The organism is Salinivibrio sp. AR647, from assembly GCF_001995415.1.
Classification (GTDB): domain Bacteria; phylum Pseudomonadota; class Gammaproteobacteria; order Enterobacterales; family Vibrionaceae; genus Salinivibrio; species Salinivibrio costicola.
This window is the reverse complement of the sequence record NZ_MUFE01000005.1, coordinates 230,686-288,356: the sequence shown is the minus strand read 5'-3', so window position 1 is coordinate 288,356 and position 57,671 is coordinate 230,686. Positions and strand designations below refer to the sequence as shown.

Here is a 57,671-nt window from a genome sequence, read left to right as displayed (position 1 = left end):
GGAATGATTAGTTGCTGTTTTGCCGACGCAACCGCGCCACGAATAGAACTGTCATCAACGGGGTGGACGACCGCCGTATGCATGGGATCAGGATGATCCGCTGCGGTAAGAATCGCGTGTAACTGCCCACGCTCAGACAAGCGCACTTCTGGCATAACTGTCCGTTGACGGCTTACTTTTTTAGTGGGGGCTAATACGCGTGCTTCGCCTTCGATGACCGTATCGCCGCGTTGATTTTCGCAGCGACAGGCAAACACAATATGATGGCGTTTATCGTCCATTTGGTCGACGCGTACGATTACTCGAAGTACGTCGCCAAGCATGACCGGTGCTTTAAAGGCCAACGTTTGGCCTAAATAAACCGTCCCAGGCCCGGGTAACTTGGTACCGAGCACCGTTGATATCAATGCGCCGCCCCACATGCCATGGGCAATAATCTCTTGGAAACGGCTGCTTTTGGCAAAGTCATCATCCACATGAGCAGGATTGACATCACCGGACATTATCGCAAAAAGCTTAATGTCCTCCATGGTTAAACGTTTTTCTAAAAACGCCTCATCACCGATTGAAATTTCATCGTACGTCTTATTCTCGATGACCTCCTCGTTATGTGTCCCTGTCATAGTAAGCTCCTTAATCGTCTATAACGTCGAAAAATACGCTGATTTAAAAACGAAGATGATGACCGGCGTCGACGTAGTGCGTTAGCCCTGTCAGTACACGCCCTGCATCAGCGGTAAGATAAACAACCGCATTCCCCACATCCTGTACCGTTGCCAGTCGACGTAACGGCGATCGCGTTTCACCGTCTACCGCCAACGCTTCAAATTCTTTTAATCCAGAGGCGGCACGCGTACGAATTGGGCCTGGAGAAATGGCATGAACACGGATACCTTGCGGCCCAAGTTCAGCGGCGAGATAGCGCGTGGTCGATTCGAGCGCGGCTTTAACCGGTCCCATCAAGTTGTAATTATCCACGGCTTTTTCTGCGCCATAGTACGACATGTTAAATAATGAGCCCCCAGCTGACATCAGAGGCTCTGCCCGCTTAGCCATGCGAATGAACGAGTGGCAGGAAATATCCATCGCGAGCGAAAAGCCTTCTCGAGAGCAATCCACCACCCGACCGTGTAAATCATCTAACGGCGCAAACGCGATCGAGTGAACAACAAAATCAATCCGCCCCCATTTTTCTTTGGCACGCGCAAATAGCGCATCCAATTGGTGGTCATCTTGCACATCACACAACATCATTTCAGGATCCCCCATTGACGGCTTCAGGGGGGTGACAAAGCGCTCTGCCTTAGGTGACCCATACGTCACCAGTACGTCTGCGCCTGCTTGGTGTAACGCTTGGGCGCAGCCAAAGGCAATGCTATTTTCATTCGCCAGGCCCGCCACAATGCCGACTTTACCTTCAAGTGAGAAAGGATGTTCCACGATGTTCTCCCTAGATTTATAACGAAAGCGTGAGCCGCTCCACGTGAGGCGTTCAACACATAGAGCAGTTACACTAAAAAATGTGCTGCCTACTTTAGAGGACTCACAAGCTTTTAACTTAGACCCAAATCAGGACTAAAGGCAAAATTATAAATGAAATGAGAAGCAATCTTTGTAAGAAAACAAGACACTTTTGCAAAACTTTAATGACAAGCCTGCACAATAGGCTCAATGGAGAGCTTTTACTCAATTTACGTAGGCGTGTGATAAATGAGCTCTGAGCCCATGACGAAAAAACGCCGCTTTTTATAGAAAAAGCGGCGTTACGCTAGCGTATATCGCGTGAATTTAAGCCAATTCGGCCATTACACATTTTGCAAGATCAGCCGGGCGATAGTACACGGACTTCATGACCTTGCCTTGACGAATCAATTTACCGTCAACCGTCACATCTGTTGCGCATTTGGCAATAATCCCGTCATCTTTCGGGCTTGCCACAACCTCAATGCCTTTTTTCTCATAGTAGGCTTGGGTATCCGCGAACGCCTGCGCATCGCGGCAAACTTTACTCATATTACTGCTATGCACTTCATCCCAACAGGTTATGAAATCGATCCCGAGTCGATTAGCAATTTGCAATAAAATATCAATCATATAACTGACTTCAAGTTGATCACGATACCCGCGCGACCCCATCTGTACGGCGCGTCCCATGAGGACATAAACACTGTCGACGATAGCATCAACTTGTTCAACCAGTGAGTCAGCCTCAGCCAGTTCGGTCATCTCCTCAACCGCCAATGCCGTATGAAGATCATCTGCTTTGTCATCTAATGAGGTTGGATCGTTACAAGGCAAATCAAACGTGATTCGAAAGGCTTCAATATCACGGTAAAGGTGGTCGTAAATCGCTTGATCGAGAACTGCAAATTTCATGTTTAAAGCCCTTTGAGAAACAAACACGCATGGCGTCATGCTGGTACACAAGGGGCAATACAATAGCACTGCTGGCGGGGAGTTAAAATCGATTGCGCAGATTCTTTAATATGACCTAGCGCTACAGCGCAAATATTACTCAAGCTTGGTGTCTACTCGCCGTTACCGTTTTATAATGAGAAAACACGTCAGGCGAATCTCGGCCAAAAGGATTGTTATTATGACCAAACGCTTATCGCTTGCTACGCTTTGTGCGGGCATGTTACTCGCCACAGCAGCACAGGCCCAAACATCGCCACTCAGTATCGGCGCTAGCGCCAGTGTTACCGATGTTAAATACGGATCTCAAACAGAGACAGGTCACACCTGGGAAGTGAATGGCACGTGGCGGCTGACCGATTATACCAGCCTGTATTCAGGGTATGGTGAAACCAGTGCCGACTTTGATAACGCCAATGGTACAGAAACAACGTTGACGTCCACCTATATTCCCGTTGGCGTACAAGTTAACTTCCCTATGACGATCGGCAGTGTCTACCTGCGTGGTGGGGGAAACTACTATCAAACCGAATTTGGGACGGATAAAGACATCGGTTGGGGCGCCAGCGGAACGGTTGGCTTTGAGTTACAACCGACTGTCGGTCCTAAAATGAACTTTGAGCTCACCTATGCCGATCGCGGCGATGCCGAAACGAGCTCCGTGAGTGTCGGTACCAGTATCGGCTTTTAACCGCTCATAGCAGGGTGCCAAACAACGGTCGTTACGATATAGATTACCACCGCGCGACATAACGCGCGGTGATATCATCGAAATACGGCAGACTACATGCCACCAGCAACATCAAATAAACTACCCGTCGAATAAGATGCATTATCTGACAGCAGCCAAGCAATCATTTCTGCTACTTCCAGCGTCGACCCCCCACGACCAAGCGGGATATTATCAGCCACACGCGCGACACGATCAGGTTCTCCTCCTGCCGCATGCATATTGGTATCAATTGGACCTGGGCGCACTGCGTTGACACGAATCCCTTCACGGCCCACTTCTTTCGCTAGCCCCATAGTCAGTGTGTCTAATGCGGCTTTGGTCGCGGCATAATCAACGTATTCATTGGGTGATCCGGTTTTAACCGCGGCGGAGGAAACATTAACGATAGCGCCGCCGTTACCACCACGAGATTGCGCCATGCGATGCACCGCCTCTCGGCAGCACAAAAAGGCACTGGTAACATTGGCTTGAAACATCGCGTTGATCCGCTCCGCATCCATACCGCTGACAGACGATTGCGGCAACATGATACCGGCATTATTCACCAATGCGGTGATATTCCCTAAGCGGTTATCCGCTTCACTGAACAACCGCTTGACACCTTCTTCACTCGACACATCGGCCTGAACGGCGATCGCGTTTACTCCAATCGCTTGAAGTTCATCAACAAGCGCAAAAGCAGATTCACTGTTGCTCAAATAGTTGATGCAAATGGCATAACCACGCTGTGCCAATAACTTCGCCGTCTCGCGGCCAATGCCGCCACTTGCCCCGGTTACAATCGCAACTGGATTCATTGCTACTCCTTTTCGCTCATTCTGCTGATACCGGTGGGTAGTATCCCATTCTCACTGCGCCCCAATGTTTACCTGCAACAAAGAGCGGGACAGAAAGGTCATGCATGACTTCACCGGTATCGCGCTTATAGGTTTGCAGCAGCATGGTATCAGTATGTTGCCCACAACGCCTACCTGTACGGTCATCAAATAAGCGTTTAGTCCGGTTACCGGTGATATCTTGCGCATAATCACCGGTTAATGGCTGACAAAAACGTTGATTATGCGTAGGAACATAACCGTTCGTGTCATTGGCTATCACGTAAACAATATTGTCATCGATGTCCAAAATAGGCTCTTGAATCGGCGGTAATAATCGATCACAAAACGTATCGAAACGGGTGGTGTATTTTTGTGGATGCGTATTGGCAATGGGTTGATAGTGGCGGTCAAACAAATCGGAAGGACTAATCTCGCCCTTCGCAAGGGCCTGTTCAAAAGCCGCTTCAATCCGATCTCGACATACACTCGCCGCTTTGAAAAAACGCTGATGAGGGCTAGCATCGGAGAGCTCAGCAAAAACCGCATTGGTTTTTTCTGCGGTATCCATTAATCCCTCGGCTTCTTTACTCAAGACCGTGACTTGCTCATCACTGATTTCAAGTCCAGATCGGACCTGTACCAGCGCGGATGCAATTTGCTCTAAACTGGCGCTATTCTGTGATGACCCATGGGCTATCTCTTTTACCGCTTCTTCAACCTGATCGGCTCCCGAAGAAAGCTCGGTTAAAATGTGCCCGACACGCTCAACATTTTCAGTGCCTGACTCGACATCGGATGACAAGGCTTGAATATGTGCCATCACATTACTCGACTCTGCCATAATGTGTTTTATGATTGTCGCGACTTCACTTGTGCTCTGTGAAGTCCGCTGCGCAAGCTGTCGTACTTCATCAGCCACCACCGCAAAACCACGCCCCTGCTCACCAGCTCGAGCGGCTTCTATTGCGGCATTTAATGCCAGCAAGTTTGTTTGTTCGGCGATATCATCAATAACTTGTGCGACGGCACTGACTTTATTGACGTTGGCGTCCAGAGCTTCAATTCGCGCAACCGTTTCGGCGGTTTTTTGGTTAATATCTCGCATCTCAGCAATGGATGCGGTCAGTTCATTTACACCCTGCTGACTAAGATCCCGCATACGAGTCACTTGCTCAACCGATTCAGTCTCGACTTGGCAAGCACGCGAAAGAGTTTGCTCAATATGTTGCGCTTTATCGGTAATCTCTACCACCGCAGAAAACTGCTCTGTCAAACGAGCCGTTAAAATGTCAGAGCGATGCGAGACTTCTGCGGCCGTCATCGCGTTCATTGTGGCACGCGTTGCTAATCGTCCAACGGTTTCAGTAGGAATGTCTAGTGTAGCGTTTTCAACTGCAGATTCTTGCTCGTGTCGCGGGAACAGATAGAGCTTTACGGCAAGACCTATGCCCACAGCTTGACAGGCCAATATCAACACAACCCATGTAAATTGCGCCGATACTACAACCCATCCTCCAAATATAGACAGCGCACAAACGACGCCAAATGCGACCCAAAATCCCATTTTGTTATCCACTACGATCCTTGTCATTTTCCACCTATAATCCTTATCTTTGGAACGGATTAGCACACTCAGTACGCTAAAAACCTAACGGTTACAGACACCTGCTAATACCGAGAGACTTTCAGCCTTGGTCCATTACAGATGCCATATTTTTTGGGTCATCGCGGTGAACACGATCAAATTTAGACTAAAGCCGTATGTCTAACATCTTGGGGATTAACTGTTGCGACGCAGTTGCGATACAAAAATAAATGCGACTCATAAACATCGAGAGTGTCTTTGTATGATAATTACCACAAACGTGATTAAATCCCACGCAAAATGCGCTAAGCTCTCCCTAGATTATTGTTATTAATGAGAGAACCATGATCCCCCATCGACGAATTCGCCAATCGATTCAGGCCTTTTTTATTTTAGTCACGATGAGCTTTTCGCTGGTATGGTTCTCATTAGCGGTGCTGCCAGAAAGCGAACAATTCGCCGTGATTTGGTACGTATCGGCTGCCGGCGCATTCGGGTTTAGCTGCTTTTCAGGCTACGTGAGGCTTGTCGCAGCCGCAGGCTTTTTCACCGGCGTCTTTTATGCCGATACCATGATGGGGATTCCCGCTTCACTCAGTGCCAGCATGGCGGCTGTCAACACTGCAACCGCCGGATTAGGTTGCACCATTTACCGATTAACGTACAAACGTTACGGTAACCCGTTCGAGAGTATGTGGCCCTTTATTCGAGGTTTAGCGCCCACACTTATCATCAGCCCTCTATTTGGTGCGACACTCGGTGCCAGTGTTCAGTCAATAGGAACCCATCAACCGTTCGATTACTTAGTACTTCGGTGGTTTATTAGCGAATTTGTCGGTTTTGTCGCCCTATTTCCTCTCTTGTTAGTCGTCAAAGAGAACCTCAGCGAACGACCTAATGATCGACTTGCGAAATCGAGCACGTTTTGGATCGCCTTGATAGCCCTGTGCTTGGCCGCGATCAGTACAATCAGCCTGTTGTTATATCTTTCACCTCACCCGTTTTTGGCGCTCACAGCGCTGTTTTTGTTGGCGGCAACACTGCAAAGTCGTCTGATTGGTTTAGGCTGTATCGCGTTAACATTACTAAGCTTTGACATTTTATCCGCCCTCGGTGCACTGACATTTCAAGTAGAAGCGGATCAAAAAGCCTCACTGTCTCGCATGGCGATGGCTGGTGCCGCCATGATGGTCGGGGTGATAATGACACAATTCGCATATAGCTATCGACGTCATCAAAAGCATCATCTGGAGCAACATGCGTTATTAACCCAAGCGATGCATAACTCCCTTATTGGTATGGCCATACTCGACCCTCGCGGCATCGTTCAAGACGCTAACGCGAGCCTTGCGCAGTTTTTTGCCTGTGAACCGCGTGTATTGCTTGGCTCCCATGTTTCTATTTTTACCCGCGAGCAAGATCAAGCGGCATTAAAAGACTATTTTAATGAACTGATCATGGGTCATACCGATAATAAACGGCTGGAGAAGCGCTTCCTGCGCGCGGATGGGGAGCAAGTATGGGGAAGGCTCTCTGTCACTGCGGTCCGTGACAAACATGCCGGCCATGTGACGCATCTCATCAGTCAAGTCGAAGACATTAATGCACTGAAAGCGGCACAGAGAGAGCAAAAACGCTGGCTAGAACGTTGGCGTTTTGCTTTAGATATCAACAAACTCGCCGTATTTGAACTGAATGTTCATACTGGCGTTATTTTGTTTTCAGGTTGGTCGGCGCCACTATTGGGGATCAGTGCAAAAAGCATCCAAACCTACCAAGCCTGGACCGCCCGAATCCATCCAGACGATTTACACGGCTGGGAGCAAGCCATGCGCCTGCTGGTTGAAGGGCGTACTGATCGTATGATCGAAGTATTTCGCTTTCAAAATGATCAGGGAGATTACCGATATCTACGGCAAGCGTCGGCGCGACAAACCGGTGAAGAGACAGAAACCGTGCTAAGTACGGTAATCGATGTCACCGAACAGCACCTAGCCAACCAACAAACCGATACCTTACGCCGCCGCCTTGAAGCCGCGACCAAAGCGGCTAACATTGGTATTTGGGAGTACAACGTCGCAGACGACACGCTCGAATGGGATGCGCAGATGTATGCGCTCTACGATATACCCGTCTCTGACGGTAAAGAAACATTGGCCACTTGGCAACATCGCCTCCATCCAGATGATGCCGATAGGGTCAAGCGTATACTCGGCAAAGCCCTCAAATATCAACAACGTATCGATACCCAATTCCGGATTCTCGATACTCACGGTCGAGCGCGTTACCTGCGTGCCCTTGCCAGTGTACAAATCGATGATAGCGGCAATACCATACGATTGATTGGCGCCAACTGGGACAATACTGAAATCAATGAACTCAACCAAACCCTTGCCCAAGAGCGCGAACAATTAAACGTAGTGATGAATTCCATCAACGATGCCGTAATCACCACCGACGACCAGGGTCATTTGGCCTATCTCAACCATACGGCGCAGCGACTGACTCTCAATGGTGAGGCTCGACCCCTTGGACAAACCATCGACGACATTTTCCAACTGTATCGTCAACAACAGCGCGTGTTGCTTTCGAGTTTACATAACAATCAAACCGCGACCTTTTTTGAAACACAGATAAAAGATGCCTACCAGCTTGTGTTAGCCAATGAGGAGCGCGTCTATGTCTCCGTGGCAGTATCGCCGTTAACCAGTCATCAAGGCTATGTGTATATTTTACGTGATGTGTCTGAAGAACATGCGTTAATGGCGCAACTCGACTACAACGCTAACCACGATCCACTGACACATTTACCGAACCGCCGGGCCTTTGAAACCATCATGGAAAGGCACCTTACACAACACCATGACGATACCCCGTCGGTACTTGCCTTTGTCGATCTCGACCTGTTCAAAATCATCAACGATTCTGTCGGCCACCATGCGGGCGACGATGTTCTCTGCCAAGTGTCTCAAGCATTGGCTGATAACATTCGCAGTGATGACACCGTTGCACGACTCGGCGGCGACGAATTTGCAGTCCTCCTCACACACTGCAATATGCGGGATGCCAAACAGACAATTGCCGATTTAATCAGTCGGCTCGAGAATCTATCTTTTTCTTATGAAGAGCGGATTTTCGCCATCAGTGCCAGCGTCGGCTTAGTCAATATCGGTGATGACGCCTTAACTCTGTCCGACTTAATGAGCCGCGCTGACGTTGCCATGTATGAAGCGAAGTCAGCGGGCCGTGGACAAATCGTCGACTATAACGATATATCAGGCTTCGCCCAAGGCCGCCACAACGATATGCAAATGGTCGGAAAAATTACCCGCGCATTGGCTGAGGATCGATTTACCCTGTATGGTCAACAAGTCGCTCCCGCGAAAGGACCAACCATTGAACACTGGTATGAACTATTAGTGCGGATGATTGACACGGATGGCAATATCATGAATCCGGGGCAATTTATCCCCGCCGCAGAGACCTTTGGTTACATTCGTGACATTGATGCGTGGGTGGCCAACTATGTGCTCAATACTCGCGCCCAAGAATTGGCCGACTCTGGCCTTAAATTTAATCTCAACCTCTCCGCGCACTCAATCAGCGATCCCAAGTTCCAAACACATTTGAAAGCCCTGTTAGCCTCATCCGTCTTTCCCGCTGAGCGCTTGTGCTTCGAGATCACAGAGTCAGCCTTAATTAGCCACTTAAATACCGCCGTTTCATTTATCGATGAGTTACGCGCCTATGGGGCTCACATCGCACTAGATGATTTTGGCGCCGGCCTATGTTCTTTCCATTACTTGAAACTCTTTAACGTTGATGTCGTGAAAGTGGATGGCCAGTTCGTTGCCAACCTCACCGATAACGAAAACGACATTGACCGAGTGATCCTCGAATCTATCGTCAGTATCTGTGACACCATGGGGTATAAAACTGTCGCGGAGTGGGTGTCTGATGAAGAAAAACTCGCGCGCGTACAAGAGATCGGCATTCATTATGTGCAAGGGTTTTTAATCGACTATCCCACGCCACTTGATACCTTGCTTGCCAACAAAGTATCGAACAAACAAAAAGGTGCTGAATAGGGTTGCGAGACGCCGAAAAGATAGGCAATTTAAGCTTTTTTGCTTGGACTGCCTGTTATGAATCAATACACGCTTGCAGGGTGTGGTGCAATCCTACTGTGGAGCAGCAATGTCGCATTGATCCGCCACGTGACCGAATTACTTGGCCCTGTAGGTGGCGCTGCCGCCATTTATACTATCGCGGCGCTCTGCTTAGTGGTTTTTGTCGGTACGCCCAAACTCAGCGATTTTCCACGTCGCTACTTGATTGTCGGCGGCGTGTTATTCGTGGTCTACGAATTATGCTTGTCGTTATCCCTAGCATGGGCTAATACGCGCACACAAGCGATCGAAATGGGCGTCATTAACTATTTGTGGCCGTGCTTAACCGTCTTCTTTTCCGTGCTTATTACTCGCCAAAAAGTCAGCCTTTGGCTTTATCCTGCCTTAATGATCGCGTTTTTAGGCGTTATCTGGACAGTAGGCGGCAAACAGGGGGTTTCTTGGCATCATTTAGTCGCCAATATTCACTCAAACCCATTGAGCTATATCCTGGCTTTCAGTGGCGCCATCATTTGGGCCATATATTGTAATCTGACCCGCATGAGTGCGCAGGGAAAAAACGGCATCACGTGGTTCTTTATAGCAACGGCCATCACACTCTGGGTCGGTTTTGCACTCTCTGATGCGCCTGCGCTTTCCGGTTCTTGGTCGGAGGCAGTTTATGTGCTCGTGGCCGGTGCGGCAATGGGAGGAGGTTACGGGCTGTGGAACCTTGGTATTCTTAAGGGCAATTTGGTGTTCTTAGCAACCTTATCTTATTTTATCCCGATCCTATCAACGTTTTTATCAGCGATTCTCTTGTCGACCGAGCTGACGCTCTCCTTCTGGCAAGGCGTGGCGATGGTGACACTCGGCTCATTGGCAAGCTGGTGGCTGACGCGAGCGCCGACCACCAGCAACAAGACCTCGAGTACCGCTAAATCACACTAGTGACGATGTATCCAGCCGCTCTTGCGGCTGGATACAGTTTACTGTGCCAAAGCTAACGCCGGTGTTGCCGCGCCATAATAGAGGCAAATACGCTGACCATTGATTTGTTCAACCTCAAACTCAATCTCGTAAATACGCTCCATCACTGGCTTGGTCACCACCTCATCAACGGGACCGCTCGATACCACTTCACCATCTTTCATCGCGACCATATTGTCCGCATAACAAGCGCTAAAGTTAATATCGTGCATCACGACCACCACGGCCTTGTTATATCGATGTGCCAGGTCTCTGACCGTCTTCATGATCGCCACCGAGTGACGAATATCGAGATTATTAAGCGGTTCATCAAGAAAGATATAATCGGTGTTTTGTGCCACCACCATCGCGATGAATGCCATCTGCCGTTGGCCCCCACTTAATTGATCAATAAAGCGGTCTTGTAACTCCGTTAATCCTAATTGAGCTAACGCTTCATCAATCACCGTATCATCATCTGCAGTCAGTCGCCCTTTAGAGTGGGGAAAACGACCAAATGCCACGAGCTCACGAACACGAAAGCGCATATTGACATTATTCGCCTGCCGCAACACCGCCAGCCTTTTTGCTAATGCCTCATTGCTCCATTCACTGAGCGGTTTATCGCCAATCAAGACTTCACCTGCATCACTGTCAGTGAGTCGACTCGCCATAGAGAGCAGCGTACTTTTCCCCGCACCATTTGGACCAATTATCGCGGTCACTTTACCCGGTGGGAACAACGCACTGGCCTGATTTACCACCTGGGTTTGCCCGTAGGCTTTCGACAATCCAATTAATTCAATCATAATGGTTAAAACTTGTTTTTCGTTAGCAGGTACAAGAAATAGCTTCCACCAACAAAGTTAATAATCACACTGACAGTGGTTTCAAACCCGAACCACTGCTCAACAACATACTGACCGGTTAACAACAAAAAAACTGCCAATACACTGGTCGCAAGAATCAAAAAACGATGCTGATAGCTCACAAACATTTGCCGAGCAAGGCTGACCACAATCAAACCAAAGAACAATACAGGCCCGACCAAAGCCGTCGATACCGCAATCATGATGGCGATGATCACCATCACCTTCAGTGTCAGTCCGCGCATATCGACGCCTAAACTGGTGGCATTATCTTCACCAAGTAAGCAAACATCCAGCTGATTGGCATAGCGGTAAAGCGCCAACAAACACAGCCCTAACACCGGCACACTGATATACACCAGATCGCGATTCGCATTGTTGAAACTGGCAAACATGGCATCTTGAAGTACCGCAAATTCACTGGGGTCAACTAATAAGGTGAAAAACTGGCTAACACTGCCAAACACACTCCCGAGTACGATACCAATTAACAGCAAGGTATAGACGTTAGCGCGATGCCGACGAAAATACAGCGTAAATAGCACGCTCGCCGTCACCGTCATCAATGCCACACTCACCGCAAAGTTTAAATAGGCATTCACCAAAAACAGACTGGTTGAACCAAAGATCACCAGTAACAGGGTTTGCAATAAGACGTACAAACTATCAAAACCAAGAATTGAGGGCGTCAATATTCGATTATTGGTGATGGTTTGAAACACTAATGAAGAGGCCGATATTGCGATCGCTGCCAGCGCAATCGAAAGCACCTTCGGCGTACGCCTAGAAAGAAAGTAAGCATAATTATCCGCGGTAAGGCCATGCCCTAAGAAATAACCGGCGACCAGTAAAACGCCCACCGCAACAAGAGAAAGTTTGAGTCCATCACGCATTGGCTTTATCCCTCATCACTAAGTAGATAAAGACCACACCACCCAAAATCGAAATGATCATGGCAATAGGGACTTCATAAGGGAAGATAATTACGCGGCCTAAAATATCGCAACTTAAGACCAGTACCACCCCCCAAAAGGCGGTCCAAGGCAAATTACGCTTAATGTTATCGCCCATGAACAATGAGACAACATTCGGCACAATCAGGCCAAGAAAAGGGATCACACCGACGATCATCACCACGGCCGACGACAACAAGGCAACCACCATGACACCAAACAGCACCACTTTTTGATAATCCAAACCAATATTCTTGGCGAAGCTTTCTCCAATACTGGCGGCGCTAAATTGGCTCGCATAGGCATAGGCCACGGCACATACAGGCATGGCAACAAACAAGATTTCATAATTCCCCGCCAACACCGATGAAAAATTGGCCACCGTCCACGCTTGTAAGGTTTGAATCAAATCGTATTTGTAAGCCAGGAACTGAGTAAGAGACGAAACCACGTTGCCGTACATAATCCCGATCAAAGGAACAAGCACGGTATTTTTAAATTTGAGGCGCTGTAAGAAACGGACAAATAGCCAAGTACCTGCCATCGCCGTACCGACAATCACGGTCAGGTCAAGCCATTGGTTTGCACCACTAAAAACCACGAGCGTAACCACATAGCCAAGCAGCGCACAATCAATAGTGCCCGTGGTATCTGGGGAGGCAAAGCGGTTTTGACAAATCTGCTGCATAATCAGGCCGGCCACACTCAGCCCAGCCCCGGCAAGACAAATAGCCAGCAGGCGCGGAATACGACTGGTGGTAAAAATGGTCCAGGCTTCTGAATCACCGGCCCACAAACTATCCAAAGAAACGTGGGCGACACCGATAGATATCGACAATAGCGCCAGCACCATAAGGATAGGAATAGAAAGATACTTCACAACACGACTACCGTTGGGTCTGAAACCACAAAGACCCGGGAGAAGCCCGGGTCAACTTTTATCTGTAAAAAAGCGATCTATAAAGAAAGCGATGCGTCATCAAAAACGATTAAAGTACGCGATTGACATCGTCGATCATTTTATCCATCGCCGTCATCCCAGCCATGGTGATATACCAAGCGGTTGGATCTAAGTAGCTGATACGTTGATTTTGGTGCGCCGGTGTCTTATTTACCAATGGGTTATCGAAACGCGCTTTGGCTTTTCCCTGTCCCTCACCAATCGCTTGCTCACGATCAAGCACCAGCAACACATCTGGATTGGCATCGGCAATGTATTCAAAAGAAATCAGGTTGCCGTGAGAGCCAGCCACTTCTACGTCATCACTTTTCGCAGGTTTTAGTCCCAGCTCGTCAAAAACCAGACCAAAGCGGCTTTTCTCACCAAACATCGCCACTTTACTGCCGTTGCTCATCACCATAAGCGCGTTGAAGTTATCTGCCACCGCTTTTTCATGTGTTTGTGCAATTTTGGTATTTACCTGGTCGATAATGGCTTCCACTTTTTCTTGTTTGTCGAAGACATTACCCAGCATGCGCCAGTTTTGCTGAACACTCTGCCAATAATGGTCATAATCGGCTTGGAACATAATGGTTGGCGCAATTTCTTCTAATTCACTCATCAGCGACGCCATACGCGCCTCTGCGATGATCAAATCCGGTTTCGCCGTAAAGATTGCCTCATAATCAGGCTCTTTAACGGTCCCTACCGCTACATACTTATCATCTTGGTAAGTTTTTGCTAAGTAATCTGGCATCAATGATTTCACCACACCTACAGGTTCAACCCCCAGGCGGTCAAGCACATCGAGGCTGCCTTGCCCAAGCACAACCACACGCTGCGGCACACCGTCAATCTCAACGGTGCCCATGGCATGGTGGATGGTTTTTGCAGCAGCGTGACCACTTAATACCAAAGAAACGGTTAAAAGAATGAATTGGAAAAATGAACGAAAAGCTTGCATAGCCCTTTCCTCGCAAAAATTGATGGCAGCATGCTAACGCAGTTAAAACGCCAAGTCACGAATAGAAGTGAGAATTATTCATATTCATAACTCTATTGATAAAGCCGGATCAACACACCATCACGATAAGGGCGTCAGTTACTAAAACTGTTTTGATCTTGCGCAAAATAAAGACAGATATCAGCCAGTGTTGTGTCTATTTCCCGTTTTTATCCGCGAATAAACCATCGAATCGGACCTATTTGGTTACAACGCAAGCGATTGCACCGACACTATCAACATATTTAGTAATCATTGGCCGGTTTACGGGTTAACATGGATATAGTTGTGATCAAGATCGCGCGGATATATGCGCTGGTTACATACACTAGACTCATCTCGAGCGGTATGACTGAAACGATAATTAAAGACAGCTAAGACTGTCGCAAATTCGGTACCGGATTGAGCTGAACTGCATCTAACGAGTTGTTTGAGGGTTATAATGAACGAAATTTTACTTGCGGTCGTCGCTGGCGCCATTGTTGGCTTTTTCTTCAGCGCGATCAAGTTACCATTGCCTGCTCCCCCGGTGATTTCTGGGATCATGGGCATCGTTGGTATCTACCTTGGCGGCATGGCTTATCAAGCCGTGATCGAACGCTTTTTCTCTTAACTTTAGATAATTGGAGCACACTATGGCTACCCCACATATTAACGCTGCAGACGGCGCATTTGCTGAAACAGTCCTGATGCCAGGTGATCCACTGCGCGCGCAGTACATTGCCGAAAACTTTCTAGAAAACGCGGAACTGGTCACTGATGTCCGTAATATGTTCGGTTACACCGGCACTTACAAAGGCAAAAAAGTATCGGTAATGGGTCACGGTATGGGTATCCCATCGTGCTCCATCTACGTCCATGAGCTGATCAAAGATTACGGTGTTAAAAACGTCATTCGCGTCGGCAGCTGTGGCGCAGTAAAAGATGATGTCAAACTGATGGACGTGATCGTTGCACAAGGCGCTTCCACCGACTCAAAAGTAAACCGCACCCGTTTTGCCGATCATGACTTCGCCGCTATTTGTGATTTCCATCTTATGGAAACTGCCGTTGGTGAAGCGCGTAAACAAAACGTCTCTGTGCGCGTTGGTAACGTATTCTCTGCGGATCTCTTTTACAGCCCAGAAGCCGATCTGTTCAACAAAATGGACAAACTTGGCATTCTTGCCGTTGATATGGAAGCAGCGGGTATCTACGGTGTTGCTGCAGAGCTAAACGCGCGTGCTCTCACCATTCTGACCGTGTCTGACCACATTATTCGTGGTGAAGCACTGAGCTCAGATGAGCGTCAAAAGTCGTTTAATGAAATGATGACTGTCTCGCTCGAGACCGCGATCAACCTGTAAATGTGGGTTGGAGGAAACGTGCCAAGCGGTAAACTGCCACCCGCTGCCGGTCAATTGCAGCTGAATTTTTGTAAAACCTTGACCTGTCCTAACTTTGGGTCAATGGATGAGCAAGATTATTTGGTTCAGCGCTCTAATCCGGCACGCCCAACGCTAGTATGCCGAGAATGCGGGGCGTTTCCTCCTCTGCTCAACAACCAGCAAGTTCATGCCGAGTTGATAGCCCAACGTCAACTCCATGCAGATGGACTATGTGCCTGTACCAACCCCGCCTGTGAGCACTTAGGTAAGCCAGTCTTAACCTACCGTCACTGTTACCATGCCTTTGGCTACAGCGGCGATAGACAACGTTATCGGTGTAAAGGCTGTCAAAGTACCTTTGTCGACCGTTGGTCTGGGATTAACAAAAAGAGTGAGCTGCAACAAAAGTTGCTGGCCTTCCTTTTCACGGGCCATACCGTGCGAGAGATCTGTCGTCGGCTTTCTCTCAATCCAAAGACCTTTTATGATCACCTGAATCAAATAGCTGCGCGTTGTCGACAAAAACTTGCCGCGTACGACACACGCTTTTTATCTGATACCTCAACAGGCCACCTCGCGAGTGTTCATGCACCGCTGCAACCTAACAGCGAAAATGGCGTACAATGGCTAGCGACCGGAGAGGCGCATAGCGGCTATATTTTGCTTCAAGATGTCAACTATCATTCGTATGATCATGACCATCTCACCGAGCATCATGACCCGTATCAAGACGCTTGCCGCTTTATGGCGACCACCAATGCAGGCCAGCGCTCGGAGCCAACACCGCGCCCTGACGGCTTACTGGGTCGCGTTGACGCAAAATACCGAGAGGTGTTTTCACGCTCAAATGTGGAAGACCCTTACACCCAGCCGTTGCACTTTATTTACCCTAATCGTGGTACCCTGATTCGTCCTCAGTACACCACCTATGCCCATTATTTAAACCTCAAGCCTTTTATTGATCATTGGCAACACATTGTGGTGTTTTCTCCGCAGGAGCCCTTATTGCGCTCGGCTTGTTTATCCGTTTTTGAAGCCGATATTCGTGACAAACGGGTAAGCCATGTTTACGTCGAGCAAGATCCTTATTGGCAACCCGGCTCAGAGCCAGAAAAAATTGATATTGTGTTACTCAGTTGGTGGCGCGATCGCTGGGCGTTTACGCGTAGCGGTGCAGGGAGCAAAGCCATTTGCGATCATGGGCAAAATAAGGGCAGAGAAGCCTATTGGTTAACCCATGCAAGCTGTGATGCGATGAAGAAATATCAACAACACTTCCATCAGCAATTTGCACTGTTGGTTAATGAGCCACGACGCCGATTACGCCCTGGAGGGTTACTGCCGTTACTTGATATTTACCGTGCCTGGCACAATTTGTGTTGGCAAGATCACGCCCACGTCACGCCTGCTCAGCGTCTTGGATTAACCGATCGCCCGCTCACACTCGCGGACCTCATGCTTTAACGTCTCACCGCCCGATTGTTATCGATAGTTCAACCTAACGCCCGCGTCGTCTCCCTTGACGATATCGCTGTTTCGCGTTATTTATCTCGATACTAAAAATCCAGTCACGAGGATATAAGTATTGGATATTCAACTGCTGCGTACATTTATTGAAGTCAGCAAGACCCGCCATTTCGGTCATGCGGCGGATAATCTTTATCTGACCCAATCCGCAGTCAGCTTTCGTATTCGCCAACTCGAAACCCAGTTAGGCACCGCACTGTTTATTCGTCAGCGCAATAATGTTCGCCTCACAGAAGCAGGTGAGCGTTTATTTCCCTATGCAGAAACTATGCTGCAAACTTGGCAACGTGCGCAACACGATGTCAGTGCCATACAAGCCGCCAGTAGCCAATTAACATTTGGGGCGTCACCGATGTTATGGGAGCTTGATGGCGTAAGCGCATGGATAAATCAGATAGGTGCAGACCATACCGACTGGCTACTCCGTGCTGAATCAACGCCAAGGCAATTACTCGCTCGCCATTTAATTGAGAAGCGCATCGACGCGGGCCTAACGTCAGAGTTACCAAAACTTGAAGGGCTGCAGTCTCATCACCTTGGCAATTATCAATTACAGCTGGTCAGCCACGTCGCTCATCTTCACCTGGATAAGAGTGATGAGCTACCGCTTATCTATCTTGACTGGGGCACACAATTTGCGAGTGCACAAAGCCAAATAGCGCAGTTACAGCGCCCACCGGTGTTACACACCCAGTCGTGCCACCTGGCGTTAAACTATTTGCTCACACATGGCGGCATCGCATTTCTGCCTTCCTTGGCGATTCAACAGTACCTAGACAGCAAACGACTTCATTTAGTTGATAAAGTACAAGCGCTTACCCATCCTCTTCACCTTATCTGGCTGACGAACAACGATAAAAGCAATTTAATCAGTCAGTTAATAGAATCAAACGGTCAGCTTTACGCCGGTTAAAAAAACGGTCGTTTGCGGCGAATTTCACTAGTCGGTGGGGCATTTTTCGGCTATCTTAAAATTGTTAGGCAACAACATACTGCCTAATCATCCGGCTACACGTAGCCTTAAAAATCAACAAGCGTTAGGAAAGCACCACCATGGCACAGTGGGATCAATGGTTAAAACACGGCTCTCAACAAAAAGAGAAGTTTAAATCTCGCCACCACGACGATTTTGATGACGATATGTCACACGGCAAAAAAGGCAAAAAACGTCAAAGCAAACGCGCGCACCGACCTCAGCAAGAGGACAGCTACTTCGGTGATGACCGCTAACTGCGTTGATACGTTTGTCGTCAAAATTAAAAAAGGCAATGCGTCGGCGTTGCCTTTTTGTTGCCACTTATCACCGAGACGGTGTTAGGCTTGCATCGTTCGCCAATGGGTATCGAACGCCGTTAATACGGCATGCGTCGTTTGCCACAATGGATTTTGCTTAAGTGTCTGCCAATCAATCGGCGTCCGTACCCGGAGTGCATCTGCCATTGGCACGGATTGAATCGGTAATGCATCTAAAACCGACACCGCACTTGCGCGATCATTGCAGATCAGCGTCATATCACACCCTGCATCCAGTGCTGCCTTAGCACGAGAAGGGGCATCACCAAACACATGCGCCCCACCCATGCTTAAGTCATCCGAGAAGATAATCCCTTTAAATCCGAGTTGCTGACGCAAAATATGAGTTAGCCAATAGCGTGAGCCACTGGCAGGCTGTGTATCATGCTGCGGATAGACCACATGCGCAGGCATAACCGCATCCAATAAGCCTTGTTCAATAAACGCTTTAAAAATAGCGAAATCAGACGACTGCAGAATATCACGCGGATCTTCAGGGGTGACTAAATGAGAGTCTTCTAACACAGCACCATGCCCCGGAAAATGCTTCCCGGTAGTTGCCATGCCGGCACGGCGCATACCCATTGAAAAGGCGCTGGCGTATTGTGTCACCACCTGTTGTTCTTCACCGAACGCGCGATCTTTAATGGCGGCACACGCAAAGCCGCGATCAAGCACAGGTGCAAAGCTCAAATCAATCCCATGCGCAATTAACTCGGCGGCCATCAACCATCCGGCTTGCTCAGCCATCTCTGTGGCTGCACCAAGTGCATGATAAGACTGTGCGGCCGGGATCGGCGTAAACGCTTCTCGAAAGCGTTGAACGCGTCCACCTTCTTGATCCACACCAATCAAGATATCTCGGCCTGCCGCCGCACGAATAGACTGTGTCAGTGCGCGAAGCTGCGCGGAATCGTAATAGTTGCGGGCAAACAAAATCACGCCACCGACGCTCGGATGCGCGAGAATTTCTTTCTCTTCATTATCGATTTGCTCTGCGTGCACATCGAGCCAAACGGGTCCCATTATGTCTCCTTCATCCTGCGTTTATCACAGACGAATAATCAAGCACTTTGCGAGATATCGCAATCTGTTTATACTCGCTGTTTGTGTATACCCATTGCGCATTACTGCTATCGTACCGTCGTCATTATGCAAGGAACAGCCACATGTCATACTCTGGAGCCGATATCTATATTGGTGTCATGTCAGGAACCAGTTTAGATAATATCGATGCCGTCGCTGTCAGGTTTACCCAAGCCGGTCAGGTCGAGTCAATTGCGCGATACAGTGATCCGATACCGCAAGACATTAAAGCCACGGTGATTACGTTAAGCCGAGATCACCCTGTGTCAGTGACAACGCTCGGTGAGCTCGATCGTCGCTTAGGCGAATGTTATGCCGCGGCGATTAATACCTTGCTCGAACACGCCGCCTTATTGCCTAAGCATGTCGCCGCGATAGGCTGTCATGGACAAACGGTGTATCACCAGCCAAGTGGGGATTACCCGTTTACCATGCAACTTGGCGACGCTAATGTGATTGCCGCTCGAACCGGTATTACCACTGTTGCCGATTTTCGTCGCAAAGATATGGCGTATGGTGGCCAAGGTGCACCACTGGTGCCCGCATTTCATAACGATTACTTTTCCGATAGCGAACAACCGACTGCGGTGGTCAATATCGGCGGCATCGCTAATGTCTCAATGATATGCCCTGATCGCCCGTTATATGGCTACGACACCGGACCCGGCAACATGCTAATGGATGCGTGGACACAACGACATCGCCATCAAGCCTATGATCGAGATGGTGAATGGGCGGCAAGCTGTGCGCCTTATCAGCCCCTGCTCCAACGGCTACTGTCGGATGCTTACTTTTCTCGCCCTGCGCCCAAAAGCACAGGTCGAGAATATTTTAACCTCGACTGGCTCGACCGTCAGTTGCTCGCGTTTTCGCTCTCCCCCGATCAGGTACAAGCAACACTTTTGGCACTCACCGTTGAGAGTATCGCCATGGCCATACGACCGCTAAAGCGCGGACGCATCTTTGTTTGTGGTGGGGGAGCACATAATCAAACGTTAATGCTCGCGCTGCAACAAGCCATGCCCAACTGGGCAATCGCTCAAACCGATGAAGTCGGGATCCGTTGTGACGATATGGAAGCCATTGCCTTTGCATGGCTTGCTAAACAAACACTCAACCACCAGCCTGGCAACGTCCCTGCCGTGACCGGCGCCAGCCAAGCGTGTTGCTTAGGTGCCATCTATCTACCCTATTAAGGAACATCAATGACAGCCCCCAGCGTCGAGCAACTCAAGCATTTATTATCCGAAACGCGTAATCCCCACACTTACGGACTCGATCAGCAAGATACACTTGGCTTGGTGACCATGATTAATGCCGAAGACCAAGGCGTCGCACTTGCAGTCCAATCACAACTTCCCGCTATCGCTGACGCTGTCGACCACATCGTAGCCGGGTTTAACGCGGGAGGCCGGCTTATCTATATTGGCGCGGGCACCAGTGGACGCCTGGGTGTATTAGATGCCGTTGAGTGCCCGCCTACATTCGGGGTCGGACATGAACAGGTAATTGGCCTTATTGCCGGAGGCGAAAAAGCGATGTTTATCGCCCAAGAGGGAGCGGAAGATGATCCAAAGGCAGGTGTCGCGGATCTAGACGCCCAACACCTCAGTTCGAAAGATGTTGTCGTCGGTATTGCCGCCAGTGGCCGAACGCCGTATGTGGTCGGCGCGCTTGAATTTGCTAAGCAACAAGGTGCTGTCACCATCGCCTTATCATGTAACCCCAACGCCGCGATCAATGCGCATGCTGATATCGCGATAACGCCCGAGGTCGGCCCAGAAGCGCTCACCGGCTCAACCCGTATGAAGTCTGGCACCGCGCAAAAGTTAGTACTAAACCTATTAACCACTGCCGCCATGGTCAAAATCGGTAAGTGTTATCAAAACTTAATGGTCGATGTAAAAGCCACCAATCAAAAACTGGTGACACGCTCAACCCTGATCGTGATGGAAGCGACAGGTTGTGATGAAGCGACCGCGGTTCAGGCTCTGTCCCATGCCGACGGTGAGGTTAAGGTAGCCATTTTTATGGTGTTAACCGGGCAGGACCCGCATTTAGCAAGAAAGCATCTTGAGCAAGCCAACGGACATTTACGCGATGCACTCGCGATGACGCTACAAAACTGAACCTCATAATATCCGTCGCTCTTGCGAACGGTTTACGCTTTTTGAGATCCACCTACCCAGATGAAGAGCGCCGATTTCGTTCACGTATCACTGTACTCGGCTGCGCACTGTCCATTCGTTCCACGTACGCTTGGTATTGGCTAAACGGTAAGGGGCGTGAATAGTAGTAGCCCTGCGAAACGTCCACACCATAACGCCGAAGCAAGCTCTCGGCCTCTTCACTCTCAACCCCTTCGGCAACCACCATCACCCCTAACGATCGCGCCATATCGGTGGTTGCACGAACAATACTTTGGTGGCGGCTACTTTTGGGAAGATCTCGCACGAAGCTGCGATCAATCTTAAGCTCAGTGAAAGGCAATTGAGATAGAAAGTACAAAGACGAATACCCTGTCCCGTAATCATCGATAGAGACTTCAATACCGTTTGCCGATAGATCTGCAATCAACTGCTTGAGCCAATTGTAATCTTCCACCATGATCGATTCGGTCAGTTCGAGTGAAATTAAATTCGTGGGTATATGGCACTCTCGAGCCAGTTTAACCACACGATTGGCCAAATCAGGGATATAGATATCAGACGCACTAATGTTGACCGAAAGCCGACGACAGTGGCCACGGTTAATAAGCTGCGCTTGCTGCTGAAAAGCACGCTTAATCACCCAAAGGGTAAGACTATTAATAATCCCGACATCCTCGGCCATTCGTACAAACACCTCAGGCGATATCTGGCCATACTCTGGGTGCGTCCAACGTGCCAGCACCTCTGAGCCATGGATAGAGCCTGTGCGTAAATCAATTTGCGGTTGGTGATAGAGCTCCAACCCATCATTCTCAATCGCATCTTTTAAATCCGTGACGAGCGAGACATGTAGCTGATGGTGTCGCTGCTCATGAGAATTAAAGTGCGCATAGCTGCCAACAAAAGGACGGTGCTGGTCAATGGCATTTAACGCTCGGCTAATGAGTAATCCTGGATGCTCACCATCGGTTGGATAGTGACAAACACCGATACGCACATTGACTTGCGTAACAAAGGATCCCACGCATAAATCACCATTTAAGCTATCAACTACAGCAGTTAGCACCTGGTCACACGTCTTGCGATCCACATCCTCAATTAAAAAAGCAAACACCCCTTCTTTTAGGCAGCCCAGGCGGTGGCTGGGCATATCACTGTCCGTTTTGATCGCTTGTACCGGCTGAACCGCTAAGGTGTCATTCATACGTGCAGCAATCGCATTGATATATTCATCGCGTGCACTTTCATCTAGATAAGGCAATAAATTGTTATAGTTATCAATCGATAAACAGCACAAATTGAAATTGTTGTTGCGGCTAATGAGGTCGCTGATCACCATGTGCAATACGTTGTTATTAGGAAGGCAACTCAAGGTATCATGAGTCAGCGCTCGCATTTCCTGCATCCTTTGAAAACGAAACCGCTCGGCAACCGCCAGAGAAAATAGAATCATGGTTAGCGCAAGCGCTAGCATCAAGACATAACTTGACAACAGAGTGTACTCAATGTAATTCAGCATCAGTGCGTAGAATGTCAGTCCGCCAGCCATTGCGGGTAGCCAACACAAAATAAATAGAAACAACCAGTATTTACTCGGCTGCCATTGCTGCCACAAGTAATAAATAATCACTCCGTAGACTGGGATTTGCGCAATGAGAACAAAAGAGGCAGACATATAAGCCGGCGTAATAAAGCTCAGTAATGCGAGACCGAGCAGCCCACCCGTCGTGATTAAAAATAGAGATCGCGCGCGTTGATGAATAGGACTACGCGTAAAATCTAAGAAAAAATAGGTAAACCATAACCCGACCGTTAATAAACAAACAGTGAGTGCCACCAAGTGATTACTGATAAATATCTGGACAAAATCAGGGACAAAGTAACGACTAAAGCCATGATTCACACTCACCACTAACGCACTCAACACAGTTGCAAACACATAAATTAAGTACACGCGCTGCCGACTGTATACATAGACACCGGCGCTATAGAGTGCCATCAGCATGGCAAAACTCATAAATCCGCCCCATACCAAATGCAGTGATTTGGCGAAATGGTCATAGCGCCCATGATCCATCACCCATAGTGGCATGGTTGCCATGTCTCGTGACGTTACTTTGATCAAAAGCTGATTAGCATGCTCAGGGAGCAAGGTCACGGGCACTGAGGACGGTAAGGGCAAGCGGTTCAGTCTTTCTGGTGTAATATCGCCAGCTTTTACACGCGAGCGAATCTGTTCACCATCGAGGACGTGATAAGCGTCAAGATAATCAATTGAAGGGTTATCAGTGATCACATGTATCGGCCGCTCAGTGAGGCCCGTATAATCAAAGCCGATGTTGATCCAGTACGTTTGGTAAGCTAATTTCCATGGAATGTGGGTTGGCTCTGATACCGACGTGAAAGGGGCATGTGCCATCACATAATCTAGTGATAGCTCGTTCGTCTCGTCAACAAAGTAACTATAGTTTACGTCAAGAAGAGGCTGCTCTTCGGTCGTACCCTCACTGAGATCAGCAATCCACACCCCGAACGTACTCAAGGCGAGTAATGCGAGCAATGTCGCCCCCCAGATCAGGGGTTGTCGTGATTGTAGTGCGTGCATCAAGCCACACTCCCTTAGCCAAAGACAAGCTCGTCATCATGCTATTTTTCTACGTAGCCGCGAGTCTCTTCTACACAGCCGCTAGTAGTTTTGTTTGAACGAGCACTAATAAACTTAGATAGCAATGGCTACTTTTTCAAACAGAGCACACCACGCATTCTCGTTTGCTCGCGATTTCAACGATATTCTCGTCAATCGATAACCGAGCACCGTAACAGCTTATGAACATTGGTATCGCGACAGAACATTTGTTCGTTTTGTATAACAGGCGTATACTGGTAAGCATTGCATTCATCGTGCCTTTAAACGCAACCTAAGGTACCGTTCAGTCGCGAGACCATCGAGCATGAGCATATCAACGCCCCCTGATCACTATCACGAAGACACCGACTTATTAACTGAAATCGCCATTTTGTACTATCAACAAAGCGCGACTCAGGAAGAAATTGCTCGCAAATATAAAATCAGTCGCCCCAAAGTAAGCCGTCTTTTACGTAAAGCGCGTGAAGAAGGTATTGTAGAAATCACGGTCAAATTCCATCCCGTACACAGTGCCCAGCTCGAACAGCGATTGATGGCCAGGTTTAACCTTAAACGCGCCTTAATTTCACTCGACCAACCGAGCGCCGAAGAACAACGTACACAAGTCGCGACCTTGGTATCCTCTTATCTTGACGGTAACCTTAACGATGGCATGGTGGTTGCGGTGGGCCAAGGTCAAAATGTCGCAGCGGTCGCCGATCACCCGGGTGTTGTCTCGCATCGTCAAGCCCGGTTTGTTTGCGCAATAGGCGGCACACACCGCAGCGGTGACGCGTTTAATGCCGATCATATCTGTCGACGATTAGCCAAAAAGTTTGGGGGGAGCAGTGAAACCCTATACGCCCCAGCGTATGTGGATAATGAGTCGATTCAACAGGTGTTCGTGTCCCATCCGAATATCAGTGAAACCTTGAACCAGGCCAGAAAAGCAGAGTTTGCACTGGTCGGCATTGGCGATATGGATGAGAATAGTCATATGGTCAAATTGGGTTGCTTTACCGCACGCGAGTTTGTTGAAGCACGGGTGAATCATGGTATTGTCGGAGACATCGGCGGTTTTGATTTCTTCCGACTTGACGGACAACCCACGGATAACCTGATGCGTGGTCGTGTGGTTGGACTGGCAATGCCAGATTTGGCACGTATTCCGAGTGTTATTGCCATGGCGAGCGAGAGCCGCAAAGCCTTATCGATACTCGGTGCGCTGAGAACGGGCGTTATCGATGTACTCGCGACCAGTGCAAGCTGCGCAATGGCCCTGCTGAATATGTCGGAGCCTGCACCTGATGAAAGCGTGTTCACATTTCAACAGGATGAGTAAATTCGTGACAAAAGAGTGAGACGTAACTCTCTTTATATCGCAATACAATTGACAAGTGGCGTAAAAAACTCAAAGATCGTCACATCATTTGCTCAGACGCGTTGCATCTGTTCATATTCAGATCAAGCGTTAGCACGTAACTCGGCGTCTGGGCCTACCACGTAAAGAAGGTGAGTGAAGATGAGCAACAAACTGGACCAACTCCGAGCCCTAACCACCGTTGTCGCAGACACAGGCGATATCGAAGCGATTAAAAAGTACCAACCGCAAGACGCAACCACCAACCCTTCGCTGATCCTGAAAGCCGCGCAAATCAAAGAGTATGCGCCATTGATTGATGAAGCGATTGCGTATGCGAAATCACACAGCAGTGATGCCGACCAACAAATCGCCGATACCTGTGACCGCCTCGCAGTGAACATCGGTAAAGAAATTCTTAATGTCATTCCTGGTCGCATCTCCACAGAAGTCGATGCCCGTTTATCCTATGACACCGACGCAAGCGTTGCTAAAGCACGTAAGCTGATCAGCATGTACAACGAAGCGGGGATCAGCAACGATCGTATCCTGATCAAACTGGCTTCAACCTGGGAAGGCATTCGTGCCGCTGAAATCCTGGAAAAAGAAGGGATCAATTGTAACCTGACGCTATTATTCTCGTTCGCACAAGCACGTGCCTGCGCAGAAGCCGGCGCTTACCTGATTTCACCGTTTGTTGGCCGTATTATGGATTGGTACAAAGCCAAAGAAGGCCGTGATTTTGAGCCTGCAGAAGACCCAGGCGTGAAGTCCGTTACCACCATTTATAACTACTACAAAGCACACGGCTACGACACCGTTGTGATGGGCGCAAGCTTCCGCAATGCCGGTGAGATCCTAGAATTAGCCGGCTGTGACCGCCTCACGATCAGCCCACAATTGTTGCAAGAGCTAAGCGATGCTGAAGGCGATATTCCTGTGAAGCTAAAAGACACAGGCGCCACCGAGCAACGCCCAGCAGCAATGACCCATGCGGAATTCTTGTGGGAACACAACCAAGATCCGATGGCCATCGAAAAACTTGCTGAAGGCATCCGAAACTTCGCGGTCGATCAAGGTAAACTTGAAGACATGATTCGCGAACAACTGTGATCCAACCCAAAGCGTGATTTAACACAATAAAAGCGGTTTAGGCCGCTTTTATGATATCGTTTTCTCTTATTTCACCTGTTCAACCTGTAGGTAAACACATGGAACGCAAAATGTTAGCCAACGCCATCCGCGCCCTTGCGATGGACGGTGTTCAAAAAGCCAAATCTGGTCACCCAGGCGCCCCAATGGGCATGGCCGATATCGCCGAAGTATTGTGGCGTGACCACATGAATCATAACCCGCAAAACCCAGATTGGGCTAACCGTGATCGCTTTGTGCTCTCAAACGGCCACGGCTCAATGTTGATCTATTCATTGTTGCACCTGACTGGCTACGATCTTGCTATCGACGATCTGAAGCAGTTCCGTCAATTGCACTCGAATACCCCAGGCCACCCTGAATATGGCTATGCACCGGGTATTGAAACCACCACTGGCCCACTCGGCCAAGGGATTACCAACGCCGTCGGTATGGCCGTTGCTGAAAAAGCACTGGCAGCACAATTTAACCGTGACGGTCACAACATCGTCGATCACCACACCTACGCATTCTTGGGTGATGGCTGCTTGATGGAAGGCATCTCTCACGAATCGTGCTCACTGGCGGGCACGCTAGGTCTCGGTAAATTGATCGCATTCTGGGATGACAACGGCATCTCAATCGACGGTCACGTTGAGGGTTGGTTCTCTGACGACACCGCTAAGCGTTTTGAATCTTACGGTTGGCATGTGATCCCCGCTGTCGATGGCCACGATGCGGATGCGATTCAAGCTGCATTGAGCGCTGCGAAAGCCGAAACCGGCAAACCGACGCTGATCTGCACCAAAACCACCATCGGTTATGGCTCGCCAAATAAATCAGGCAGCCACGATTGTCACGGCGCGCCGCTGGGTGATGACGAAGTACAAGCCGCACGTGAATTCCTAGGTTGGGAACACGCGCCTTTCGAGATCCCACAAGACATCTATGCACAGTGGGACGCCAAAGAAGCCGGCGCAGCTAAAGAAGCAGCTTGGAACGAGCAGTTTGCCGCATATCAAGCACAATACCCTGAGCTTGCCGCCGAGTTTACCCGTCGTATGAACGGTGAACTGCCAAGCAACTGGGACAGCGAAACTCAAAAACTGATTGCGGATCTGCAAGCCAATCCAGCTAAGATCGCATCACGTAAAGCGTCGCAAAACGTCTTAGAAGCATTCGGCAAACTGCTACCAGAACTGCTCGGTGGCTCAGCCGACTTGGCACCGTCTAACTTGACCATGTGGTCAGGCTCGAAAGCGATCACCGCAGACGACGCAAGCGGCAACTACCTGCACTATGGTGTGCGCGAATTCGGGATGACCGCCATCATCAACGGTATTGCCCTGCACGGCGGGTTTGTTCCTTACGGGGCGACCTTCCTGATTTTCATGGAGTATGCGCGTAATGCCATGCGCATGGCGGCACTGATGAAAACGCAGAACATTCAGGTTTACACCCACGACTCAATTGGCTTGGGTGAAGATGGCCCAACTCACCAGCCGGTCGAGCAAATGGCTAACCTGCGCCAAACGCCGAACATGAGCACCTGGCGCCCTTGTGACCAAGTCGAATCGGCAGTAGCGTGGAAAGCGGCGGTAGAGCGCAAAGACGGCCCAAGTGCGCTGATCTTCTCGCGTCAAGGCCTGGCTCAGCAAGAGCGTGATGACACGCAATTGGCGAACATTGCCAAAGGCGGTTACATCCTAAAAGATTGTGCAGGCAAACCTGAGCTTATCTTTATTGCGACTGGCTCTGAAGTAGAGCTGGCTGTTGAATCAGCTGCTCAGCTAAGCGAAGCAGGCAAACAAGTCCGTGTGGTCTCTATGCCAAGCACTGACTTATTCGATAAGCAAGATGCCGCTTATCGCGAGTCGGTATTGCCATCAGACGTCACTGCGCGCATTGCGATTGAAGCGGGTATTGCTGATTACTGGTACAAGTACGTAGGCTTGGACGGCCGCATCATCGGGATGACCACCTTCGGTGAATCAGCGCCCGCTGACGAGCTGTTCAAAATGTTCGGCTTCACGGTTGAAAACGTGGTTAACACTGCAGAAGAGCTGCTGTCTTAACAGCGCATCGATGACACGTTAATCCTGCATTACACGTTACTAAGGCCAGTCAGCGATGACTGGCCTTTTTTTGTCCAAATGAACATCATCGCTTTACAAGTGAACAGATTGCTGTACGGTGGTCACAGCTCTGGAACACGGAGCGTCAATGATTCATCAAGTAAAAGGCAACATAAGCTGCACTATTATCTGTATTATAGAGTTTCTAACGTTACCCGCTTTCGCTTCTAGACATGTCATCGACTCCGTTCAAAGCTATCCTAATTTTTGTAATTTAAGAGAGAATGATTATGTCTAATCAAGCAACTGGTATCGTCAAATGGTTTAACGAAGAAAAAGGGTTTGGTTTTATCACCCGCGAAAATGGCGAAAAGGACGTGTTTGTCCACTTCCGCGCTATCGTTGGTGACGGTTTTAAAACCCTGACTGAAGGTCAACAAGTTAACTTCACCGTTGAACAAGGCCAAAAAGGCCCACAGGCCTCTGAAGTTTCTGTCGCATAAGAAATCAGACCTGATTGATAAGGGGCGCTTAGGCGTCCTTTTTTTTCATCTCAAATTGGCTATCCTACCGAATCACAAGCAAAAATTGCTTTGTTTTCCCCGCAAACATAGAGCACCTGAAAATTAAATATCATAAAGGCTTTACATGTGGGTGGATTGCTGTATTGTGGTGTCAGCTCTGGAACACGGAGCGTCAATGATTCATCAAGTAAAAGTCAACATAAGCTGCGCTATTATCAATATTATAGAGTTTCTAACGTTACCTACTTTCGCTTCTAGACATGTCATCGACTCCGTTCAAAGCTATCCTATTTTTAGTAATTTAAGAGAGAATGATTATGTCTAATCAAGCAACTGGTATCGTAAAGTGGTTTAACGAAGAGAAAGGTTTCGGTTTCATTACTCGTGACAACGGTGAAAAGGACGTGTTTGTACACTTCCGTGCTATCGTTGGTGACGGTTTCAAAACCCTAACTGAAGGCCAACGTGTGAACTTCACCGTTGAGCAAGGCCAAAAAGGCCCACAGGCGTCTGACGTTTCTGTAGCATAAGAAACCGAGTCTGATTGATAAAGGGCGCCTAGGCGTCCTTTTTTTGTGTCTATGATTCGGGAATAGCCCGTATATCGACACAAAACCAAAAAGCCCCAGCCAGGCAGTATGCCAAATGGCTGGGGCTTTTTGTTAGTTAGTTTTTGTTAGCTCTTCTGCATTTGTTGACGCTTTTTCAAAAAGGTCAGCCAGCTTTCTACTGCATCATCCGGCGCAATCTGTTTGGCAAGACGCGCTTGTTTCAGTGCCTGCTCATACTGCTTCAGTTTGTAGTGAGCTTGGACTTTAGCCAACGCAATATCTTTGTCCGAGGCGCCTTTATCAGCATGCTCAAGCGAAGTAAGCGCTTGCTGATACTCACCTTGCTGGATCTGCATTAACGCGAGTTGCCAGTGGTATTGGCTGTCTTTTTTCACCGCCTGTTTCCATGCCCCGATCGCTTGTGGCCATTCCCGAGCCTGCTGCCAAAGGCTTGCCTGTTGCGCCAGCGTTTGCGCATCTTGCTCTGAGGCGGGTAAACGTTTTAGCCATTGCGCCGCACGCTCTGGCACGCCCTCATTGGCATAGAGCTGAGCAACCGTACGCTGTTCGCTTGGCTCAAGGGTAATGCCTTGGCGCTGCGCCAGTAAGTAAGTGCTAATTGCCTCTTTTGGCTGTTGCAATCGCACATAGTTTCCGGCCAGTTGCCGCCACCACTGCTTATTGTCAGGCTCGCGCTTAATCAACGCTTTCAGCGTCGGTGTGGCACCACGCCATTGCTCAAGCTGAAGCTGAGCCCCTAATTTAAGTGATAAGGCCGATACACTGGCAGTGCTTGTGACCACATCTTGATAATCGGGATACGCCTTTAATACTTGGCTCCACTGTTCACGCTGATAATGTGCCTGCATAATGCGCAGCCACACATCTTCACTTTGATCCGCCTTTTCTTTGGGGATCGCGCGAGCCAACGGGTAGTAATATTGCAGCGCCGACGCATACTGGCCATCGATCAGCAATAAATCGGCTAACATGCGCTTGGTTTGCCACGCTTGTGCATCTTGCAACTGCTCACTGTCCACCGCACGCTGAATATGCACAATGGCTTGGTCATTATTGCCATATTGCCAATAAAACACCCCTAATGAGCGATCCACAAACGCTTTGTCATACGCCCGACTGACACTCAAATTATCGAGCAGCGCAATGGCTTCACCCAGTTTTGCATCTTGCTCAAGGGTTTGTGCTTTTTCAATCGCGCGTGCCACCGATGGCGAAAGCTGCGCGGCAGCAGGCACCGACATCAATAGCAACGTGCTAATAAATAGTCTTTTCCACATCAGCGTAAATTAAACTCCAATTTGACCTGTTGCCCGGGTTGCGCCACCGCATTACCGTCGACCACTTTCGGCTCGTATTTCCACTTCCGTAGGGCACGTAATGCCTCACGTTCAAACACACGCGGTGGATTGGCATCGACCACTGTTAAATCTTGCGGGCGACCCGATGGACCAATGGTAAAACGCACCACCACATAGCCTTCTAAGTTTCGGCGCATCGCACGCGGCGGGTAATTAGGCTCCACCCGGAACAATGGCATCGCTTGTTGGTTATTGGGGCCGGTATTCAGATTTAGCTCACCCAATGAAGGCGCTTGTACCATCACCCCTTGGATCCCACTTTGCAGATCCAAATTAGGCATATCAGGCTGTGGTGATGAGGTAGACTGCGATTGCGTCTGCGTCACCGGCGTGGGCGTGTCAGGCATTTCGGGCGGTTTAGGCCGCTCTGGCACAGTCCGCTGGCGACGCTGCACCTCGGTATCCGGCTCTTGCATAAAAATATCGATGCGCGTTGACGACGATGTTTCCTGCGGACGTTGACTGCTATGACCTACCATCAATGCCATCAACATAAAAAGCCCTAAGGTAAACACCAACGCCACCGGCATTGAAATCAACCATCGCTTCATTGCGGTGACTCCGTTGCCAACGCAATACTGCCAATACCCGCCCCTTTTGCCGCATCCATCACCTTGACGACCGTGCCATTATACGCCAGTTCATCAGCCTGAATCACCAAAGACGCATCCGGTTTATCCAGCAATAAGTGCTCTAGCGTGGCTTCAACACGCTCAACATCCACGAGACGTTTATCGATATAGATCTCGTTAGAGGCCGTCACCGCAATAAATATACCGGCCTCTTTCTGGCTGGTGGCGTGACTCGCTTCTGGACGGTTCACTTCAACGCCTGACTCGCGCACAAATGAGCTGGTGACAATAAAAAAGATCAACATGATGAACACAATGTCCAACATGGAGGTTAAATCAACTTGCGCTTCTTCGCGCTGTTTTTGGGCTCGAATCAATCGCATTACTGACTCCGAAGCGCCTGCTCGAGCGCAATTTCGCGGCGCTGACAGGCTTTAACTAAACGAGCATGGGCAAACATCCCAGCTAAGGCCGCAACCATTCCCGCCATGGTGGGTAAGGTTGCCATGGAGATCCCTGATGCCATCAAACGTGGGTCGCTAGTGCCTTGACTTGCCATCACATCAAACACAGAGATCATACCGGTCACCGTGCCAAGCAATCCGAGCATCGGGCAAATCGCCACCAAGGCTTTAATAAATCCTAAATAGCGCCCCAACTCTTGCTGGGCTTGAAACAAGACCCCTTGACGAATGGCTCGGGCATACCAAGAGCGCTGATCGGCACGCGCCTGCCAAGCACGCACCCATGCATCACGCTGTGCGGGAAAGCGAGAGAACAAATACAACAGCCGTTCAATCACCAGCAACCAACACACAAACACGACCGCCCCGAGCCACCACAACACCGGGCCACCTTCCGCCATAAAGTGGCGCAAGGTGCTCCCCAAGTCTTGCTGATTCAGCTGTGAGAATAACTCGACGTCTATCATGCCGTTGGTCCGATTGCCGCCTGATTGTCTGTGGTTTCCGCTTGCTCGGCGACTAAACTAATGCTTTGTTTTTCGAGCATGCCGCGAATATGGTCCGCCTGCCCGCTGAGAATATTATGCGCCAACAGCAAGGGAATCGCCGCAATCAGACCCAATACCGTGGTCACCAGGGCCATTGAGATCCCATCGGCCATGACTTTCGGATCACCATTACCAAACTGGGTGATCACCTGGAAGGTTTCGATCATCCCTGTCACCGTCCCCAACAGGCCTAGCATAGGGGCAAGCGCCGCCAAGAGTTTGAGCATCGACAGGCCTTTTTCACAGCCGTGCTGCTCATCGACCACCGCTTCAAGTAAGCGTAACTCGAGCGATTCGACATCACGCTGGGGCGCATCGTGATAGACCTTAAGCACACGGCCAAGCGGGTTATCTTCGGGGGTGTCTGGGTGCTTCAATTGGCGATGCATTTTGGCATGAATCGACAGCAACACTGCCCCGCGGTATAGCGCAATGAGCAAGCCGACGGCCAACAAGGTGGCAATCACTTTGGCAACAAAGCCGCCTTGTGCGAAGCGATCGCCCAGGCTCGGCGCGTTTTCTAGCTGGCCGAGCAACGTGCCACGGGCCGGATCAATCAGTACCGTCTCACCCACTGAAGACACCGCTTGCTCAAGGGTTGACGTGGTTAACGTATTGTCCGGTTGGGCGCGATACGGCACGGCGACTTGGCGATCGGTTTGCCAATTTAGGTAACCTTGATCATTCACTAAGCCGACGTTGCCCACACGCACCACCGCTTGCTCCGATGCCACACCTTGCGCATTTACCACCGGTAACGACACGGTTTGCAGCTCACCGCTGGTTTGCATTTGGGTCAGCATCCCTTGCCATAGGGCATTGAGCTGCTTGAGTGATGGCAATGTATCGGCCGCGACAATATCCGAGACGGTTTGATTAAATGCCGGCTGAGTGATCGCCACATAGCTGGACACGCCATCGGTTTGAATGGTTTTACTCGCTTGGCGCACCACGCCAAATAGCTCACCTAAACTGCCCGACTCTAAGCGAAGTTTGTCTTCCAACGACGCCAATTGCTGCTCGTTGTCACTAAAAGTATCACTGAGTTTTTCGGTTTCCGTCTCCAGCGCATTCCGGGTTGCCTTGAGCTGATCACGCTTTTGGCGCAGCTCACGTTCCGTCATCGCAAATTGTGCTTCACGCGCTTGGTTGTGCTCACGTGCCTGCTGCTGAGCTTGCTCGGTTTGTCCAACCAAATCATCGGCGTGAGTCAAAGGGGCAACCGCGACCAAACAGGCGGCGGCAATCAGGGTTTTCCAGCTCATGATTTCACCCCTTGGTTGGCACTTAATGGCAACGATAACAACGACGGGGCCACTTGTTTTTGTGCCACCGCAAAGGCCTTATCCACCGCTTCACCGGCGCTAGCATCTAGCTCGACCCAGGTTTCATCACGGGTGCTCCACACCCAATGCTGCTGACCATCGAGGCGACGCGCCACCAGCGACACACGGCCCAGATGCAAGACATCCACTTGATGCTCGCGACCGTTAAGCACAATGGTATCTTGGTAGGCATCGAGTTTGCTGCCGTAATCACGCTCTATCTGATATGCCTCAAGAATACGACGGAATTTTTCTGAGTCCGCCACATCGGCGCGGCCCATCATCGCCTTCAGTTTTTCAACACGTGCTTGGCGTTGATCGGCTTTGAGCGGAATGTCGTTAGCAAGCCACTGCTCAAGCCCGCCGAGCATGCGATACATCAACGGCACAATGCCTTGACGCGTCTCTTTGATCTCGGTGATTTGATCGCGCAGGCTTTGTGCTTCTGCCTGTTGGTTGCTGACTAAGTTTTGTAAGTGATCGCGGTAGATTTCGAGGTTACTGATTTGCGCCTGGATTTGTTCAATTTCTTGGCGCATGGCTAAACTGCTGTCCGCGCGGCGGTTAATACGAGATTGCGACTGAGCCGCTTCTTGGGTGGTGTTACCCTCGATGGCTTGCGCCTGTTCGAGCTGATCCGCACTGGCAACGGGCGTCAGGGCCAAACAAGCGGCCACTCCCCAAGCAAGGCGAAAAGAAGACGATTTTATCATGGTGATATCTGCAAACATGCTTAATGACAGGGCTTTAGCCCCAAACAAAAGTGAGAATAGTTTCTATTTGCGTGTAATGTACCGAGTTTGGCGGAAAAGATCTAGCCTAGCAGTAAAGGAGCTCGGAGAATATTGCGGCTTATCCGTAAATGACAACGTATATCTATTGACTATATACAAAAACCATTTAGAATGTATATTAAATAGATACACAGGATGGTGTTATGGCTACAAAAACAGCGCCAATCAACATGCGGGTACAGCCATCGGTAAGAGACATTATCGATGCTGCGGCAAGTTTGAAAAAAGTCGATAGAACCGTATTCATTCAGCAAGCAGCGCTTAATGAAGCGCATAGCATACTGGCCGAACAACGGGATTTTGTCCTTGAAGCAAAGGCGTTTGAAGCTTTCGACAACGAACTTCGTGCAGAGCCGCGAGCGCTTGAAGGCGTGAAGGATCTGTTCAATAGGAAAGCGCCTTGGGAATAAGTGCCCCCACACTACTGACTGATGAGCACCAGATTAATGCCTTTCACTGTGGTATTGAAGCACTCGATACATGGTTAAGAAAACAGGCGTTAAAGAGCCAAAAGCGCGGAACCGCGAGAGTGTATGTTGCCAATGACACAGCAGCCCACCAAGTGATTGGGTACTATGCCATTGCCATGGGTTCAGTATCGAGAGAGCACGCATTTAGCTCACTACGGAGAAATAGCCCTGACCCGATTCCTATGGTGATTTTAGCAAGGCTTGGGGTGGATAACGCCTATCAAGGTCAAGGCATTGCAGCCGGTCTTTTAAAAGATTGTATCATTCGCTCAGTACAAGCAATGAACGCTGTTGGTGGCGCGGGTATTTTAGTTCATGCCATTGATACCAGTGCGCAAACGTTCTACAAAAAATTTGGCTTCAAAGAGTCAACGTTTGACCCTTTAGTACTCATGGCACGCATCTGTGATATCGAAAAATCATTGTCCATAGACTGAGGTGATGACTCGCTGCCATGATTCAAACTCCTTATGCATTGTCACGCCAGAGAGTAGGAACGAGTGATCAATACGCTGTTTTTCCCGAGGTGTTTTCTCTCGTTCCCACGCTCCTGTGTGGGAGTGCATACCTCGCTACCACTCACGACAAACCGCCAGTAACCCCGACGCGCCCTCGTAATCTCTGGCACTCGAATAACGCCAGTGTGCCGCGTCATCAACATAGCCCCGCTTCACCGGGTTTTGATGAATGTAGTCGATTTTCTGCCACATCATGGCGTCGCTTTGTATCAATTCAGGATGCACACCCTCCTGCCAAAACTGATAAGCGCGGTCACCTTTGTGGGCTTTTTTATAAAACGCCAATTGATCCAGAATTTGTTTAACGTTGCGCTCAGCAAGGTATTGAATCAGATTTCTCGCCGTCCATGATTTAAGTCGAGCAAGATATTGACGGTGTCCGGGCGCGTGAATACCGGGATCCAGTGCAGCACGGTCAAGGTGACGAAGTGCGGTAAGTGAGGCTCGGTGATTTTGTAGCGGCTTCTCCCCATGATTCACACTCCATATGCATTACCACGCCGGAGCGTGGGAACGAGGTATCCTTTAGTTTGTTATCTAACACCTGCCAATACCCCCCCTTCTTGGGGCCATGGAAAGCGAGTCTCTTTTGTTGTTTCAACTTAGCCACGGCGCGTTCAATGGTACTTGGCGATTTGCCTAAGTAGGCAGCAATCTCGGCTAAGGTTAAGGTTGGCTGATTGGCTAACAAGCTCAAAACTTGATCTGGAGTTTTTACCCGCGTTTCTACCTGCTTTTCTACCCGCACTTTTAACTCGTTCCCACGCTCCTGCGTGGGAATGCATACCAAAGTTATCCTCTAACAATCAGATTTTCCCCCAACGCCTTTAAATTTATCAACAAACGCAGCAATTGTGTCACGATTGAACCTCCCAATGGCCGGCTTTATCAGAGCCGACCCGTTTAATCCTTTGCGCTTGCTGTAACTTGGCCAACGCGCGACCAATGGTGCGAATGTCTTTGCCGATCCGCTCGGCCAGCTGCGGCCGCGTGAGCGTTTTATCGGCCGCTAGCAGGGCGATGATGGCCTCCGGCGTTTTCAATCCTTGAATATCCTCCGCATCAATATTATTTACAGGGGCGTTTACAGAGGCATTTACAGGGACGTTTTGTGTTCTCGTTCCCACGCTCCCGCGTGGGAATGCCTACCTCGCTACCACTCACGACAAACCGCCAGCAGCCCCGTCGTGCCCATGTAATCTCTGGCACTCGAATAACGCCAGTGAGCCGCTTCATCAACATAGCCCCGCTTCACCGGATTTTGATGAATGTAGTCGATTTTCTGCCACATCATGGCGTCGCTTTGTATCAGTTCAGGATGCACACCCTCCTGCCAAAACTGATAAGCGCGGTCACCTTTGTGGGCTTTTTTATAAAACGCCAATTGATCCAGAATTTGTTTAACGTTGCGCTCAGCAAGGTATTGAATCAGATTTCTCGCTGTCCATGATTTAAGTCGAGCAATATCATGATCCAATGCCTTACTTTGCAACACTAAATGACAGTGGTTTTCTAACACCACCCAAGCGTATACCTTTAGACCGTCCTTGTTTAAAAAACGCAACGAGTCGAGCAAGATATTGACGGTGTCCGGGCGCGTGAATACCGGGATCCAGTGCAGCACGGTCAAGGTGACGAAGTGCGGTAAGTGAGGCTCGGTGATTTTATAGCGGCTTCTCCCCATGATTCACACTCCATATGCATTACCACGCCGGAGCGTGGGAACGAGGTACGACTTCTACCCATTATTCACACTCCGTATACACTCCCACACCGGAGCGTGGGAACGAGCGAAACAAATTGTTGTAGTACGTTCCGGCCTGCGGCCTCCACCGGACGCTCCTGTCGGAGCGTCGCTAAACAAAAGCGTTATATTCTAGTCACACTATGAGCATATATGTGTACCAATAATGAGAGTGTGTGCATATAATGCGGGCATTGATGTTATTTGGAACTTTTTGCCATGGTTAAGACTTACGAGCATGAAATGCATTCTCTTGCTCCTTATTCGTTTCGCTGTTATAACAAAGATCTTGAGGGTAAAAGAGAGCAAAGGTACTCAACCTTAGATCGCATTGGGCAGTACGACTTGTTTGAGATCCTAAAGGTATTTATTCGGAATAACTCAGGTTCATACCAAATCAAAGATGATACTCGTCAAGTTTACCAATTTAGTGATTTTACCATTAACGAGAATACCCGGGAAATCTACGGCTGGTTCAACGTAGGTTACTATGGTATTAAAACAGATATCATTGATATTGAAACCGGTAAGGTTGATTTCGAGAAAGCTCAAAATAATGCTGAGATATTCAAGCATTACGTGCATTTTTACATCCCCGTGGGTGTAAATGAGGCGATGGCTTTTTTGCACTCTTACAGAGGCAATGGCATTAAAACTCTTTTCTACGTTCTTTTCTCTACCTACTTCAAAAACATAACCAATCTAACTCTTCAAATGAATCCTCTTGCGTATGATAAGGCGATTCATGCGTGGTTAGATGCACCTGCGAAAGAGGTCAAGTTAACGAGATTTGTTGGTTTAAAAGATGCAGCAGACCAAATACGAAAACTAGGTCACAATGAACAAGAGTTAATTATTAAACCTCCTCGCAAAGGTACCTTAGGAAAACTTAGAGATTACATGACACGAGGTAACGATAGGTTACAAGCAGTGGAAGTGCTTTCTGAGTTTGGTTCTCAAGTAAAGACAGTGGTAGAGCTAAACGGAAAAAAGAGAACATTTTGTGTCGGCAATCGCTCTACCAACACAGTTTGTGAAATTGAAATAGATGAGACAGTGGTTCTTGATAATGGCGTTCCTCTACTTGAGTCTATGACTTGGTGGGTTAGACAAATCTCAAGAGAATACGCTCAAACAATGTACCCCGGTATGAATTTAGAGGTTCCATATGAGCTCGAAAATTAATGTTTGCAACATAATTTTTGGTCACTTAAACACATTAAAAGATGCATCATCAAGTAAGGTTAGTCTTGTTGATGTATTCACTTTCTTTATTGTGCCACTCTTGTTTGGAATTTTGGTTTTTTTATCAGGCTTTAAGCTTAACGATAACCTGATATCACTATTGGTTAACTTTGGTGCGATATTTACGGCACTGCTCTTAAGTGTCTTAGTTTTGGTTTATGACCAAAGTTCAAAGTTGTCTGAGAGAAATGAAAGAAACAAAGTTCCTTTCTACACGGTCAAGAAGTCATTACTGGACCAGCTTTATTATAATATTTGTTACTCTATTGTATTGGCATTGGCACTTATACTTATGTGCTTTCTAGAGTCCATCACTAGAGGGAAATTATTAGATTTAGCATGTATTGGTGTGCCCAAGCTAGATATTAACATGTACATTTTTACGCCGATCGTAGTTTTTATATCAGTCCACCTGATATTGACAATAGTTATGATTGTAAAGCGTATGCATGTATTACTCACCACTGAGTAACGAATATAACAAATAAGAATAAGTGTCGCGCAGCCGAAACTTTATTTGGGTGTTGAACAAGCCCGTTGCTTTATTAAGTAAATAGCTCGAATACGGATAGGTAGGCGCTGCGTCTGGCGAGGGTGTTCAATATTCTGTGTCAGCCAATTTTCATAGGTCTATGTGATCATCCAGTCGGCCTTCGAAGTGAATGGTCAGCTGCGATAGCGTCAGGCTCCAGTTCTGCACCGGATGCGACCAACGCTCAGACGCCTTTAACATACCTGCGTAGAGTAGCTTGAGCAAGCTGTTCTCATTGGCAAAACCGCCTTTGGTTTTGGTCAGTTTGCGGAACTGGCGGTGCACGGCCTCAACGGCGTTCGTCGTATAAATGGCGGTACGCACGTATTCCGGATATTTGAAGTAAGTAGAGAGTGTGAACCATTTATTGCGCCAGGACTTAATAACGATGGGGTATTTGTCACCCCACTTAGCTTCTAAGTCATCCAGCGCGCTCTCTGCGGCGGATAATGTGACTGCCTTGTACACACACTTCAAATCGGCCATGAAGGCTTTTTGGTGCTTACTGGCCACGTATTTCATTGAGTGGCGAATTTGATGAATAATGCAGTGATGTACTTCCGTCTTCGGATAGATACTTTCAATCGCTTCAGGGAAGCCCTTAAGACCATCAACGCACGCAATAAGGATATCTTTTACACCACGGTTGTGCAGGTCGGTCAGCACGCTGAGCCAGTGATGGGCACCTTCAGACTCTGACAGGTAAAGGCCCAGCAGCTCTTTTTTACCCTCAACGTTGAGGCCGAGAATGGTGTACACCGCTTTAGTGATAAAGCGCCCGTTCTCTTTGATTTTATAGTGAATGACATCGAGCCAGACAATCGGATAGACCGCTTCTAATTGCCGCTCACGCCAAGCCTGAAGCTCAGGCAATAGCTTATCAGTCACGGCATTGATGGTACCGTTGGACACATGAATACCGTACAACTCTTCGATATGCATGCGGATATCTTGGTAACTGGTACCCAGCGAAAACAGCGCAAGGATTTTACGCTCCAACTCATCGGTTAAATGCGTTTGATGCTTTTTCACTAATTGCGGCTCGAACGAGCCTGCTCGGTCCGTGGTGTACTGAGTTCAAAGCCGCCAGCCGGGCTCTTAACGGACTTTGATGTAGAGCCGTTTTTACGGTTAGGCTGCTTTTCATCAGCGAGGTGTTCATCAAGCTCAGCTTGCATGGCTGCTTCAGTGAGCTGCTTGATGAGGGAGGTTAAGATACCGTCTTTGCCGGTGAGGTCTTTACCTTCACGCAAAGCTTGCAAGGCGGTATCCATATCGAATGTTGGTTTGGTCATGTGTCATTCCTTTTTGATACAGTCTAACGAAATGACACAGAATTCTGAACACTACCCACGGTTCACTAATGCCTGATTGCATTGCTTCCAGTTACTGATTTTATACTTGGCTTTGATGATCTGCTCGCCGCTAGCGTGATGAGTTCAATGATTATCTGAATTCAGGCAACGCAGTTTCCGAAAGTAAAATCTCCGCTTTTCCATCCAGAGCTTCTTTTATTGTCCGCCACTCCGGCATAAACCGATCCAGCAGGTTGTAAAACCGCTGGCTGTGGTTGTGTTCCACCAGATGACACAGCTCGTGCAGAATCACGTAGTCGATGGCCCGGATTGGGGCCTTGACCAGGTGCGGGTTCAGTAGCACTGCGCCCTCGGGTGAACAACTGCCCCACTGAGTCTGCATCTCCATGATGCGCCAGGGCGGCAGAGTTTGTGTCCAGGGCAGAGTGTCGACCATGAGTTTAAGCCGTCGCTCGAACACGTCCCGGGCCTTGTCTCGGTACCACTGGCTTACCACTTTCTGCGTCCGCTCTGGACTGACGTTCTTTCCTTGCACGCGCAACTGCCCGCCTAAGAGCTTGCAGGTCACTTTCTGCTGATTGGGGTCGTTGATCACCTTCAGCACGTATCGCCGGCCTAAGTACAGCATGCTCTCCCCGCTCACCCATTGTCGGGGTTGAACGTAGCGGGTGCGCTCCTCGATGTCATCCAGGTGTTTGAGTATCCACCGTGCCCGGCGCTGGACGGCAGACTTGATCTCCGGCAGCTGAACCGACTCAGGGGCGTCCACCTGCACCATGCCATTCGGATGCACATGCACCCTTATGGTGGCTTTCTTGTGATCAGGCACATAGCACAGGCGGTACCGGAACTCCCGGTCACCGTACCGGGACACGTACTCCAGTGGCTGCTCGTCCTGATGTGACTCTACGGAGGCCATCAACGGGCGACTCCATTACGCAGAATCTGCACCACCTCATCGAGCATCACTTTGGCTTTATCCAGCCCGATGAGGCCGAACAGCTTTGGCAAGAGCGTTTTGCGAACGTCCTGCTCAATACCGACCGGATTCAGAGAGTTCTCGGCCACGGCGCGGTTAACCACTTGATCGATCTCGAAAGCCTCTTGAATCAGCTGTTCGCCCTTTTCGGCTTCCAGTGCAGAGAAGTCCTCGCCCACTACCAGCTTGAAGGCCCCATAGTAGGCCTGAGCGTGCTTGTTACCCTCGAACCGGTCAGTGGGCAAATCGGGTACGTCCCGCTCTTCCACCATAGCTTCCAGATCACGGAACAATTTGAACTGCGCCTTGTAGTCAAACATGGATTCGGCTTTTTCGATGGCTTCTTTCAGCAGCGCTGAAAACACCTTTTTGGCATAGGGGTCGTCGCCAAGCTTTTCTTCGATGGTTTTTTTGGTACGAGTTTTGATTTTATCGGTTTCGTTTCGAGCCTTATCGTCTGACCAATAGTCTGGGCGGGTTTCGCTAATCGATTCAATCACCACTGCGTCTTCGCTTCTATCAACATCAACGCCCGTCACGTACCGGTCAATCAGATCCCGAATCTGGCCCTCGTAAGCGGAGTAATCGACAGTTTCCTGAGCATCCATACGCACGGTTTTCCGCAGCTCGGCGAACCACTTCAGATCCGCTTTGTATCGGCGAATATCCGCCTCAGAGAACGCCTTATCCTCAAAGAAGCCCTGGGTGGAGAGAGCGGTCTTCAAGCACATACCAAACTCGGTCAACGCTTCGTAGAAGTCTTCCCGCAACGCTTGCCGGCTATCCATCTCCACGCCGTCCTCATCCGTCTCGTACTTGGGCATGAACACTTGGCGGTAGGACTCTTGATCCAGCCGGTTATCAATGTGGCTGAAGAAGCGCCAGAGTCGGTCATGCAGTGCTGGCAGCTTTTTATATTCGGTATCTACGTTAGCGTACAGGCCCTCGATATCCTCGATGGCAAAGCCGCCCTGAGTCTGGTGCTCATAGTCCTGGTAGTCGCGGATCGCGGTATCCAGCTCTTTGAGGATGCCCCGGTAATCAATCAGGTAGCCAAAACGTTTTTGAGGATGCAGGCGGTTCACCCGGGCAATGGCCTGGATAAGATTGTGTCCCTTTAACTGCTTATCAATATAGAGCACCGCATTACGGGGCTCGTCGAAGCCGGTCAGCAGCTTGTCCACCACGATTAGGATGTCCGGTGGCCCATCGGTACCGAAATGCTCGATGATGGTCCTCTCGTAGTCCTCAGGATCGCCCGTGACGTTTTTCTTCCACCATTCCTGCACCAGCGGCAGGCTGGTCTCATCGACCTCAGTGTGGCCCTCCCGGGTGTCCGGGGCAGAAATCACGATGGCACTGGTCACCCGGCCCAGATCATCTAGCGCTTTCTTGTAGCGGATCGCGCTGAGCTTGCTGTCCGTCGCCAGTTGGCCCTTCAGCTCCAGTCCGGCCTTTTTAAAGTTCTCGCTGAAATGCACGCTGATGTCGAAGGCATTGAGCTTGATACGGTCTTCGGCAGTATAGATCTGGCCCTGCTTGGCGTACTTGCGTTTGAGGTCGGCTTTCTGGTTGTCCGACAAGGACGCTGTGACTTTCTCGAACCAGGTATCAACGGCTTCCTGGTTCACGTTTAACAGCGGCTTGCGCTCTTCATACAACAGCGGGGTAATCGTCCCATCTTCTACGGCCCGCTTCATGGTGTAGGCGTGGATAATGGCGCCGAACTTTTCGGCAGTTTCGCTTTTTTCCTTGTCCAAAAGCGGGGTGCCGGTAAAGGCAATGAACGACGCATTGGGCAAGGCCAGGCGCATGCGCTGGTGGTTCTCACCGCCCTGGCTCCGGTGCCCCTCATCGACGATGACGATGATGTTTTCGGAGGGGTTGTAGCACTCCGGCTGTTTAGCGGCTGAGGCGAACTTGTTGATGATGGTGAAGATGATCCGGTCGTTGCCCTGGCCGATGCGCTTGGCCAGATCTTTACCGGAGCGGGTCTTGGCGAGTGAATCGCCACTCTTCTTGCCGGCGATATCGCCACCAAAGGCCCCGCCGGTCAGAAAAGTCTTGGACAGCTGTTTCTCCAGATCCACTCGGTCGGTGACCACGACGATCCGGCAGTTCTTCAATGCGTCGCTGAGCAGCAAGGCGCGGCATAGATAGACCATGGTGAAGGACTTGCCGGAACCAGTGGTGTGCCAAAGCACACCGCCTTTACGCTCACCCGAGGGCTTAAAGTCAGAGATACGTTCCAGCAGGGCCTTGATACCAAAAGCCTGTGGGTACCGGGCCGCGATTTTGCCAATCTTCTGGTCGAACAGGATGAACAGCCGCAGAAACTCCAGAAAGCGGTACCGGTCAAGCAGGCCCACTAACAGCCGATCCTGCTCGGTGGGCATCATCGGCTTCGACCAGAGGGCTTCAAAGTAATCGCGGATCTTACCGGGTTTGTCCTGAAACAGGGCGTCCTTGTCCGACGCAGACAGCGGCTGATTCGTGATGCTCTGAACGTACCGGTCGTCGAACTCCTCATCCTGCCACTTCGACCAGAACTTCATCGGCGTATGCGTGGTGCCATACCGGCCATCGTTGCGACTAATCGCAAACAACAGCTGAGCGAAGGCGTACAGGTAGGGGATCTCATCGTTTTTCTGGTTACGGATGTTCTGGCTGATCCCTTCTTCCACCATGTCCTTATTAGGGTTGCCGGAGGCCGCCTTCTTGGCCTCGATCACCGCCAGAGGAATGCCGTTAACAAACGTCACCACATCCGGCCGGCGGGTGTGGGTGCCCTGGGCGGACAACACTTCCATCTCCTCGGTGACATGGAACTGGTTGTTGTCTAGGTTCTCCCAATCGATGAGATGGATCGTGGGCGTGGCCTTCTTGCCGTCGACAAACTCGGTCACGGTAATGCCGAGCGTTAGCATGTCGTAAACGGACTGGTTGGCCGCCATCAGACCCTGCGCCATGGACGGCGTGGTGATCTCACGCATCACCTGATCCACGGCCTGTTCAGATAACGGGTACGATTCACCTTTGAACTCGAATCGACGCTGGCGCAACACCTGCTCCAATACTGGCTTCAACACCACATCCCGCTGGCTGCCCCGTAGGGCCTGACACTTGGTGGCCGGCAAAAACGTCCAGCCAAGGTTAATCAATGTAGCCAAGGCCGGGATGTGGCTGGAATACTGCTCATTCCCTTGAGGGGTGGTGTTCATGCGGCCTCCGTTTCCACGTTCACCCGACGTTTGCCGGTGAGGAGTTGTTGCATCAGGGCTTTTTTTTCGTTTTGTAGCAGTTCAAGCTTGGTTTTGATCGCATCAATGTCACGAGATGCTAGATCTAGCACCTCGGCAATAGCTCTTTGTTCATCAAAAGATGGAGTGGGTAGCTTTACTTTTAAAAAAGCTTTTGGGTTGAGACGCTTTGAGCCAGTTCCTGTCATCTTTTTTTCGAGATCAGTGTAAAACCACTCTTGTGAGCAGAAATATAGGAACCAGTGACTATCAACTCCTTCGTTGAAATCAAAAGCCGGTAGATCTTGAGATGTCTCGAACTTATCAAACTTCTCTGGAATAAGACCGAACGCAGCTTTATGAATGTTTTGCTTCCCATAGATGAATTGGCCTGCAAATCGAACATAATGAGCTGTTGAACCCTTGGCTTCGGTTCCTCGGACTTCTCGTTGTTCAATGCCTTTCAAATTGAGCCGTACCGTCAGTCGTTTGCTTGGGTCATTAGAGTCTGACTGGATACGGCTCTCTATCAAGAATTTTCCAATCTCCTGGTAGCTCCACTCCCCTTCAAACCCCGGCAACCGCTTCTTCCCAGTCAGCAACTGCTGCATCAAGCCTTTTTTCCGCTGTTGGCTGTTCTCAAGCAGGCGCTCGGTGGCGGTGATGGCCTGATCCCAGGTGGAGAGGATCTGGGCGATCTTTTTTTGTTCGGGGAGAGGAGGGAGATTAATTGGATATGCTTTAACCAAGCTAGTATCGAGTCTTCCTGTTCCGTGCCCGGCTGTGCTGACAAGCTGCCGAATTTGATGTTTTTGTGCAACTAGCAGAAATGAAAGGAATAGGCCGTCAACATGGTCTTTGGGTACTAGGGCCTTAATATCTTGATTGAATGCCAGCTCTCTACTGGCGTAGCCGACTGGAAAATCCTTTAACAGGGTCATCCCTCGGACGAGAATCAGCGATGACCCCTGAGGAGCTTTTTTTGCAACGGCAAAGCCTTCGGTGGTGAGCGTATCGATGCTCTTTCGAAGGTAATGTGATTTAAGGTCTTTACCCGAAATCCATGGCTCAGAGCCGCCCCAGTAACCCATAGTTTGTTTGCTGGGTGTGCCCCCAGAAGAAAATGTTGCAACATCGCCAATTTGTCTGGCTTTCCACCCATCAGGCACCATAACCCAACTCCTTCAGATAGCCGTCCATCTGCTCGTTCAACTTCGCAATCTCAGCTTCAATCTCCTTCCGCTCCGCTTGCACGGCCATCAGGTCGATCTCTTCCTCTTCCTCGAAGGTGTCCACGTAGCGGGGGATGTTAAGGTTGAAGTCGTTCTCCTGGATTTCTTCCAGACTGGCCACGTAGGAATACTTGTCTCGGGTGTCGCGCTGTTTATAGGTGTCGACCACCTTGGCGATGTTCTCATCGGACAACTGATTCTGGTTCTTGCCGGCCTGGAACTCGCGACTGGCGTCGATGAACAGCACCTTGTTGTCGGTTTTGTCCCTACGGAACACCAGTACGGCCGCCGGGATGCCGGTGCCGTAGAACAGTTTCTCGGGCAGGCCGATCACGGCATCCAGAAGGTTCTCCTCGATCAGCTTCTTCCGGATCTTTCCTTCCGCTGAGCCTCGGAACAGGACGCCGTGAGGCACAACAACTGCCATGCGGCCGGTCTTTGGTTTCAGCGTCTCGATCATGTGCAGGATGAACGCATAGTCGCCCTTGGACTTAGGCGGCACACCGCGACGGAAGCGGGCATACGGGTCGCCGTCAGCGCCTTCATAGCCCCACTTCTCCAGTGAGAACGGGGGGTTGGCCACCACCACTTCAAAATGCTTTAGACCGCCGTTCTCGTCCAGTAGGAGCGGGTTACGAATGGTGTCGCCCCATTCGAGCTTATGGTTGTCGATACCGTGTAGAAACATATTCATTTTGGCCAGGGCCCAGGTGCTGCCAATGGCCTCCTGACCAAACAGGGCAAACTTCTTGGAGCCGTCTTCCTTGCGAATCTGGTTGGCGCACTTGAGCAACAGGGAGGCTGAGCCGCACGCCGGATCGCAGATCTCGTCGCCGGCCTGGGGATCAACGATCTCGGCCATCAGCTCGGACACTTCCGGCGGGGTATAGAACTCGCCGGCTTTCTTGCCGGAGGTGGCTGCGAAATTCTTGATCAGGTATTCGTAGGCGTTACCAATCACATCTAGCTTCCCGATCCGACTCGGACGCAGGTTCAGTTCCGGCCGAAGGAAGTCTTCGAGGATGTAGCGCAGGAGCTCGTTCTTTTGCTTTTCGTCGCCCAGCTTCGTCGAGTTGAAAGAGATGTCCTGGAACACATCTGCCAGCTTGACGATGTTGGCTTCTTCAATGGCGTGCAACGCCTTGTCGATCCGCTCACCGTTGCCCGGCTCATGGCGCTTGTCGTGGAGGTCGTAGAAGCTCGACCCCCGGGGCAGAACGAAGCGCTCGTTCTTCATCAGCTCTTCGATCAGCTCCGGCGTATCGCCGTATTCAGCCACATAGTTGTCGTAGTGATCCTGCCAAACGTCCGATAGATACTTCACGAACAACATGGTTAGCACGTAGTCCTTGTAAATGCTGGGGTCTACCGTGCCCCGGAAGGTGTCACAGGCGTTCCAGACCGCTTTGTTGATCTGTTCCTGCTTTACTGCGTCGTTGCTCATATCAATTTCCTGTGGAGTGATCCGGATGAAGAATATGGTGTCCGACAGCATCAAGCATGCGCCGTCGGTTTTCCATTAACTGACTCAAAAGTTTTTGCTCACTGGTGGCAGCATCGGATAGCTTGACCATCAGCTTCTGTTGTTCAATGGATGGTATGACGATGGGTAAGTCACCCAGTTGTGATTTGGTAATGCTGGGTGCCGCCGAGCCTTGGGAGCAAGAGGCAAAGTACCGCTGGGCATCTACATGGTTGAGCTGCCAGGCCAGAAACTCGGGCAAGAGCCGCGCCACCTCCGGTTTTAGGCGTATGTGATAAAAGTTTGGCGTGCACACTGTATTGCTAGGAACGTCGGCTATCACTGCCGCATGGTTACGAGTGCCTTTAGCCATGAATATCAGGTCGCTGGGGCAAAGATAATTGGGGGGCTTTCGGCCCGGCAGCTTGACCCGGTCGAGGGCTTTTCCGTCTTTGTCACTCAAGCGCTCGCCGAGAACAATGTGCCGGAACTGCACCACGTAAGCGTCCCCGTTGCTATCGATGGGGAGCTTTCCCCGGAACGGGTAGCCAGGCTGGATAGTCGCCAAGCTGCGCAGAGGGCGTTTTTGTTTGGGCTGCTCGCTCATGCAGTATGCTCAATGATGCAATAATATTGGAGTATCGTAATTCAACATGCATCATTAGGCAAGATGTATGGTTTTTTAAAACGGCTCACGCTTCGCTTTTTCGCTTTTTCAACTAATCACACTCCCCTGTTCACCCCTGCAGACAACTACCCTGCTCACCAGCCATCTGAGTTGAACCAGCTCTTAGAGCACGCGGCAGAAGCGTGGGAACGAGTGGTGAATTGGCTACAGTATGCATTCCCACGCCGGAGCGTGGGAACGAGTGGTGCATTAGCTACGGTATGCATTCCCTCGCAGGAGCGTGGGAACGAGTGGTGAATTGGCTACAGTATGCATTCCCACGCCGGAGCGTGGGAACGAGTGGTGCATTAGCTACGGTATGCATTCCCTCGCAGGAGCGTGGGAACGAGTGGTACACCGGCTACAGTATGCATTCCCACGCCGGCGCGTGGGAACGCGTTAAAGCCTTAACCCCTCAACTGCGAAAACTTGATGATCTCGTGGGACTGTTCAAGGGTTTGCGCGAGGTGTTGGATATGGGCGGGGGTGATTTCACAGCAGCCGCCGACCACCAGGGCGCCGTCGGCAATCCATTGTTGTACACGTTCGGTGTGGACTAAGGGTGAAAGATCTTCACGCGCTTCTAGGGCATCGGCTTTGCTGCCTTTGGCCATGTCTTCTACCGATTTAAAGGCGTTGGCATAGCCACCGACAATGTTAGCTTGGGTCGCCATTTGCGGCATGGCGGTGGTCAGCACGGCAGGATCGCAACAGTTTAGCATCACCGCGGTTGGGGCATACTCGGCCACGGCGTGCATCGCTTGTTCAAGTGACTCGCCCGAGCGCAAGGTGCCTGCTGCCTCTAACCGAAACGCGACGCCATAGGGTTTGCCTTGCTCTTGGGCCGCAGCACAGGCCGCGCGCGCTTCGAGGGTGTTGGTCATGGTTTCGATTAAAAACACATCTACATGAGGCTGCAAGCGGGCAATATGCAAAAACTCGGCTTTCATGTCATTAAAGCTGCGTTGCGGCTGGCCGAGGTAGCTGCCCACCAGCGGTGGCAAACAACCGGCAATATCGACATCGGCGCCTGTCTCATCCACGGCTTGCTGTAGCGCTTCGAAGGCTTTTTGATAAATGGTGTTGATTTTATCGCTCAACCCCGCTTTGGCCAGACGTGTGGGTGTCGCAGGATAGGTATTTAGGGTATGTGTTTTCGCGCCGGCACGGATAAAATCTTTGTGCACGTCTTTGACAATATTGGCATGTTTTAACATCACCGCGACCGACCAAAGCTTAGAGCTCACATCGGGGCCACGTTGATAAATTTCTTGCCCTAGGCCACCATCGAGTAGTGCAATCGACGTCATGGTTACTTCAGCCTCCTTCGGCCATCTTTCCTTGGTTTGACTTGAGATTACCATGAGCTCGTCGATTTAACACCCCGTTGTTACGCCACCTCTTCACTCCCTTCTATTGCGAGATGTTCAAGCTTATCGATCACCGTCATGCTGGCGTTTTCCATCTCTTTTAATGCGGTGACCATTTGATCCGGTTGTTGAGCATGAAACGCCGCCACCGCAGCCTTGGCATGGGTGTGCACTTGCTCGTGAGGCGCGGAAATGGCTTTAAACGTTTGCAACTGCCCAAAATATTGCTGCCCTTCACCATGGTTATACCACTGGCCGAGTCGGCATTGGGTGTGATCGGTGACATCGTCCGCCATCATGCTGTCTTCGCCCAATACCACGCGGTATATCGCAAATTTAAAGCTGATATGGTCAAGTTTTGCCAGTTCACAAAAGGCGCGCAGTGCAGAGGCTTTAATGGTGGTGCGGCTGTGCTGTGCTTGCTCACTTTGGGTGGCCATGGCATCGGCAACCTGTTGGCCTTGTTCGCTGTATTGAATGGCTTCAGTGGCAAGGGTATCGGTGAGCGTGCACGCATGGCTGCTGCCCGCACGAATTTTTTCCACCAGCTGGGTAATATCTTGGGTGGCAGTGGACGTGCGCTCGGCAAGGTTGCGTACTTCATCGGCAACCACCGCAAACCCTCGGCCCTGCTCACCGGCGCGTGCCGCTTCAATGGCTGCGTTTAACGCCAGCAGGTTGGTTTGATCGGCGACATCACGAATCAAATTGACAATGCCACTCACCTCTTGGGCGTGTTGATCGAGCGAGCGAATCGCTTCCGACGATTGCTGACATTGCGAAGATAACGACTGTACATGACGCGCAAGGTCATTGACTTGCTCGGCGCATGATGCCGCTTGATGGCTCACTTCGGTCACACGCTCTTTTTCACCGTTAATGGTGTCCGCCAAGGTGGCCAGAGAGGATTGGGTGGCGTTGATCGAATCACCAAAGTGGCATAAGTTGGCGTCGATCGCTTTGCCGGTTTGGCGTTTTTTCGCGACGGTATCCAGCTCTGCCTGCAATGCGCCTTTCTCTGCATTCAGCGCGTCGATGGTATGATTAATTTGCTCAATTTTTTGCTGCAGAGCAACCTGCATTTGCTGCTCTTGTTCAAGTTGACGCCGAGATATAAACACGCTGACTCCTAATGATGTAATTAAGCTTTTTATAATATTTTAACGCTTTAAATTGGCTTTGTAGGATTATCCAAGCAAAGTGTGATCGCATTGACGCCAAGCGCCTGATTTACACTGTAAACCTGACGCAAATCACTTCATACTGCGATCACTGAAGTGAATGAGCGAAAATTTATGACCTTTTGGTTGCTTTTTAAACGTTGGATTATCAGTCGCTTCGCCCATTTGAACGGGCGTATGCTCGGCTTGGTGGTACTCGCCTATGGCGTGATTGGCTGGCTACTTTTATATGGGGCGGGCGAGACCGCGATGACCCAGTCGCTGAGCCGCTATGTGTATTACTTGATTGTGACGGCCTCGACCGTTGGCTACGGCGATTATTCCCCCGTTACTGAGTGGGGGCAATGGATCACGTCTTTTTGGATTATTCCCGGCGGCTTAGGGTTGTTTGCGGTGGTGATTGGGCATGTCACCGGATCACTGGTGGATTATTGGCGACGCGGGTTACAAGGAAAACGGAGTATTAGTGTGAAAAATCATCTTCTTATCTTAGGCTGGAACGGACAACGTACGATACAGCTAATTCGTTTATTGCAAAGCGGAGTACACGGTGAGCGCCCGATTGTGCTTTGTGCACGCGCAGAAATCGAAAACCCACTGCCTGGTGAGGTGGAATTTGTGCGCGTGGCAAGTTTTACCGATGCTGAAGGCATTGCCCGCGCCAAGGTCGAGCATGCCTCGAGTATTATTATTGATAACCCAGAAGATGATATTACTTTGTCAGCGGCTCTGTTCTGCGCACATAAAAATCCGTCAGCGCATTTATTGGCTTATTTTCAAGATGATGCGATAAGCCAAATCCTCAAACAGCACTACCCGCATGCGGAATGTGTGCCGTCGGTGTCGGTCGAAATGCTAGCAAAAGCGGCGGTGGATCCCGGTTCAAGTCAGTTGCATCATGAGCTTTTGAGCACGTCACAAGGGATGACGCAATACTGTGCTCGTTATCCGAGTAACGCAACAGAAATCGATACCGGCGATCTCTTTGGTCAGCTCAAGCAAGAATATGACGCCACCTTAATTGGGATCGACCAAGGCCAAGGTATTATCTTAAACCCGCCAATGGGGACAAAAGTATTGCCGGGCGACCGTCTTTTTTATATCGCCGCCCAGCGCTTGCCGCATTGGTCCGCCGCGTAAGCACGCTATTTAATCAAAGTGCATTATTCAACGAGAGCATGCGATTCAACCAACGCATGCTTGGATAAATAAACACTCTCATCAGCGGGGTAGGCGAAAAAATGATGTACCGGCCCTGCCCCTCTTCCAACGGTTAACTGTTGGCTATGCGCTAAGGCGTCAGTGAGATAACGCTTAGCCGCTCGCCCGGCGTCAATGGGTGTCAGTCCCTGCGCATAAAACGAGGCAATCGCCGCGGACAGTGAACAGCCTGTGCCATGGGTGTTAGGCGTTTCAATGCGGCGTGCACTCAGGGTTTGACACGTATCTCGGCTAATCCACACATCCAGACTCTCTGGCGCATGATGCAAATGCCCACCTTTTAGCATCACATACGGACATCCGAGCTTGCGCAGTGCCGGCACTAAGGCGTACATCTCCTCGGTGGTTGTCGGAACAGGACGCCCGGTTAAACGCGCGGCTTCTGGCAAGTTGGGGGTTAAAATGGTCGCGCGCGGGATCAACGTATTGATCAGTGCATCCATGGCGTCATCATCTAATAACGGATCGCCGCTGGTGGCGATCATGACCGGATCGAGCACGACCGGTAAGTGCGGGGAGCGCGCGAGCACAGCGGCTACTTCGCGAATAATCGCTTGGTTGGCGAGCATGCCGATTTTCACGGCACGTACCGGCATGTCGTATAACACAGCGTTCAGTTGCGCGCGAACAAACGCTGGGTCGACCGGCGAGACGGCCTCAACGCCACAGGTATTTTGTGCAGTTAAGGCGGTGATCGCCGAGCAGGCATAGCCGCCCGTGGCTGAAATCGCTTTAATATCGGCTTGAATACCAGCCCCCCCACCGCTGTCTGAGCCGGCGATGGTGAGAATAACAGGTGGTGATTGGTTCATATTGGCCCCTTAATCATGAGGGGCGGAAGGAGACAAAACCACGCACGATGGCGCGACCTTGTGTGCTGAGCACGTCAGTTCCCTCCGCCAGTGCTAACTGGATCAGGTTCTACGGGTCCTGCTTTCGCAGTCTCAGCAATTGCTTGCTCCCCGACTAACACGGTCAGAATATAAACCTTAGTGATAAAGCGCAAGTATGAGGGTGCTAATTGCGCGTTTAGGCTATCTCATTATTATTGCTGGTTGCATTGCTATTAATGGTTGCATTGCTATTGATCGTCGCATTGCTATTGATCGTCGCGTTGTTATTAATGGTCGCGTTGCCTTGGTTGGCGGTTTTAAGCAGTTGTTCAAATCCCTCTTGGATTAGGGGCCGTGCGTATAAAAAGCCCTGCACTTGGTCGCAGCCAATGGTTTGTAGCACATACTGCTGGTCCTCTTTTTCGACGCCCTCGGCGACCACACCATGACCAAAGCCATGGGCCAAATCAATCACGCTACCCACCAAATGCTTATCACTGGCGTTGGTAGCCAAGTCTTGGATAAAGCTGCGATCAAGTTTGACCCAATCGACCGGTAACTGTTTAAGGTAACTGAGCGAGCTGTAGCCGGTGCCAAAGTCATCGAGGGCAATATGCATGCCTGCATCTCGCAATTGTTGTAGCTCTTTCAGTGCCACCGACATGTGCTGGATCAGTGCTGATTCTGTCACCTCTAATTGAATCAGATGCAAAGGGACATCAACTGCCTGGCACCGAGCTAAGACGCTGTCAGCAAAGCCGGGGCGAAACTGCTGGGCAGAAACATTGACTGACAGGTGAAAGCTATCGTTGATCAGTTTATTTTTTCGCCAACATTCAACCGCGGCTAAGGCCATCACCAGTACGTGGTCGCCCAGTTGGATCATGTCTGCGCTGCGTTCGGCGATGGGGATAAATTCCGCCGGACTGATGGCCCCAAGGGTCGGATGCTGCCAACGCAACAGCGCTTCCGCGCCTATCATCAAACCGCCGTCTAATCGCCATTTGGGTTGATACACCAGTGATAATTGTCCGCTTTGCAGTGCTGGCCCTAATTCGGTGCGAATCAAATGCGCGCGCTGAGCTTGGCTGTCAAGCTCAGGCTGATATTCGCCGATAAGTTGGTCATCCGTCGGAATCGCTAAAATGGCTTGACGAAACAGTTGCGCCACATCTTGTGTCTCAAGCTCCGTGCGGCTGATACCAATGTGGCAACGTAAAAACATTAAACGCCCATCGAGCGTGTGATGTCCGCTGATCAACCGATTGATGCGCGCGGCTTTTTCTACGGCATGGTTATCGTGTTCTTCAATCAGCATCACCAGTCGTGTGCTATCCCAAACGCCAATGCGATGTGGGCGCGCCACTGTACTATTGGCTAGCAGATTGGCCACTTGTTTGTATAGTGCCTCTGTCATTAAATGACCTTGGTGTTTGGTCACCGCTTCCATGCCATCTAAGGCAATCATCATCACAGTCACCGGCCCTTTGCTCAGCTGGCGCTCAGCGGCATCTAATAATGCGCGACGATTTGGTAGCCCGGTTAACGGATGGGTCAAAGAAAGCGCGCGTAAAGCCGCCGTTTGTTTGTTAACCAGCATTTGCAGCCGTGCCGCTTGATCGCGCTCTTTACGGGTTTTCAATTGCAGATACAAAAGGTTTTGAATCCGTTGCAACACCTCATCGTGATCAAAGGGTTTGCTGATGTAATCAATCGCGCCACGGCATAACGCTTGGTTACGCAAATTCAGGTCATTATCTGCGGTGAGTACCATCACGGGCGGGCAATGCTCATCTAAAGCGTCATTAAGATCATCCAGCACCAGTAAGCCAGAGCGCTGCGGCATCCGCATATCGAGTAAAATCAGGTCGGGAACGGGGGAGAGAGCATCGGTAACAAGGCGAGGATCGGTGAGCCCATTCAGCTGTTGATAACCGGCTTGCTTGAGCATGGTAGACAGTAAGTGAATGTTTTCCGGTCGATCATCAATGATCAGTATATGTGCTTGTGACGGATCCTTTGTCATAGCCTCTCCTCTAATAATAATTGTATGGCCTCAGCCAAGTCCGCTGACGAGAGCGGCAGCGATAAACGTCGTAATGTCGGTTTGTTATGTGGTTCGTCGCATGGGTTGTCAGTCAGAACAATGAGTGGGTTGTCGCCAAATTGTGCTTGTATTTGTTCGGGCGTTGCCGCAACGCTATCAGCCGCCATAATGACTAACGATGGCGGAGACGCGAGCGCAACAGCCTCAGCCAGTGACAACCCATGCGCATGATAGAGTGTCAACATTGGCCAATCTTCAAAGCAATCGGTCATCAGGCGCTGGCGGGCACTGTTATTATCAATATAGAGCACGCGATGCGGCTGGCTCACGCGGAGACACGTACAACCTTGATCGTCAGGTCGCGTCGACGCTCGGTAAGGGAACGTTACTGCAAAACAACTGCCCTTGCCTGGCTGGCTTTTTACTGACATCTCGCCTTGCATTTGCACAACCAATTGATGGCTCACCGCTAACCCCACACCTGCCCCTTCAATCTGTGATTGTTCGGCGGCCAAGCGGTTAAAAGGCTCAAAAAGATGGTTTAACCGATTTTCAGCAATACCGATCCCGGTATCTGATACAGAGATCGTCAAGGTTGACGATGGATGACTGGCTTCAACCCATACTCGCCCCTGAGGATGGTTATATTTAATCGCGTTGCTGAGTAAATTGATCAACACTTGTTTGAAACGGGTTGGATCCACATACAGATCGCCACTCAGATCCGCCGGTAGGCACTCATCTAACTCAACGTGCTGTTGCTGTGCGAGCGGGAGTAGTGTTCGAACGGCATCACTGACAAGGGCGCGAACCGGATACCAGGTGACATTGACCACCGTTTTTCCTGCCTCAAGTTTGGCAAGATCCAGCACATCATTAATTAAGGTGAGTAAGTGGCGACCACTTTGGTGAATTTGATCGACATATTGCCGTTGCGTCTCCGTCAAGCGAGGAGAAGAGGATCGTTGTAGTAGTTGCGCATAACCGAGCACACTGTTTAAAGGCGTGCGCAGCTCATGACTCATGGCAGAGAGAAAATCACTTTTGGCTTGATTGGCGCGTTCTGCCTCGTGCTTCGCTTGCAGCAATGGTGTGGCATCATAGCCAACAGTCACGATGGCGTAAGGCTCTCCCTCTACGTGGCGAATAAGCGTTTTAGCGAGCTTAAAAGTCCGACCATCTCTTAATGTCACATCGACATGAACGGGTTCACCATCGAGCGTCAGTTGGTGATCAAGCGCATTGAGGGTTTCGTGCATTCCCTCAGGCAAGGCACCATGAATTGCTTCAGCAAGCTGTTCAACATGCTCGACATTTAATGCTTGTAGGCAGGCGTAATTTGCAAGCGAATATCGTCCGCCCAGCTCTCGGACAAAAACAGGATTGGCGATCGCATTAATAATGGTTTTGAGTTGATTGCGTTCGTGTTTAATACGCGTCTGAGCCTGAGTCAGCGCGCGCATATCAGACATAATGCCAATAAACTCTCGCCGGTCTTCAACCCACACTTCACTGACCGCAAGATGAATGGGGACCACATGCCCCGCTTGATGCCGTGCCTCAACCCGCCGGCCGGTACCGATAATGGCTGCCTGGCCTGTTGTTATATATTGCCGTAAATAATGGTCATGCTTCCCTTGGTGCTCCGACGGCATTAAACAATCAACATTCTTTCCGATTAGCTGTTGCGGGTGATAACCCAATAATCGGTGGGTGAACGGGTTCGCATCTAAAATAATGCCGCGTTCATCAATCACCAAGATCGCGGCTGCCGCGCTGTTGACTAACGCTTGATAATGGGCTTGAGTCCCGCGTGTTCGGTTTGTGGTGATTGGTTCGCTGTCCATGCTCCCTGCCTTTGACCTATAAAAAACGCCCCATTGTGGGGCGTGTGACGGTCCGGCATGCATTGCCTATCCGTCGCTATCTTTTATAGTTTTTGACTAGCGCATCGACCTTTTTCAGGAACTGCTCTTTAAGGTTCTCATGCTCGTAGTCGAGATGATACGTATTGTGAAACCCCACACGTAACTGTACCCCATTTCCTGCTAAATAAATGGTATAGCCGTCATAATCTGAGAAAGCGTCAATGCCATCTAAGCGGTGTCCATCTTCTATTTTCTCACCAAACTCCGTGACTATCTCAAACGCGCGAAGCAGATGGGTCGGATCGAGTTCGTTTTTCACGCTTCCCTCCTGGCTATATTATCGAAATTGTGCGCCCCCTTTAGGTCGCATTGCACGACCACGCAGTGAGCCTGCTAATACCGGTGGGGCGGTGACACCCTGTCCCGGTACACCCAAACGATTGGGCCTTGCAATGATATTGGGCAAACTGGCCAATGTATCAAGGGTAGTGTCCGGACAGGCCTTTTGGATCCCTGTACCGTAATTATAGCCATAGTTAACACAAATCACTGGCGAGCCAGCGGCGCGAGCCGCATGCACA

At 50.0% G+C, this 57,671-nt stretch carries 52 protein-coding genes, 1 pseudogene and 1 riboswitch (2 of these 54 only partly in view); of the genes and pseudogenes, 19 read left to right on the top strand and 34 right to left on the bottom strand.

All coding sequences use genetic code 11. The features are described 5' to 3' along the window. From BZG76_RS08070 to BZG76_RS08060, 3 genes are all read right to left on the bottom strand, one after another. Nucleotides 1–623, bottom strand: the beginning of a protein-coding gene (locus BZG76_RS08070; protein WP_077460859.1) for a bifunctional enoyl-CoA hydratase/phosphate acetyltransferase. The gene continues 799 nt to the left of window position 1, outside the view; 623 of the gene's 1,422 nt are visible here — the first part of the coding sequence; it begins with the start codon at nt 621–623; the stop codon falls past the left edge of the window. Nucleotides 624–666: 43 nt separating this feature from the next. Then, nucleotides 667–1,440 (bottom strand): enoyl-ACP reductase FabI, encoded by a 774-nt coding sequence (fabI, locus tag BZG76_RS08065; protein ID WP_077460858.1) that lies wholly within the window; start codon nt 1,438–1,440, stop codon nt 667–669. Nucleotides 1,441–1,788: 348 nt separating this feature from the next. Further along, on the bottom strand, nt 1,789–2,376 hold the full coding sequence (locus BZG76_RS08060; protein ID WP_077460857.1) for a nucleoside triphosphate pyrophosphohydrolase family protein: 588 nt from the start codon (nt 2,374–2,376) through the stop codon (nt 1,789–1,791). Between the two features lie 220 nt (nt 2,377–2,596). Here BZG76_RS08060 and BZG76_RS08055 point away from each other — a divergent pair, with 220 nt between their 5' ends. Beyond that, nucleotides 2,597–3,106, top strand: coding sequence for an outer membrane beta-barrel protein (locus BZG76_RS08055; RefSeq protein ID WP_021023765.1), 510 nt, complete (start codon nt 2,597–2,599; stop codon nt 3,104–3,106). Between the two features lie 92 nt (nt 3,107–3,198). On the opposite strand, the gene BZG76_RS08050 is transcribed toward BZG76_RS08055, so the two are convergent. Beyond that, a complete protein-coding gene (locus BZG76_RS08050) occupies nt 3,199–3,945 on the bottom strand; it encodes an SDR family oxidoreductase (RefSeq protein ID WP_021023766.1) in 747 nt (248 codons plus the stop codon). Nucleotides 3,946–3,961: 16 nt separating this feature from the next. Continuing rightward, a complete protein-coding gene (locus BZG76_RS08045) occupies nt 3,962–5,557 on the bottom strand; it encodes a methyl-accepting chemotaxis protein (protein WP_077460856.1) in 1,596 nt (531 codons plus the stop codon). A 338-nt stretch (nt 5,558–5,895) separates the two neighbouring features. Here BZG76_RS08045 and BZG76_RS08040 point away from each other — a divergent pair, with 338 nt between their 5' ends. Both BZG76_RS08040 and yddG read left to right on the top strand, forming a co-directional pair. Beyond that, nucleotides 5,896–9,639 carry an EAL domain-containing protein gene (locus BZG76_RS08040; RefSeq protein ID WP_077460855.1) on the top strand — a complete coding sequence of 1,248 codons (3,744 nt, stop codon included), beginning with the start codon at nt 5,896–5,898 and terminating at the stop codon, nt 9,637–9,639. Between the two features lie 57 nt (nt 9,640–9,696). Then, nucleotides 9,697–10,611 carry an aromatic amino acid DMT transporter YddG gene (yddG, locus tag BZG76_RS08035; RefSeq protein ID WP_077460854.1) on the top strand — a complete coding sequence of 305 codons (915 nt, stop codon included), beginning with the start codon at nt 9,697–9,699 and terminating at the stop codon, nt 10,609–10,611. 38 nt (nt 10,612–10,649) lie between these two features. Here yddG and BZG76_RS08030 read toward each other — a convergent pair whose 3' ends face one another. The 4 genes from BZG76_RS08030 to BZG76_RS08015 all read right to left on the bottom strand — a co-directional run bounded on the left by BZG76_RS08030 (nt 10,650) and on the right by BZG76_RS08015 (nt 14,355). Next, nucleotides 10,650–11,438: an iron ABC transporter ATP-binding protein gene (locus BZG76_RS08030; RefSeq protein WP_077460853.1), complete on the bottom strand. Its 789-nt coding sequence runs from the start codon at nt 11,436–11,438 to the stop codon at nt 10,650–10,652. Between the two features lie 5 nt (nt 11,439–11,443). Then, entirely contained in the window at nt 11,444–12,391 is a 948-nt protein-coding gene (locus tag BZG76_RS08025; RefSeq protein WP_021023771.1) for an iron chelate uptake ABC transporter family permease subunit, read from the bottom strand. After that, on the bottom strand, nt 12,384–13,304 hold the full coding sequence (locus BZG76_RS08020) for an ABC transporter permease (RefSeq protein WP_025744503.1): 921 nt from the start codon (nt 13,302–13,304) through the stop codon (nt 12,384–12,386). The genes BZG76_RS08025 and BZG76_RS08020 overlap by 8 nt, the downstream gene beginning before the upstream one ends. 136 nt (nt 13,305–13,440) lie before the next feature. Further along, nucleotides 13,441–14,355: a siderophore ABC transporter substrate-binding protein gene (locus tag BZG76_RS08015; protein ID WP_021023773.1), complete on the bottom strand. Its 915-nt coding sequence runs from the start codon at nt 14,353–14,355 to the stop codon at nt 13,441–13,443. A gap of 481 nt (nt 14,356–14,836) precedes the next feature. Here BZG76_RS08015 and BZG76_RS08010 point away from each other — a divergent pair, with 481 nt between their 5' ends. From BZG76_RS08010 to BZG76_RS15360, 5 genes are all read left to right on the top strand, one after another. Then, on the top strand, nt 14,837–15,007 hold the full coding sequence (locus BZG76_RS08010) for a XapX domain-containing protein (protein ID WP_021023774.1): 171 nt from the start codon (nt 14,837–14,839) through the stop codon (nt 15,005–15,007). A gap of 22 nt (nt 15,008–15,029) precedes the next feature. Next, nucleotides 15,030–15,740 (top strand): purine-nucleoside phosphorylase, encoded by a 711-nt coding sequence (gene deoD / locus BZG76_RS08005; protein ID WP_077460852.1) that lies wholly within the window; start codon nt 15,030–15,032, stop codon nt 15,738–15,740. Nucleotides 15,741–15,758: 18 nt separating this feature from the next. Continuing rightward, nucleotides 15,759–17,225 carry a lactate dehydrogenase gene (locus BZG76_RS08000; protein WP_028569712.1) on the top strand — a complete coding sequence of 489 codons (1,467 nt, stop codon included), beginning with the start codon at nt 15,759–15,761 and terminating at the stop codon, nt 17,223–17,225. Between the two features lie 121 nt (nt 17,226–17,346). Beyond that, entirely contained in the window at nt 17,347–18,201 is an 855-nt protein-coding gene (gene hdfR, locus BZG76_RS07995) for an HTH-type transcriptional regulator HdfR (protein WP_077460851.1), read from the top strand. A gap of 140 nt (nt 18,202–18,341) precedes the next feature. Then, complete coding sequence (locus BZG76_RS15360; RefSeq protein ID WP_158009955.1) at nt 18,342–18,518, top strand: hypothetical protein; 177 nt, start codon at nt 18,342–18,344, stop codon at nt 18,516–18,518. Between the two features lie 84 nt (nt 18,519–18,602). On the opposite strand, the gene nagZ is transcribed toward BZG76_RS15360, so the two are convergent. Further along, nucleotides 18,603–19,607, bottom strand: coding sequence for a beta-N-acetylhexosaminidase (gene nagZ / locus BZG76_RS07990; protein WP_021023779.1), 1,005 nt, complete (start codon nt 19,605–19,607; stop codon nt 18,603–18,605). Between the two features lie 143 nt (nt 19,608–19,750). On the opposite strand from nagZ, the gene BZG76_RS07985 reads away from it, so the two are divergent. Together BZG76_RS07985 and murQ are read left to right on the top strand one after the other, a co-directional pair. Next, nucleotides 19,751–20,863, top strand: coding sequence for an anhydro-N-acetylmuramic acid kinase (locus tag BZG76_RS07985; RefSeq protein WP_077460850.1), 1,113 nt, complete (start codon nt 19,751–19,753; stop codon nt 20,861–20,863). 9 nt (nt 20,864–20,872) lie between these two features. Then, nucleotides 20,873–21,796, top strand: a complete 924-nt coding sequence (gene murQ / locus BZG76_RS07980; protein WP_077460849.1) for an N-acetylmuramic acid 6-phosphate etherase — start codon at nt 20,873–20,875, stop codon at nt 21,794–21,796. Between the two features lie 52 nt (nt 21,797–21,848). On the opposite strand, the gene BZG76_RS07975 is transcribed toward murQ, so the two are convergent. Next, complete coding sequence (locus BZG76_RS07975) at nt 21,849–24,422, bottom strand: EAL domain-containing protein (protein ID WP_077460848.1); 2,574 nt, start codon at nt 24,420–24,422, stop codon at nt 21,849–21,851. Between the two features lie 346 nt (nt 24,423–24,768). Between BZG76_RS07975 and BZG76_RS07970 the strand changes: the two genes are divergently transcribed. From BZG76_RS07970 to cspE (BZG76_RS07950), 5 genes are all read left to right on the top strand, one after another. After that, a complete protein-coding gene (locus tag BZG76_RS07970; RefSeq protein ID WP_077460847.1) occupies nt 24,769–25,785 on the top strand; it encodes a sugar-binding transcriptional regulator in 1,017 nt (338 codons plus the stop codon). A gap of 180 nt (nt 25,786–25,965) precedes the next feature. Beyond that, complete coding sequence (tal, locus tag BZG76_RS07965; RefSeq protein WP_077460846.1) at nt 25,966–26,916, top strand: transaldolase; 951 nt, start codon at nt 25,966–25,968, stop codon at nt 26,914–26,916. A gap of 98 nt (nt 26,917–27,014) precedes the next feature. Then, nucleotides 27,015–29,009, top strand: a complete 1,995-nt coding sequence (gene tkt / locus BZG76_RS07960) for a transketolase (RefSeq protein WP_077460845.1) — start codon at nt 27,015–27,017, stop codon at nt 29,007–29,009. 290 nt (nt 29,010–29,299) lie between these two features. Next, nucleotides 29,300–29,512, top strand: a complete 213-nt coding sequence (cspE, locus tag BZG76_RS07955; RefSeq protein WP_077460844.1) for a transcription antiterminator/RNA stability regulator CspE — start codon at nt 29,300–29,302, stop codon at nt 29,510–29,512. 338 nt (nt 29,513–29,850) lie between these two features. Continuing rightward, nucleotides 29,851–30,063, top strand: a complete 213-nt coding sequence (gene cspE, locus BZG76_RS07950; RefSeq protein WP_021023787.1) for a transcription antiterminator/RNA stability regulator CspE — start codon at nt 29,851–29,853, stop codon at nt 30,061–30,063. Between the two features lie 146 nt (nt 30,064–30,209). On the opposite strand, the gene BZG76_RS07945 is transcribed toward cspE (BZG76_RS07950), so the two are convergent. From BZG76_RS07945 to BZG76_RS07920, 6 genes are read right to left on the bottom strand one after another with little or no spacing between them, the layout of a single operon-like run. Continuing rightward, entirely contained in the window at nt 30,210–31,382 is a 1,173-nt protein-coding gene (locus tag BZG76_RS07945; protein WP_077460843.1) for a tetratricopeptide repeat protein, read from the bottom strand. Then, nucleotides 31,382–32,014 carry an energy transducer TonB gene (locus BZG76_RS07940; RefSeq protein WP_077460842.1) on the bottom strand — a complete coding sequence of 211 codons (633 nt, stop codon included), beginning with the start codon at nt 32,012–32,014 and terminating at the stop codon, nt 31,382–31,384. Before BZG76_RS07940 ends, BZG76_RS07945 begins: the two co-directional genes overlap by 1 nt. Next, complete coding sequence (locus BZG76_RS07935; RefSeq protein WP_021023790.1) at nt 32,011–32,418, bottom strand: ExbD/TolR family protein; 408 nt, start codon at nt 32,416–32,418, stop codon at nt 32,011–32,013. The genes BZG76_RS07940 and BZG76_RS07935 overlap by 4 nt, the downstream gene beginning before the upstream one ends. Then, nucleotides 32,418–32,966, bottom strand: coding sequence for a MotA/TolQ/ExbB proton channel family protein (locus BZG76_RS07930; protein WP_077460841.1), 549 nt, complete (start codon nt 32,964–32,966; stop codon nt 32,418–32,420). Before BZG76_RS07930 ends, BZG76_RS07935 begins: the two co-directional genes overlap by 1 nt. Next, nucleotides 32,963–34,312 (bottom strand): MotA/TolQ/ExbB proton channel family protein, encoded by a 1,350-nt coding sequence (locus BZG76_RS07925; RefSeq protein ID WP_077460840.1) that lies wholly within the window; start codon nt 34,310–34,312, stop codon nt 32,963–32,965. The genes BZG76_RS07930 and BZG76_RS07925 overlap by 4 nt, the downstream gene beginning before the upstream one ends. After that, nucleotides 34,309–35,085, bottom strand: coding sequence for a DUF3450 domain-containing protein (locus tag BZG76_RS07920; protein WP_108742876.1), 777 nt, complete (start codon nt 35,083–35,085; stop codon nt 34,309–34,311). Before BZG76_RS07920 ends, BZG76_RS07925 begins: the two co-directional genes overlap by 4 nt. Before the next feature lie 224 nt (nt 35,086–35,309). Here BZG76_RS07920 and BZG76_RS07915 point away from each other — a divergent pair, with 224 nt between their 5' ends. Then, a complete protein-coding gene (locus BZG76_RS07915; RefSeq protein WP_021023794.1) occupies nt 35,310–35,576 on the top strand; it encodes a type II toxin-antitoxin system TacA family antitoxin in 267 nt (88 codons plus the stop codon). Next, nucleotides 35,567–36,073 carry a GNAT family N-acetyltransferase gene (locus tag BZG76_RS07910; RefSeq protein WP_077460839.1) on the top strand — a complete coding sequence of 169 codons (507 nt, stop codon included), beginning with the start codon at nt 35,567–35,569 and terminating at the stop codon, nt 36,071–36,073. Before BZG76_RS07915 ends, BZG76_RS07910 begins: the two co-directional genes overlap by 10 nt. Nucleotides 36,074–36,208: 135 nt before the next feature. On the opposite strand, the gene BZG76_RS07905 is transcribed toward BZG76_RS07910, so the two are convergent. The 4 genes from BZG76_RS07905 to BZG76_RS07890 all read right to left on the bottom strand — a co-directional run bounded on the left by BZG76_RS07905 (nt 36,209) and on the right by BZG76_RS07890 (nt 37,838). Further along, nucleotides 36,209–36,634, bottom strand: a complete 426-nt coding sequence (locus BZG76_RS07905) for a hypothetical protein (RefSeq protein ID WP_198532313.1) — start codon at nt 36,632–36,634, stop codon at nt 36,209–36,211. After that, nucleotides 36,570–36,902 carry a MarR family transcriptional regulator gene (locus BZG76_RS15660; protein ID WP_198532312.1) on the bottom strand — a complete coding sequence of 111 codons (333 nt, stop codon included), beginning with the start codon at nt 36,900–36,902 and terminating at the stop codon, nt 36,570–36,572. The genes BZG76_RS07905 and BZG76_RS15660 overlap by 65 nt, the downstream gene beginning before the upstream one ends. 109 nt (nt 36,903–37,011) lie before the next feature. Continuing rightward, nucleotides 37,012–37,281 (bottom strand): winged helix-turn-helix transcriptional regulator, encoded by a 270-nt coding sequence (locus BZG76_RS07895; protein WP_077460838.1) that lies wholly within the window; start codon nt 37,279–37,281, stop codon nt 37,012–37,014. 26 nt (nt 37,282–37,307) lie between these two features. Further along, nucleotides 37,308–37,838 carry an REP-associated tyrosine transposase gene (locus tag BZG76_RS07890; RefSeq protein WP_077460837.1) on the bottom strand — a complete coding sequence of 177 codons (531 nt, stop codon included), beginning with the start codon at nt 37,836–37,838 and terminating at the stop codon, nt 37,308–37,310. A gap of 279 nt (nt 37,839–38,117) precedes the next feature. Between BZG76_RS07890 and BZG76_RS07885 the strand changes: the two genes are divergently transcribed. Continuing rightward, complete coding sequence (locus BZG76_RS07885; protein ID WP_241824061.1) at nt 38,118–39,083, top strand: hypothetical protein; 966 nt, start codon at nt 38,118–38,120, stop codon at nt 39,081–39,083. A 682-nt stretch (nt 39,084–39,765) separates the two neighbouring features. Here the strand turns inward: BZG76_RS07885 and BZG76_RS07875 are convergent. The 8 genes and pseudogenes from BZG76_RS07875 to BZG76_RS15625 all read right to left on the bottom strand — a co-directional run bounded on the left by BZG76_RS07875 (nt 39,766) and on the right by BZG76_RS15625 (nt 51,061). Next, nucleotides 39,766–40,970: pseudogene (locus tag BZG76_RS07875) on the bottom strand (IS256 family transposase). A 151-nt stretch (nt 40,971–41,121) separates the two neighbouring features. After that, nucleotides 41,122–41,910, bottom strand: coding sequence for a M48 family metallopeptidase (locus tag BZG76_RS07870; protein ID WP_077460835.1), 789 nt, complete (start codon nt 41,908–41,910; stop codon nt 41,122–41,124). Further along, on the bottom strand, nt 41,910–45,191 hold the full coding sequence (locus tag BZG76_RS07865) for a type I restriction endonuclease subunit R (protein WP_077460834.1): 3,282 nt from the start codon (nt 45,189–45,191) through the stop codon (nt 41,910–41,912). Before BZG76_RS07865 ends, BZG76_RS07870 begins: the two co-directional genes overlap by 1 nt. Continuing rightward, nucleotides 45,188–46,381, bottom strand: a complete 1,194-nt coding sequence (locus BZG76_RS07860; RefSeq protein WP_077460833.1) for a restriction endonuclease subunit S — start codon at nt 46,379–46,381, stop codon at nt 45,188–45,190. Before BZG76_RS07860 ends, BZG76_RS07865 begins: the two co-directional genes overlap by 4 nt. Next, entirely contained in the window at nt 46,371–47,885 is a 1,515-nt protein-coding gene (locus tag BZG76_RS07855) for a type I restriction-modification system subunit M (protein WP_077460832.1), read from the bottom strand. Before BZG76_RS07855 ends, BZG76_RS07860 begins: the two co-directional genes overlap by 11 nt. Before the next feature lies 1 nt (nt 47,886). After that, on the bottom strand, nt 47,887–48,510 hold the full coding sequence (locus BZG76_RS07850) for a restriction endonuclease subunit S (protein ID WP_077460831.1): 624 nt from the start codon (nt 48,508–48,510) through the stop codon (nt 47,887–47,889). 467 nt (nt 48,511–48,977) lie between these two features. Continuing rightward, nucleotides 48,978–49,880 (bottom strand): homocysteine S-methyltransferase family protein, encoded by a 903-nt coding sequence (locus BZG76_RS07845; protein WP_077460830.1) that lies wholly within the window; start codon nt 49,878–49,880, stop codon nt 48,978–48,980. An 80-nt stretch (nt 49,881–49,960) separates the two neighbouring features. Further along, the gene (locus BZG76_RS15625; RefSeq protein WP_077460829.1) at nt 49,961–51,061 is read right to left on the bottom strand and encodes a methyl-accepting chemotaxis protein; all 1,101 of its coding nucleotides are present in this window, start codon (nt 51,059–51,061) and stop codon (nt 49,961–49,963) included. 174 nt (nt 51,062–51,235) lie between these two features. Between BZG76_RS15625 and BZG76_RS07835 the strand changes: the two genes are divergently transcribed. Continuing rightward, complete coding sequence (locus tag BZG76_RS07835) at nt 51,236–52,261, top strand: ion channel (protein WP_077460828.1); 1,026 nt, start codon at nt 51,236–51,238, stop codon at nt 52,259–52,261. Nucleotides 52,262–52,284: 23 nt separating this feature from the next. On the opposite strand, the gene thiD is transcribed toward BZG76_RS07835, so the two are convergent. The 5 genes from thiD to BZG76_RS07810 form a co-directional block, all read right to left on the bottom strand. Next, nucleotides 52,285–53,154 carry a bifunctional hydroxymethylpyrimidine kinase/phosphomethylpyrimidine kinase gene (gene thiD, locus BZG76_RS07830; protein ID WP_077460827.1) on the bottom strand — a complete coding sequence of 290 codons (870 nt, stop codon included), beginning with the start codon at nt 53,152–53,154 and terminating at the stop codon, nt 52,285–52,287. Nucleotides 53,155–53,216: 62 nt separating this feature from the next. After that, a riboswitch (TPP riboswitch) is annotated at nt 53,217–53,317 on the bottom strand. Nucleotides 53,318–53,371: 54 nt separating this feature from the next. Then, nucleotides 53,372–55,201, bottom strand: coding sequence for a putative bifunctional diguanylate cyclase/phosphodiesterase (locus tag BZG76_RS07825; RefSeq protein ID WP_077460826.1), 1,830 nt, complete (start codon nt 55,199–55,201; stop codon nt 53,372–53,374). Further along, nucleotides 55,198–57,069: a sensor histidine kinase gene (locus tag BZG76_RS07820; RefSeq protein WP_198532311.1), complete on the bottom strand. Its 1,872-nt coding sequence runs from the start codon at nt 57,067–57,069 to the stop codon at nt 55,198–55,200. Before BZG76_RS07820 ends, BZG76_RS07825 begins: the two co-directional genes overlap by 4 nt. Nucleotides 57,070–57,145: 76 nt before the next feature. Then, the gene (locus BZG76_RS07815) at nt 57,146–57,409 is read right to left on the bottom strand and encodes a DUF3081 domain-containing protein (protein WP_025674936.1); all 264 of its coding nucleotides are present in this window, start codon (nt 57,407–57,409) and stop codon (nt 57,146–57,148) included. 18 nt (nt 57,410–57,427) lie between these two features. Continuing rightward, on the bottom strand, nt 57,428–57,671 hold the end of the coding sequence (locus BZG76_RS07810; RefSeq protein WP_077460824.1) for an HAD-IA family hydrolase. Its footprint extends 539 nt past the window's final position; only the last 244 of its 783 coding nucleotides appear in the window; the start codon falls outside the window, past its right edge; the stop codon is at nt 57,428–57,430.

Coding starts and splice junctions, on each gene's coding strand:
- BZG76_RS07925 (WP_077460840.1), bottom strand. CDS start 34,312: ATGAGCTGGAAAACCCTGATTGCCGCCGCCTGTTTGGTCGCGGTTGCC.
- BZG76_RS07865 (WP_077460834.1), bottom strand. CDS start 45,191: ATGAACACCACCCCTCAAGGGAATGAGCAGTATTCCAGCCACATCCCG.
- BZG76_RS08060 (WP_077460857.1), bottom strand. CDS start 2,376: ATGAAATTTGCAGTTCTCGATCAAGCGATTTACGACCACCTTTACCGT.
- tkt (WP_077460845.1), top strand. CDS start 27,015: ATGGAACGCAAAATGTTAGCCAACGCCATCCGCGCCCTTGCGATGGAC.
- BZG76_RS07970 (WP_077460847.1), top strand. CDS start 24,769: ATGAGCATATCAACGCCCCCTGATCACTATCACGAAGACACCGACTTA.
- BZG76_RS08015 (WP_021023773.1), bottom strand. CDS start 14,355: ATGCAAGCTTTTCGTTCATTTTTCCAATTCATTCTTTTAACCGTTTCT.
- BZG76_RS07855 (WP_077460832.1), bottom strand. CDS start 47,885: ATGAGCAACGACGCAGTAAAGCAGGAACAGATCAACAAAGCGGTCTGG.
- yddG (WP_077460854.1), top strand. CDS start 9,697: ATGAATCAATACACGCTTGCAGGGTGTGGTGCAATCCTACTGTGGAGC.
- BZG76_RS07825 (WP_077460826.1), bottom strand. CDS start 55,201: ATGACAAAGGATCCGTCACAAGCACATATACTGATCATTGATGATCGA.
- BZG76_RS07975 (WP_077460848.1), bottom strand. CDS start 24,422: ATGCACGCACTACAATCACGACAACCCCTGATCTGGGGGGCGACATTG.
- BZG76_RS08025 (WP_021023771.1), bottom strand. CDS start 12,391: ATGCGTGATGGACTCAAACTTTCTCTTGTTGCGGTGGGCGTTTTACTG.
- deoD (WP_077460852.1), top strand. CDS start 15,030: ATGGCTACCCCACATATTAACGCTGCAGACGGCGCATTTGCTGAAACA.
- BZG76_RS07930 (WP_077460841.1), bottom strand. CDS start 32,966: ATGATAGACGTCGAGTTATTCTCACAGCTGAATCAGCAAGACTTGGGG.
- BZG76_RS08055 (WP_021023765.1), top strand. CDS start 2,597: ATGACCAAACGCTTATCGCTTGCTACGCTTTGTGCGGGCATGTTACTC.
- BZG76_RS07945 (WP_077460843.1), bottom strand. CDS start 31,382: ATGTGGAAAAGACTATTTATTAGCACGTTGCTATTGATGTCGGTGCCT.
- BZG76_RS07940 (WP_077460842.1), bottom strand. CDS start 32,014: ATGAAGCGATGGTTGATTTCAATGCCGGTGGCGTTGGTGTTTACCTTA.
- BZG76_RS15360 (WP_158009955.1), top strand. CDS start 18,342: ATGGCACAGTGGGATCAATGGTTAAAACACGGCTCTCAACAAAAAGAG.
- BZG76_RS08030 (WP_077460853.1), bottom strand. CDS start 11,438: ATGATTGAATTAATTGGATTGTCGAAAGCCTACGGGCAAACCCAGGTG.
- cspE (WP_021023787.1), top strand. CDS start 29,851: ATGTCTAATCAAGCAACTGGTATCGTAAAGTGGTTTAACGAAGAGAAA.
- BZG76_RS08040 (WP_077460855.1), top strand. CDS start 5,896: ATGATCCCCCATCGACGAATTCGCCAATCGATTCAGGCCTTTTTTATT.
- cspE (WP_077460844.1), top strand. CDS start 29,300: ATGTCTAATCAAGCAACTGGTATCGTCAAATGGTTTAACGAAGAAAAA.
- BZG76_RS07820 (WP_198532311.1), bottom strand. CDS start 57,069: ATGGACAGCGAACCAATCACCACAAACCGAACACGCGGGACTCAAGCC.
- BZG76_RS07835 (WP_077460828.1), top strand. CDS start 51,236: ATGACCTTTTGGTTGCTTTTTAAACGTTGGATTATCAGTCGCTTCGCC.
- BZG76_RS07890 (WP_077460837.1), bottom strand. CDS start 37,838: ATGGGGAGAAGCCGCTATAAAATCACCGAGCCTCACTTACCGCACTTC.
- BZG76_RS07860 (WP_077460833.1), bottom strand. CDS start 46,381: ATGGTGCCTGATGGGTGGAAAGCCAGACAAATTGGCGATGTTGCAACA.
- BZG76_RS07885 (WP_241824061.1), top strand. CDS start 38,118: ATGGTTAAGACTTACGAGCATGAAATGCATTCTCTTGCTCCTTATTCG.
- BZG76_RS07920 (WP_108742876.1), bottom strand. CDS start 35,085: ATGATAAAATCGTCTTCTTTTCGCCTTGCTTGGGGAGTGGCCGCTTGT.
- tal (WP_077460846.1), top strand. CDS start 25,966: ATGAGCAACAAACTGGACCAACTCCGAGCCCTAACCACCGTTGTCGCA.
- BZG76_RS08050 (WP_021023766.1), bottom strand. CDS start 3,945: ATGAATCCAGTTGCGATTGTAACCGGGGCAAGTGGCGGCATTGGCCGC.
- murQ (WP_077460849.1), top strand. CDS start 20,873: ATGACAGCCCCCAGCGTCGAGCAACTCAAGCATTTATTATCCGAAACG.
- BZG76_RS08045 (WP_077460856.1), bottom strand. CDS start 5,557: ATGACAAGGATCGTAGTGGATAACAAAATGGGATTTTGGGTCGCATTT.
- BZG76_RS07870 (WP_077460835.1), bottom strand. CDS start 41,910: ATGGCCTCCGTAGAGTCACATCAGGACGAGCAGCCACTGGAGTACGTG.
- nagZ (WP_021023779.1), bottom strand. CDS start 19,607: ATGGGACCCGTTTGGCTCGATGTGCACGCAGAGCAAATCGATAATGAA.
- BZG76_RS07915 (WP_021023794.1), top strand. CDS start 35,310: ATGGCTACAAAAACAGCGCCAATCAACATGCGGGTACAGCCATCGGTA.
- BZG76_RS08010 (WP_021023774.1), top strand. CDS start 14,837: ATGAACGAAATTTTACTTGCGGTCGTCGCTGGCGCCATTGTTGGCTTT.
- BZG76_RS07850 (WP_077460831.1), bottom strand. CDS start 48,510: ATGAGCGAGCAGCCCAAACAAAAACGCCCTCTGCGCAGCTTGGCGACT.
- thiD (WP_077460827.1), bottom strand. CDS start 53,154: ATGAACCAATCACCACCTGTTATTCTCACCATCGCCGGCTCAGACAGC.
- BZG76_RS07845 (WP_077460830.1), bottom strand. CDS start 49,880: ATGACGTCGATTGCACTACTCGATGGTGGCCTAGGGCAAGAAATTTAT.
- BZG76_RS07985 (WP_077460850.1), top strand. CDS start 19,751: ATGTCATACTCTGGAGCCGATATCTATATTGGTGTCATGTCAGGAACC.
- BZG76_RS08020 (WP_025744503.1), bottom strand. CDS start 13,304: ATGGTGCTGGCGCTATTGTCGATATCTATCGGTGTCGCCCACGTTTCT.
- BZG76_RS07935 (WP_021023790.1), bottom strand. CDS start 32,418: ATGCGATTGATTCGAGCCCAAAAACAGCGCGAAGAAGCGCAAGTTGAT.